This window comes from Pseudomonas sp. PS01299, from assembly GCF_029960145.1.
Classification (GTDB): domain Bacteria; phylum Pseudomonadota; class Gammaproteobacteria; order Pseudomonadales; family Pseudomonadaceae; genus Aquipseudomonas; species Aquipseudomonas putida_A.
Window position 1 is genome coordinate 1 of the sequence record NZ_JASCPO010000009.1, and the last position, 55,440, is coordinate 55,440.

General features: G+C 57.4%; 59 protein-coding genes, 2 tRNA genes and 3 pseudogenes (1 of these 64 only partly in view). 32 read left to right on the forward strand and 32 right to left on the reverse strand.

Annotation, left to right across the window (positions count from 1 at the left end; all coding sequences use genetic code 11):
- Nucleotides 1-183: 183 nt before the first annotated feature.
- From QMX91_RS03755 to ntrC, 4 genes are all read left to right on the forward strand, one after another.
- Entirely contained in the window at nt 184-696 is a 513-nt protein-coding gene (locus tag QMX91_RS03755) for a DUF4124 domain-containing protein (RefSeq protein ID WP_282412270.1), read from the forward strand.
- Entirely contained in the window at nt 693-1,310 is a 618-nt protein-coding gene (locus tag QMX91_RS03760; protein WP_134785221.1) for a DUF4124 domain-containing protein, read from the forward strand. The genes QMX91_RS03755 and QMX91_RS03760 overlap by 4 nt, the downstream gene beginning before the upstream one ends.
- A 231-nt stretch (nt 1,311-1,541) precedes the next feature.
- Complete coding sequence (gene glnL, locus QMX91_RS03765) at nt 1,542-2,627, forward strand: nitrogen regulation protein NR(II) (RefSeq protein WP_007961730.1); 1,086 nt, start codon at nt 1,542-1,544, stop codon at nt 2,625-2,627.
- Nucleotides 2,624-4,060, forward strand: a complete 1,437-nt coding sequence (ntrC, locus tag QMX91_RS03770; RefSeq protein ID WP_007961729.1) for a nitrogen regulation protein NR(I) — start codon at nt 2,624-2,626, stop codon at nt 4,058-4,060. The genes glnL and ntrC overlap by 4 nt, the downstream gene beginning before the upstream one ends.
- A 519-nt stretch (nt 4,061-4,579) precedes the next feature.
- On the opposite strand, the gene QMX91_RS03775 is transcribed toward ntrC, so the two are convergent.
- Nucleotides 4,580-5,020 carry a hypothetical protein gene (locus QMX91_RS03775; RefSeq protein ID WP_210556802.1) on the reverse strand — a complete coding sequence of 147 codons (441 nt, stop codon included), beginning with the start codon at nt 5,018-5,020 and terminating at the stop codon, nt 4,580-4,582.
- Here QMX91_RS03775 and QMX91_RS03780 point away from each other — a divergent pair.
- Nucleotides 5,019-5,474 carry a tRNA (cytidine(34)-2'-O)-methyltransferase gene (locus tag QMX91_RS03780; RefSeq protein WP_003220777.1) on the forward strand — a complete coding sequence of 152 codons (456 nt, stop codon included), beginning with the start codon at nt 5,019-5,021 and terminating at the stop codon, nt 5,472-5,474. The genes QMX91_RS03775 and QMX91_RS03780 overlap by 2 nt on opposite strands.
- Nucleotides 5,475-5,604: 130 nt before the next feature.
- Here the strand turns inward: QMX91_RS03780 and secB are convergent, their stop codons facing one another.
- Genes secB through QMX91_RS03795 form a run of 3 tightly spaced genes read right to left on the reverse strand, consistent with a single transcriptional unit; the run spans nt 5,605 to nt 6,817 of the window.
- Entirely contained in the window at nt 5,605-6,090 is a 486-nt protein-coding gene (secB, locus tag QMX91_RS03785; RefSeq protein ID WP_025110924.1) for a protein-export chaperone SecB, read from the reverse strand.
- A 57-nt stretch (nt 6,091-6,147) separates the two neighbouring features.
- Nucleotides 6,148-6,402 (reverse strand): glutaredoxin 3, encoded by a 255-nt coding sequence (gene grxC, locus QMX91_RS03790; RefSeq protein WP_098966759.1) that lies wholly within the window; start codon nt 6,400-6,402, stop codon nt 6,148-6,150.
- A gap of 1 nt (nt 6,403) precedes the next feature.
- Nucleotides 6,404-6,817, reverse strand: a complete 414-nt coding sequence (locus QMX91_RS03795; RefSeq protein WP_007961724.1) for a rhodanese-like domain-containing protein — start codon at nt 6,815-6,817, stop codon at nt 6,404-6,406.
- Nucleotides 6,818-6,971: 154 nt separating this feature from the next.
- Between QMX91_RS03795 and gpmI the strand changes: the two genes are divergently transcribed.
- From gpmI to QMX91_RS03825, 6 genes are all read left to right on the forward strand, one after another.
- Nucleotides 6,972-8,498, forward strand: a complete 1,527-nt coding sequence (gene gpmI, locus QMX91_RS03800) for a 2,3-bisphosphoglycerate-independent phosphoglycerate mutase (protein WP_282412271.1) — start codon at nt 6,972-6,974, stop codon at nt 8,496-8,498.
- Nucleotides 8,499-8,750: 252 nt separating this feature from the next.
- Nucleotides 8,751-10,037 carry a murein hydrolase activator EnvC gene (locus tag QMX91_RS03805; protein ID WP_123585600.1) on the forward strand — a complete coding sequence of 429 codons (1,287 nt, stop codon included), beginning with the start codon at nt 8,751-8,753 and terminating at the stop codon, nt 10,035-10,037.
- A gap of 31 nt (nt 10,038-10,068) precedes the next feature.
- Nucleotides 10,069-11,388, forward strand: coding sequence for a S41 family peptidase (locus QMX91_RS03810; protein ID WP_047600888.1), 1,320 nt, complete (start codon nt 10,069-10,071; stop codon nt 11,386-11,388).
- Between the two features lie 2 nt (nt 11,389-11,390).
- On the forward strand, nt 11,391-12,167 hold the full coding sequence (locus tag QMX91_RS03815) for a divergent polysaccharide deacetylase family protein (protein WP_098966753.1): 777 nt from the start codon (nt 11,391-11,393) through the stop codon (nt 12,165-12,167).
- 130 nt (nt 12,168-12,297) lie between these two features.
- Nucleotides 12,298-13,776 carry a serine protease gene (locus QMX91_RS03820; protein WP_282412272.1) on the forward strand — a complete coding sequence of 493 codons (1,479 nt, stop codon included), beginning with the start codon at nt 12,298-12,300 and terminating at the stop codon, nt 13,774-13,776.
- 207 nt (nt 13,777-13,983) lie between these two features.
- The gene (locus QMX91_RS03825; RefSeq protein ID WP_282412273.1) at nt 13,984-15,288 is read left to right on the forward strand and encodes a Vps62-related protein; all 1,305 of its coding nucleotides are present in this window, start codon (nt 13,984-13,986) and stop codon (nt 15,286-15,288) included.
- On the opposite strand, the gene QMX91_RS03830 is transcribed toward QMX91_RS03825, so the two are convergent.
- From QMX91_RS03830 to QMX91_RS03860, 7 genes are all read right to left on the reverse strand, one after another.
- Nucleotides 15,269-16,024, reverse strand: coding sequence for an ABC transporter substrate-binding protein (locus QMX91_RS03830; protein ID WP_282412274.1), 756 nt, complete (start codon nt 16,022-16,024; stop codon nt 15,269-15,271). The two genes, QMX91_RS03825 and QMX91_RS03830, sit on opposite strands and share 20 nt — an antisense overlap.
- 73 nt (nt 16,025-16,097) lie before the next feature.
- Nucleotides 16,098-16,868: an imidazole glycerol phosphate synthase subunit HisF gene (gene hisF / locus QMX91_RS03835; protein ID WP_007909211.1), complete on the reverse strand. Its 771-nt coding sequence runs from the start codon at nt 16,866-16,868 to the stop codon at nt 16,098-16,100.
- 9 nt (nt 16,869-16,877) lie between these two features.
- Nucleotides 16,878-17,615, reverse strand: coding sequence for a 1-(5-phosphoribosyl)-5-[(5-phosphoribosylamino)methylideneamino]imidazole-4-carboxamide isomerase (gene hisA, locus QMX91_RS03840; RefSeq protein WP_096796693.1), 738 nt, complete (start codon nt 17,613-17,615; stop codon nt 16,878-16,880).
- Nucleotides 17,616-17,657: 42 nt separating this feature from the next.
- Complete coding sequence (locus QMX91_RS03845; protein WP_003220751.1) at nt 17,658-17,918, reverse strand: DUF2164 domain-containing protein; 261 nt, start codon at nt 17,916-17,918, stop codon at nt 17,658-17,660.
- On the reverse strand, nt 17,919-18,557 hold the full coding sequence (gene hisH / locus QMX91_RS03850) for an imidazole glycerol phosphate synthase subunit HisH (RefSeq protein WP_282412275.1): 639 nt from the start codon (nt 18,555-18,557) through the stop codon (nt 17,919-17,921). It abuts the gene before it with no gap.
- Nucleotides 18,557-19,150: an imidazoleglycerol-phosphate dehydratase HisB gene (gene hisB, locus QMX91_RS03855; RefSeq protein ID WP_007909204.1), complete on the reverse strand. Its 594-nt coding sequence runs from the start codon at nt 19,148-19,150 to the stop codon at nt 18,557-18,559. Before hisB ends, hisH begins: the two co-directional genes overlap by 1 nt.
- Before the next feature lie 265 nt (nt 19,151-19,415).
- A complete protein-coding gene (locus QMX91_RS03860) occupies nt 19,416-21,080 on the reverse strand; it encodes an OFA family MFS transporter (RefSeq protein WP_096796694.1) in 1,665 nt (554 codons plus the stop codon).
- A 223-nt stretch (nt 21,081-21,303) separates the two neighbouring features.
- Between QMX91_RS03860 and QMX91_RS03865 the strand changes: the two genes are divergently transcribed.
- The 7 genes from QMX91_RS03865 to QMX91_RS03895 all read left to right on the forward strand — a co-directional run bounded on the left by QMX91_RS03865 (nt 21,304) and on the right by QMX91_RS03895 (nt 27,724).
- A complete protein-coding gene (locus tag QMX91_RS03865; RefSeq protein ID WP_223008808.1) occupies nt 21,304-21,708 on the forward strand; it encodes an acetyl-CoA sensor PanZ family protein in 405 nt (134 codons plus the stop codon).
- Nucleotides 21,709-21,786: 78 nt separating this feature from the next.
- Nucleotides 21,787-24,012, forward strand: coding sequence for an AsmA family protein (locus tag QMX91_RS03870; protein ID WP_223008810.1), 2,226 nt, complete (start codon nt 21,787-21,789; stop codon nt 24,010-24,012).
- The gene (mutY, locus tag QMX91_RS03875) at nt 24,009-25,076 is read left to right on the forward strand and encodes an A/G-specific adenine glycosylase (protein WP_210556809.1); all 1,068 of its coding nucleotides are present in this window, start codon (nt 24,009-24,011) and stop codon (nt 25,074-25,076) included. The genes QMX91_RS03870 and mutY overlap by 4 nt, the downstream gene beginning before the upstream one ends.
- A complete protein-coding gene (locus QMX91_RS03880) occupies nt 25,073-25,345 on the forward strand; it encodes an oxidative damage protection protein (RefSeq protein ID WP_003220737.1) in 273 nt (90 codons plus the stop codon). Before mutY ends, QMX91_RS03880 begins: the two co-directional genes overlap by 4 nt.
- Nucleotides 25,346-25,448: 103 nt before the next feature.
- A tRNA-Phe gene (locus tag QMX91_RS03885) sits at nt 25,449-25,524 on the forward strand.
- 264 nt (nt 25,525-25,788) lie between these two features.
- Complete coding sequence (locus QMX91_RS03890) at nt 25,789-26,862, forward strand: hypothetical protein (protein WP_210556811.1); 1,074 nt, start codon at nt 25,789-25,791, stop codon at nt 26,860-26,862.
- 70 nt (nt 26,863-26,932) lie between these two features.
- On the forward strand, nt 26,933-27,724 hold the full coding sequence (locus QMX91_RS03895) for a TSUP family transporter (RefSeq protein ID WP_210556815.1): 792 nt from the start codon (nt 26,933-26,935) through the stop codon (nt 27,722-27,724).
- An 80-nt stretch (nt 27,725-27,804) separates the two neighbouring features.
- On the opposite strand, the pseudogene QMX91_RS03900 reads toward QMX91_RS03895, so the two are convergent.
- A pseudogene (locus tag QMX91_RS03900) lies at nt 27,805-28,011 on the reverse strand (hypothetical protein); the annotation flags it as partial.
- 140 nt (nt 28,012-28,151) lie between these two features.
- On the opposite strand from QMX91_RS03900, the gene QMX91_RS03905 reads away from it, so the two are divergent.
- A complete protein-coding gene (locus QMX91_RS03905) occupies nt 28,152-28,502 on the forward strand; it encodes a hypothetical protein (RefSeq protein WP_282412276.1) in 351 nt (116 codons plus the stop codon).
- A 47-nt stretch (nt 28,503-28,549) separates the two neighbouring features.
- On the opposite strand, the gene QMX91_RS03910 is transcribed toward QMX91_RS03905, so the two are convergent.
- Nucleotides 28,550-28,999: a carboxypeptidase regulatory-like domain-containing protein gene (locus tag QMX91_RS03910; RefSeq protein WP_210556819.1), complete on the reverse strand. Its 450-nt coding sequence runs from the start codon at nt 28,997-28,999 to the stop codon at nt 28,550-28,552.
- A gap of 265 nt (nt 29,000-29,264) precedes the next feature.
- Here QMX91_RS03910 and QMX91_RS03915 point away from each other — a divergent pair, with 265 nt between their 5' ends.
- The 3 genes from QMX91_RS03915 to QMX91_RS03925 are packed head-to-tail and all read left to right on the forward strand — an operon-like array spanning nt 29,265 to nt 31,116.
- A complete protein-coding gene (locus QMX91_RS03915) occupies nt 29,265-30,215 on the forward strand; it encodes an alpha/beta fold hydrolase (RefSeq protein ID WP_282412277.1) in 951 nt (316 codons plus the stop codon).
- A 28-nt stretch (nt 30,216-30,243) separates the two neighbouring features.
- Nucleotides 30,244-30,657 carry a hypothetical protein gene (locus QMX91_RS03920; RefSeq protein WP_123585613.1) on the forward strand — a complete coding sequence of 138 codons (414 nt, stop codon included), beginning with the start codon at nt 30,244-30,246 and terminating at the stop codon, nt 30,655-30,657.
- A gap of 6 nt (nt 30,658-30,663) precedes the next feature.
- On the forward strand, nt 30,664-31,116 hold the full coding sequence (locus tag QMX91_RS03925) for a hypothetical protein (protein WP_027611244.1): 453 nt from the start codon (nt 30,664-30,666) through the stop codon (nt 31,114-31,116).
- A gap of 70 nt (nt 31,117-31,186) precedes the next feature.
- Here QMX91_RS03925 and gabP read toward each other — a convergent pair whose 3' ends face one another.
- Entirely contained in the window at nt 31,187-32,578 is a 1,392-nt protein-coding gene (gabP, locus tag QMX91_RS03930) for a GABA permease (RefSeq protein ID WP_096796704.1), read from the reverse strand.
- Between the two features lie 552 nt (nt 32,579-33,130).
- Between gabP and QMX91_RS03935 the strand changes: the two genes are divergently transcribed.
- The 6 genes from QMX91_RS03935 (at nt 33,131) to QMX91_RS03960 (ending at nt 37,838) form a co-directional block, all read left to right on the forward strand.
- The gene (locus QMX91_RS03935; RefSeq protein ID WP_007961695.1) at nt 33,131-33,904 is read left to right on the forward strand and encodes an ABC transporter ATP-binding protein; all 774 of its coding nucleotides are present in this window, start codon (nt 33,131-33,133) and stop codon (nt 33,902-33,904) included.
- 13 nt (nt 33,905-33,917) lie between these two features.
- The gene (locus QMX91_RS03940) at nt 33,918-34,667 is read left to right on the forward strand and encodes an ABC transporter substrate-binding protein (protein WP_027611242.1); all 750 of its coding nucleotides are present in this window, start codon (nt 33,918-33,920) and stop codon (nt 34,665-34,667) included.
- Between the two features lie 77 nt (nt 34,668-34,744).
- Complete coding sequence (locus tag QMX91_RS03945; RefSeq protein ID WP_007961693.1) at nt 34,745-35,440, forward strand: ABC transporter permease; 696 nt, start codon at nt 34,745-34,747, stop codon at nt 35,438-35,440.
- Nucleotides 35,437-36,126 carry an ABC transporter permease gene (locus QMX91_RS03950; protein WP_007961692.1) on the forward strand — a complete coding sequence of 230 codons (690 nt, stop codon included), beginning with the start codon at nt 35,437-35,439 and terminating at the stop codon, nt 36,124-36,126. Before QMX91_RS03945 ends, QMX91_RS03950 begins: the two co-directional genes overlap by 4 nt.
- Nucleotides 36,107-37,342: a methyltransferase gene (locus QMX91_RS03955; protein WP_282412278.1), complete on the forward strand. Its 1,236-nt coding sequence runs from the start codon at nt 36,107-36,109 to the stop codon at nt 37,340-37,342. The genes QMX91_RS03950 and QMX91_RS03955 overlap by 20 nt, the downstream gene beginning before the upstream one ends.
- 420 nt (nt 37,343-37,762) lie before the next feature.
- Nucleotides 37,763-37,838 (forward strand) — tRNA-Thr (locus tag QMX91_RS03960).
- A gap of 119 nt (nt 37,839-37,957) precedes the next feature.
- Here the strand turns inward: QMX91_RS03960 and QMX91_RS03965 are convergent.
- Complete coding sequence (locus tag QMX91_RS03965) at nt 37,958-38,518, reverse strand: hypothetical protein (protein WP_282412279.1); 561 nt, start codon at nt 38,516-38,518, stop codon at nt 37,958-37,960.
- Nucleotides 38,505-38,894, reverse strand: a pseudogene (locus QMX91_RS03970) (tyrosine-type recombinase/integrase); the annotation flags it as partial. The pseudogene QMX91_RS03970 and the gene QMX91_RS03965, both read right to left, overlap by 14 nt.
- Before the next feature lie 1,020 nt (nt 38,895-39,914).
- Between QMX91_RS03970 and QMX91_RS03975 the strand changes: the two are divergent.
- A complete protein-coding gene (locus QMX91_RS03975) occupies nt 39,915-40,781 on the forward strand; it encodes a hypothetical protein (RefSeq protein ID WP_282412281.1) in 867 nt (288 codons plus the stop codon).
- A gap of 1,049 nt (nt 40,782-41,830) precedes the next feature.
- On the opposite strand, the gene QMX91_RS03980 is transcribed toward QMX91_RS03975, so the two are convergent.
- From QMX91_RS03980 to QMX91_RS04010, 7 genes are all read right to left on the reverse strand, one after another.
- Nucleotides 41,831-42,127, reverse strand: coding sequence for a hypothetical protein (locus tag QMX91_RS03980; RefSeq protein ID WP_282412282.1), 297 nt, complete (start codon nt 42,125-42,127; stop codon nt 41,831-41,833).
- Between the two features lie 10 nt (nt 42,128-42,137).
- Nucleotides 42,138-42,389: a hypothetical protein gene (locus tag QMX91_RS03985; RefSeq protein ID WP_282412283.1), complete on the reverse strand. Its 252-nt coding sequence runs from the start codon at nt 42,387-42,389 to the stop codon at nt 42,138-42,140.
- Between the two features lie 180 nt (nt 42,390-42,569).
- The gene (locus tag QMX91_RS03990; RefSeq protein WP_282412284.1) at nt 42,570-43,331 is read right to left on the reverse strand and encodes a hypothetical protein; all 762 of its coding nucleotides are present in this window, start codon (nt 43,329-43,331) and stop codon (nt 42,570-42,572) included.
- A gap of 302 nt (nt 43,332-43,633) precedes the next feature.
- Entirely contained in the window at nt 43,634-43,840 is a 207-nt protein-coding gene (locus QMX91_RS03995; protein WP_282412285.1) for a hypothetical protein, read from the reverse strand.
- 211 nt (nt 43,841-44,051) lie between these two features.
- A complete protein-coding gene (locus tag QMX91_RS04000) occupies nt 44,052-44,225 on the reverse strand; it encodes a hypothetical protein (protein WP_282412286.1) in 174 nt (57 codons plus the stop codon).
- A 257-nt stretch (nt 44,226-44,482) separates the two neighbouring features.
- Nucleotides 44,483-45,016, reverse strand: a complete 534-nt coding sequence (locus QMX91_RS04005) for a hypothetical protein (protein ID WP_282412287.1) — start codon at nt 45,014-45,016, stop codon at nt 44,483-44,485.
- Nucleotides 45,017-45,756: 740 nt separating this feature from the next.
- On the reverse strand, nt 45,757-46,749 hold the full coding sequence (locus tag QMX91_RS04010) for a hypothetical protein (RefSeq protein WP_282412288.1): 993 nt from the start codon (nt 46,747-46,749) through the stop codon (nt 45,757-45,759).
- Between the two features lie 795 nt (nt 46,750-47,544).
- Here QMX91_RS04010 and QMX91_RS04015 point away from each other — a divergent pair.
- A pseudogene (locus QMX91_RS04015) lies at nt 47,545-48,438 on the forward strand (Abi family protein).
- Nucleotides 48,439-48,514: 76 nt separating this feature from the next.
- On the opposite strand, the gene QMX91_RS04020 reads toward QMX91_RS04015, so the two are convergent.
- Complete coding sequence (locus QMX91_RS04020) at nt 48,515-48,793, reverse strand: hypothetical protein (RefSeq protein WP_282412289.1); 279 nt, start codon at nt 48,791-48,793, stop codon at nt 48,515-48,517.
- A gap of 364 nt (nt 48,794-49,157) precedes the next feature.
- Between QMX91_RS04020 and QMX91_RS04025 the strand changes: the two genes are divergently transcribed.
- The gene (locus tag QMX91_RS04025) at nt 49,158-49,433 is read left to right on the forward strand and encodes a DUF3077 domain-containing protein (protein ID WP_282412290.1); all 276 of its coding nucleotides are present in this window, start codon (nt 49,158-49,160) and stop codon (nt 49,431-49,433) included.
- 51 nt (nt 49,434-49,484) lie between these two features.
- Here the strand turns inward: QMX91_RS04025 and QMX91_RS04030 are convergent, their stop codons facing one another.
- The 3 genes from QMX91_RS04030 to QMX91_RS04040 form a co-directional block, all read right to left on the reverse strand.
- Nucleotides 49,485-50,165 (reverse strand): RES family NAD+ phosphorylase, encoded by a 681-nt coding sequence (locus QMX91_RS04030; protein WP_135294757.1) that lies wholly within the window; start codon nt 50,163-50,165, stop codon nt 49,485-49,487.
- A complete protein-coding gene (locus QMX91_RS04035) occupies nt 50,162-50,572 on the reverse strand; it encodes an MbcA/ParS/Xre antitoxin family protein (RefSeq protein WP_007961687.1) in 411 nt (136 codons plus the stop codon). Before QMX91_RS04035 ends, QMX91_RS04030 begins: the two co-directional genes overlap by 4 nt.
- Before the next feature lie 308 nt (nt 50,573-50,880).
- Nucleotides 50,881-51,390, reverse strand: a complete 510-nt coding sequence (locus QMX91_RS04040; protein ID WP_167797058.1) for a PBECR2 nuclease fold domain-containing protein — start codon at nt 51,388-51,390, stop codon at nt 50,881-50,883.
- 442 nt (nt 51,391-51,832) lie between these two features.
- On the opposite strand from QMX91_RS04040, the gene QMX91_RS04045 reads away from it, so the two are divergent.
- Nucleotides 51,833-52,768, forward strand: coding sequence for a LysR family transcriptional regulator (locus QMX91_RS04045; protein ID WP_282412291.1), 936 nt, complete (start codon nt 51,833-51,835; stop codon nt 52,766-52,768).
- Here the strand turns inward: QMX91_RS04045 and QMX91_RS04050 are convergent.
- The 5 genes from QMX91_RS04050 to QMX91_RS04070 all read right to left on the reverse strand — a co-directional run.
- A complete protein-coding gene (locus QMX91_RS04050; protein ID WP_003220702.1) occupies nt 52,685-53,002 on the reverse strand; it encodes an AzlD domain-containing protein in 318 nt (105 codons plus the stop codon). The genes QMX91_RS04045 and QMX91_RS04050 overlap by 84 nt on opposite strands.
- Nucleotides 52,981-53,697, reverse strand: a complete 717-nt coding sequence (locus QMX91_RS04055; RefSeq protein WP_003220701.1) for an AzlC family ABC transporter permease — start codon at nt 53,695-53,697, stop codon at nt 52,981-52,983. The genes QMX91_RS04050 and QMX91_RS04055 overlap by 22 nt, the downstream gene beginning before the upstream one ends.
- Nucleotides 53,694-54,071 carry a GNAT family N-acetyltransferase gene (locus QMX91_RS04060; RefSeq protein ID WP_003220700.1) on the reverse strand — a complete coding sequence of 126 codons (378 nt, stop codon included), beginning with the start codon at nt 54,069-54,071 and terminating at the stop codon, nt 53,694-53,696. Before QMX91_RS04060 ends, QMX91_RS04055 begins: the two co-directional genes overlap by 4 nt.
- 79 nt (nt 54,072-54,150) lie before the next feature.
- A complete protein-coding gene (locus QMX91_RS04065; RefSeq protein ID WP_003220699.1) occupies nt 54,151-54,897 on the reverse strand; it encodes a 2OG-Fe dioxygenase family protein in 747 nt (248 codons plus the stop codon).
- Nucleotides 54,898-55,128: 231 nt separating this feature from the next.
- Nucleotides 55,129-55,440: the 3' end of an OprD family porin gene (locus QMX91_RS04070; protein WP_225137109.1), read on the reverse strand. The gene runs 975 nt beyond the window's last position; only the last 312 of its 1,287 coding nucleotides appear in the window; its start codon lies off the right edge, out of view; it ends in the stop codon at nt 55,129-55,131.

Genomic DNA, 55,440 nt, shown 5'->3' on the forward strand with positions numbered 1-55,440 from the left:
GGGCTTGCTCGCGAAGGCGTCGTGTCAGCCACCATCACCTTCAATGACCGACCGCATTCGCGAGCAAGCCCACTCCCACAGGGATTTTTGGCGTCTGAATGATCTCCGGATATGTCCCGGGTTGGGCCAACCGCCGCACCTGGCCTATGCTGCACCCCATCGCTTTCTTTCCCGGTCGATTTCATGGGTCGCACCTTTCTCTACCTCCTGCTGCTGATCGCCCTGCCCGCCGCCGCGCAGATCTACAAGTACACCGATGCCAATGGCAACACGGTTTACAGCGATCACTCGCCGGACGGTGTTCAGGCGCAGCCGGTCGAGTTGCCGCCACTCAACCGCGTCGAGCCACAGGCACCGAGCGCGCCAGCGCCTTCAAGCACCGACACACGCCCCGCGGCACGCAGTGCCTACGAGGTGCTGGAGCTGACCGGCCTGCCCAGCGAAGAAGCGCTGCGCGCCAACAACGGCACCTTCACTGTCAATGTGCTGATCAAGCCGCGCCTGCAGGCACCGCACCAATTAAGGCTGATCCTGGACGACGCGCCTTACGGCCAGCCGAGCAACGTACCGATCCTGCAACTGGTGAATGTCGATCGTGGCGAGCATCGTCTCGCGGTGCAGGTGATCGACGGCGAAGCGATCATCCAGCAGAGCCCGGCGGTGGTGTTCACCGTACAGCGGGTGCACAAGCCGTGAGAATTTTCTGGCTGATCCTGTGCCTGTTCGCCCTGCCCGTTTCGGCAGAGGTCTTCACCTATGTCGACGCGCAGGGCAATCGCGTCTACACCGACCAGCCGCGCGGCAACGCCAAGCGCGTACCTATCGCCACCAGCAATCGCATGTCAGCCAACCCTACGGCTGCTGTACCAATCAGCACTGCGAAAAAGGTCGCGGAACAACCACCGTTTCACTACGACATGCTGCGCATCCTGATCCCCGAGCCGGATGCGACCCTTCGCAGCAGCGCGGGCGAGGTGATCGTCAGTGTCACCAGCGAACCTGGCTTACAGCAGGGCCATCGCTATCGCCTGCTGCTGGACGGCCAGGCCACTGGCGAGCCGGGACTGAGTCCGGTATTCCCGCTGAGCAACATCGACCGCGGCAGTCACAACCTGTCGGTGGAAATCCTTGATGAGCAGGGTCGCACTGTCGAGCGCACCGCCAACCAGCCGTTCCACATGCTGCGCATCTCGCTGGCGCAGAAACGCCAGGTCAAACCCTGCGTCAGCGAGGACTACGGCGTGCGCCCGGAATGTCCGCTGAAAGACAAACCCGCCGAAGAAAAAAATCCCTTCCTGCGCTTCTTCTAACGCCATTCAGCTTTACGCACTATATTGGTGCAATAGGCTGCACCGTACCCAGATTCCAACCCATTTTGGTTCGAAACTTCCCGTTCGAGCTGGCATCCTGCCACGCAAACGAGCGTCAAACGCCTGTTTCACGGGTTGAACGCTTCTTTTCGGAGCCTTGGTTTGGTTTTTGCATTTTCCGTTTAACGACGCCTGCTTCTTGCGCACGCTCCGCCCCCAAAAGAGGCTCCGATGACTATTAGCGACGCAATCCACCGTTTGCTGCTCGACAACCTGACCACCGCCACCATCCTGCTCGACGCCGAACTGCGCCTCGAATACATGAACCCGGCGGCCGAGATGCTGCTGGCCATCAGCGGTCAGCGCAGCCATGGGCAGTTCATCAGCGAGTTGTTCACCGAGTCCACCGAGGCGCTCAACTCGCTGCGTCAGGCGGTCGAACAGGCACACCCTTTCACCAAGCGCGAAGCGATGCTCACTGCCCTCACCGGCCAGACCCTGACCGTGGACTACGCAGTGACGCCGATCCTCAGCAACGGCGCGACCATGCTTTTGCTTGAGGTGCACCCACGTGATCGCCTGCTGCGGATCACCAAGGAAGAGGCGCAACTGTCCAAGCAGGAAACCAGCAAAATGCTGGTGCGTGGTCTCGCCCACGAGATCAAGAACCCGCTCGGGGGCATCCGTGGCGCCGCGCAGTTGCTGGCCCGCGAATTGCCGGAAGACAGCCTGCGCGACTACACCAACGTGATCATTGAAGAGGCCGACCGTCTGCGCAATCTGGTCGACCGCATGCTCGGCTCGAACAAGCTGCCGTCGCTGGCGTTGTGCAACGTTCACGAAGTGCTCGAACGCGTCTGCCAACTGGTCGAAGCGGAAAGCCAGGGCTGCATCACCTTGGTGCGCGACTACGACCCGAGCATTCCCGACGTATTGATCGACCGCGAACAAATGATTCAGGCCGTACTGAACATCGTGCGCAACGCCATGCAGGCGATCAGCAGCCAGAACGAGCTGCGTCTGGGCCGCATCAGCCTGCGCACCCGGACCATGCGCCAGTTCACCATCGGCCACGTCCGCCATCGCCTGGTGACCAAAATCGAGATCATCGACAACGGCCCGGGGATCCCTGCAGAACTTCAGGAAACCATCTTCTTTCCCATGGTCAGCGGCCGCCCGGACGGTACCGGGCTGGGCCTGGCCATCACCCAGAACATCATCAGCCAGCACCAGGGCCTGATCGAGTGTGACAGCCACCCCGGCCACACCACGTTCTCGATCTTTCTGCCACTGGAACAAGGAGCCACATCGACATGAGCCGTAGTGAAACCGTGTGGATCGTCGATGACGACCGTTCTATCCGTTGGGTTCTGGAAAAGGCCTTGCAGCAGGAAGGCATGACCACGCAGAGCTTCGACAGCGCCGATGGCGTGATGAGTCGTCTGGCCCGTCAGCAGCCTGATGTGATCATTTCCGACATCCGCATGCCGGGCGCCAGTGGCCTCGACCTGCTGGCACGTATCCGCGAACAGCACCCACGGCTGCCAGTGATCATCATGACCGCGCACTCCGACCTCGACAGCGCCGTTGCGTCTTATCAGGGCGGCGCTTTCGAATACCTGCCGAAGCCGTTCGACGTCGACGAGGCGGTATCGCTGGTCAAGCGCGCCAATCAGCATGCGCAAGAGCAGCAAGGCCTGGAAGTGGTGCCGGCGCTGACCCGCACTCCGGAAATCATCGGCGAAGCGCCGGCGATGCAGGAGGTGTTTCGCGCCATCGGCCGCTTGAGCCACTCCAACATCACCGTGCTGATCAACGGCGAATCCGGCACCGGTAAAGAACTGGTGGCCCACGCCCTGCACCGCCACAGCCCGCGCGCGGCCTCGCCGTTCATCGCGCTGAACATGGCGGCGATCCCCAAGGACCTGATGGAATCCGAGCTGTTCGGCCACGAGAAAGGCGCATTCACTGGCGCGGCCAACCTGCGTCGCGGACGCTTCGAACAGGCTGACGGCGGCACGCTGTTCCTCGACGAAATCGGCGACATGCCGGCCGATACCCAGACCCGTTTGCTGCGGGTGCTGGCCGACGGCGAGTTCTATCGCGTTGGCGGGCATGTGCCGGTCAAGGTCGACGTGCGGATCATTGCTGCAACTCACCAGAATCTGGAAACCCTGGTGCATGCCGGGAAATTCCGTGAGGACTTGTTCCACCGCCTCAACGTGATCCGCATCCACATCCCGCGTCTGTCTGATCGTCGCGAAGACATCCCGACCCTGGCCAAGCACTTCCTCAGCCGCGCTGCGCAAGAACTGGCGGTGGAGCCGAAGCTGCTGAAAAGCGAGACCGAGGAATACCTGAAGAACCTGCCATGGCCGGGCAACGTGCGGCAGCTGGAGAACACCTGCCGCTGGATCACCGTGATGGCCTCCGGGCGCGAAGTGCACATCAGTGACCTGCCACCGGAATTGCTGAGCCTGCCGCAGGACTCGGCGCCAGTGACCAACTGGGAGCAGGCGCTGCGCCAGTGGGCCGATCAAGCGTTGGCCCGTGGCCAGTCGAGCCTGCTCGACAGCGCGGTGCCGGCGTTCGAGCGGATCATGATCGAGACCGCACTGAAGCACACGGCCGGTCGCCGGCGTGATGCGGCGGTATTGCTCGGCTGGGGGCGTAATACCCTGACGCGCAAGATCAAAGAATTGGGGATGAAGGTGGACGGTGGGGATGATGATGAGGGGGATGAGGGCTGATCAACCACGCCCTCTGTGAGAGTGGGCTTGCTCACGAAAGCGCTATTCATGAAACGTATCAGTGACTGACGCGACGCCTTCGCGAGCAAGCCCGCTCCCACAGTGGCCCCGCCGTGCACCAACCTAATGCACTTTGACCCGTGATCGGGCATCGCAACCTGTGCAAAAACCATCCAGGCAAGACTGAAAAACCCAGCCAGTAAAAACACCAAAGCCCCGATTTACGGGGCTTTGGTGCATTTGAGGGATTTTTCTGTTTCCAAATACTAAAACTGGCACGCCGCCTGCAATAACCCTCACAGGTGATTCGATTCACCACCCGTTTCGGGGACCTTGGTACAGGCAGGCCGGGGATTCCCCTCTTTACACCGGGTTCAAACCGCAACGCGGCGAACCCACCCTTTTGGGATCCTTGGTACAGGCAGGCCGGGGGTTCCCTCTTTACACCGGACCGACGCTCTCAGCGAAGTCCACCCCGTTTTGGGAACCCTGGTACAGGCAGGCCGGGGATTCCCGCTTTTATTGCTCCCGGAGATGGATCTCCAGCCGCCAGCGGTCATCGACCTTGCTCCCGGCCCACTCCCCTTGCAGCGGCCGCGCCGCCAGCACCGTCAGCAACAACCCACCGTCACTCACGCGCGTTCGCCAGTTCACGTCCTTGCCGTTGAGCTTGAGCTGACCCTTTTGCGCCTTGCCCTCTGCCTGAAACAACAGGGCCACGGTGCCATCGATGATTTCACCGTGCAGCTTCGGTTCGTTGTTGAACCACACCACCAGGCCGTCACCGGTCACGTCGACCTGCTGCAGCACGCTGGGGTCCTGCGTGGTCAGGCGACCGATCATCAAACCGACCATCACGCCGACAATCGCCAGCGAACCGATCACCCGCGGGAATAGTTTCGAACGCGGGTCGGCTTGCGGCGTAGAATGCGCGTCATCTTTACCTTCGGAGCCGTGCATGTTTCACGTCATCCTTTTTCAACCAGAAATTCCGCCGAACACCGGCAACGTTATCAGGCTGTGCGCCAACAGCGGCTGCCACCTGCATTTGATCGAACCGCTGGGTTTCGAGATGGACGACAAGCGCTTGCGCCGGGCCGGTCTCGACTACCACGAATATGCCACGTTGCAGCGCCACGCCGACCTCGCCAGTTGCCTGGAAAGCCTCGGCAACCCACGGTTGTTCGCGTTCACCACCAAGGGCTCGCGGCCGTTTCACGACGCCGCGTTCGTCCCGGGCGATGCGTTCATCTTCGGCCCGGAAAGCCGTGGCCTGCCGCCGGAAGTGCTCGACGCACTGCCCGCCGAACAGCGCCTGCGCCTGCCGATGCGTGAAGGCTGCCGCAGCCTGAACCTGTCCAACACCGTGGCAGTGGCCGTGTACGAAGCGTGGCGGCAGAACGACTTCAAATAAAACCGAATAACAAATGTGGGAGCGGGCTTGCTCGCGAAGGCGTCGGATCAGATGACATTGATGTCGCCTGACACTGCGCTTTCGCGAGCAAGCCCGCTCCCACATTGGACTTGCGTCGTTGCTCAGATACTTACTGAACGGTCGGCGTCTCGCCCGCAGCCTGCATGCGCTGCAGCTCTTGCGCGTACAGGGCGTCGAAGTTCACCGGCGCCAGCATCAGGGCAGGGAAAGAACCACGGGTCACCAGGCTGTCCAGGGTCTCGCGAGCATACGGGAACAGGATGTTCGGGCAGAACGCACCCAGAGTGTGGCTCATCGAAGCCGCGTCGAGGTTCTTGATCAGGAAGATACCGGCCTGTTGCACTTCAGCGATGAAGGCCACTTCGTCGCCGTTTTTCACGGTCACGGACAGGGTCAGCACGACTTCGTAGAAATCGCCTTCCAGCTCTTTCTGACGAGTGTTCAGGTCCAGACCGACGGTCGGGTCCCACTGCTGGCGGAAGATCGCCGGGCTTTTCGGGGCTTCGAAGGACAGATCGCGTACGTAGATGCGCTGCAAGGAGAATTGCGGTGCGGTTTCTTCTTCGCTGGCTGCAGTGTTCTGTTGGTCAGTCATCTCAGATCCTTTCTGATCTTGGGTCTTTTAGGGATTGCTGTACGTGGGTGCAGCCGTTCAGGCCTTGAGCAGCGCGTCGAGCTTGCCGGCGCGCTCCAGGGCATACAAATCATCACAACCGCCGATGTGCTTTTCGCCGATCCAGATCTGCGGCACGGACGTGCGTCCGGCCTTCTGGCTCATGGCAGCACGAATCTGCGGCTTGCCATCGACCTTGATCTCTTCGAAGGCCACACCTTTGTTCACGAGCAATTGCTTGGCTCGCACGCAATAAGGGCAGTAATCGCTGGAGTAGACGATGACTTCGCTCATATCACTTCACCAGCGGCAGGTTGTCGCCTTTCCAGCTGGAGATCCCGCCGGACAGCTTGGCGGCGGTGAAGCCGGATTTCATCAGCTCGCGAGCGTGGGTGCCAGCGGTCTGGCCCAGGGCGTCGACCAGAATGATGGTCTTGGCCTTGTGCTTTTCCAGCTCGCCGGTACGCGCAGCCAGCTTGTCTTGAGGAATGTTGATCGCGCCAACGATATGGCCGGCGGCGTAATCTTTCGCCGGACGGATGTCCACCACCACGCCTGCGTCCTTGTTGACCAGTGCGGTCAGTTCGCCGGTGCTCAGGCTTTTACCGCCGCCCTGCATCGTGTGCGCCAGCAGCAGAGCCAGCAGTACGACGAAGATACCGACAAGAATGTAGTGGTTAGTGGCAAATTCAATCAGGTGAGCAACCATCGAAGGAGGTTCCAGGGCGTTAAAATGTCGGCCAGTATACACAGCCACTATGGTGGGCCAAACCCCGTCCGGCGGTGACGTGGTCGGAACTAAGCATTAAACTCGCCACTCCCTTTTTCAACGCCCTCTTCTTTATTAGCCACGAGTGGATTCCATGACTACCACGCCTAAACCTTTGGTCCTGATGATTCTCGACGGCTTCGGTCACAGTGACAGCCACGAATCCAATGCCGTGTATGCGGCGAAGAAGCCTGTGCTCGATCGTCTGTGGGCCACGGTGCCGAACGGCCTGATCTCGGGCAGCGGCATGGACGTCGGCCTGCCGGACGGCCAAATGGGCAACTCCGAAGTCGGCCACATGAACCTCGGCGCCGGACGCGTGGTGTATCAGGACTTCACTCGCGTGACAAAAGCGATCCGCGACGGTGAGTTCTTCGACAACCCGACCATCTGCGCTGCCGTGGATAAAGCCGTGGCAGCCGGCAAGGCCGTGCATTTCATGGGCCTGCTGTCCGATGGCGGCGTGCACAGCCACCAGGATCACTTGATCGCCATGGCCGAACTGGCCTTCAAGCGCGGCGCCGAAAAAATCTACCTGCACGCCTTCCTCGACGGTCGCGACACGCCACCGAAAAGCGCCGCGTCGTCAATCGAACTGCTCGACGCGACCTTCCAGGCGCTCGGCAAGGGCCGCATCGCCAGCCTCATCGGTCGCTACTTCGCGATGGACCGTGACAACCGTTGGGACCGCGTATCTCAGGCCTACAACCTGATCGTTGACGGCAACGCCGAATTCAACGCCGCCACCGCTCAGGAAGGCCTCGACGCCGCCTACGCCCGTGGCGAGAGCGACGAATTCGTCAAAGCCACCACCATCGGCGAGCCGGTCAAGGTCGAAGACGGCGACGCCGTGGTGTTCATGAACTTCCGCGCCGATCGTGCCCGCGAGCTGAGCCGAGTATTTGTCGAAGACGATTTCAAGGAATTCGAGCGCGCGCACCAGCCAAAAGTGCAGTACGTGGGCTTGACCCAATACGCCGCCAGCATTCCAGCCCCTGCAGCCTTTGCTCCGGGCAGTCTGGAAAACGTGCTTGGCGACTACCTGGCAAAAAACGGCAAGACCCAGCTACGCATCGCCGAAACCGAAAAATACGCGCACGTGACCTTCTTCTTCTCCGGCGGCCGTGAAGAACCGTTCCCGGGTGAAGAGCGCATCCTGATCCCGTCGCCGAAAGTCGCCACCTACGACCTGCAACCGGAAATGAGTGCGCCCGAGGTCACCGACCGCATCGTCGACGCCATCGAGCATCAGCGTTACGACGTGATCGTGGTCAACTACGCCAACGGCGACATGGTCGGCCACAGCGGCGTGTTCGACGCTGCGGTAAAAGCCGTGGAATGCCTGGACACCTGCGTCGGGCGCATCGTCGAGGCGCTGGAAAAGGTTGGCGGCGAAGCGTTGATCACCGCCGACCACGGCAACGTCGAAAAAATGGCCGATGAAGAAACCCATCAGGCGCACACCGCGCACACCACCGAGCCGGTGCCGTTCATTTATGTCGGCAAGCGTGACCTCAAGGTTCGTGAAGGCGGCGTACTGGCGGACGTGGCGCCGACCATGCTGATGCTGCTGGGCCTGGAAAAACCGGCGGAAATGACTGGTACCTCGATTCTGGTCTGAACGAATCCATAAAACGCCGCAAAACCCTGTAGGAGTGAGCCTGCTCGCGATAGCAATCTGACAGTCAACTACTCTGTTGAATGTGAGAACACCATCGCGAGCAGGCTCACTCCTACATTTGTTTATGGTGGCTTCAAAGATTATTTTCAGCTGTATCTCCAGCCAGTTATCACACAAGCCCAATTGGGCGTTTTTTTTGCAGCCTCGGGCGGGCATACTAGGCCGTCCATTACCCTGGTGCCGCCCGCCTCTATGCTCCGCGTCCTGATCGCCCTCGCTCTGACCTGCCTGCTCCAACCGGCCTTCGCTGACGAGCGCGCGCAAACCCAACAGCAGTTGGATGCCACGCGTCAGGACATTGCCGAGCTGAAAAAGCTGCTGGGCAAGCTACAGGAAGAAAAATCCGGTGTGCAGAAAGAGCTCAAGGGCACTGAAACCGAGATGGGCAAGCTCGAGAAGCAGGTCGATGCCCTGCAGAAAGAGTTGAAGAAAAGCGAATCCGAGCTGCAGCGGCTCGATGCGGAGAAAAAAAAACTCCAGAGCGCGCGCACTGAACAGCAGCGACTGATCGCCATCCAGGCCCGCGCGGCCTACCAGAACGGCCGTCAGGAATACCTCAAGCTGCTGCTCAATCAGCAGAATCCCGAGAAATTCGCCCGCACCCTCACCTATTACGATTACCTGAGCCAGGCCCGCCTGGAGCAGTTGAAGAACTTCAACGAAACCCTGCGCCAACTGGCCAATGTCGAAAAAGACATCGCCATGCAGCAGGCGCAATTGCTGGTGCAGAAAAGCAGCCTCGACACCCAGCGCGACGAGCTGGAAAAGGTCCGCAAGGAACGCCAGCAGGTCCTCGCCAAGCTCAACGATGACGTGAAAGCCCGCGACCAGAAACTGGCCGCCCGCGAGCAGGATCAGGCAGACCTGTCTAAAGTCCTTAAAACCATTGAAGAAACCCTGGCCCGTCAGGCCCGTGAGGCAGAAGAAGCGCGGCAGAAAGCGCTGATCGCCCAGCAGGAAGCGGAAAAAAAGCGTTTGCGTGAGGCGCAGGCTGAAAACAGCGACGCCCCACGAAAACCAGCCAGATCAACCCCCGGCGCGCTGGTGTCCAGCAGCGGTGAGACCTTCGGTGGCCCTTTTGCTGCAACCCGGGGAAAACTTCCGTGGCCGGTTGATGGTCGATTGCTGGCACGCTTCGGCGAAAGCCGTGGCGACGATGCCCGCACCAAGTGGGATGGCGTGATGATCAGCGCCGCTGCCGGCAGCCAAGTGCATGCCGTGCATGGCGGGCGTGTGGTGTTCGCCGACTGGTTGCGTGGCGCCGGGCTGCTGGTGATCCTTGATCACGGCAATGGTTATCTGAGTCTTTACGGTCACAACCAGACACTGCTCAAGTCGGCCGGTGACGTGGTAAAAGCCGGTGAGTCGATCTCCACTGTGGGTAACAGTGGCGGTCAGGACACACCAGCGCTGTATTTCGCAATTCGTCAGCAGGGTCACCCGAGTGATCCGGCGCAATGGTGCCACGCGCAAGGATAAGCGCGTCGCCTAATTCAGGAGTTCGTTCGACATGCTGCATTTGTCCCGCCTTACCTCGCTGGCCCTGACGATCGCCCTGGTGATCGGCGCGCCTCTGGCGTTCGCCGCTCAACCGGCCCCGGCCGTCGCTCCGGCAGGCACTGCCGCGACCGCCAAGGCCCCGTTGCCGCTGGAAGAGTTGCGCACCTTTGCCGAGGTCATGGACCGGATCAAGGCGGCGTATGTCGAGCCGGTGGATGACAAGACCCTGCTGGAAAACGCGATCAAGGGCATGCTCAGCAACCTCGATCCGCACTCCGCGTATCTCGGCCCTGAAGACTTCACCGAACTGCAGGAAAGCACCAGCGGCGAATTCGGCGGCCTGGGCATCGAAGTCGGCTCCGAAGACGGTTTCATCAAGGTCGTCTCGCCGATCGACGACACCCCGGCGTCGAAGGCTGGCATCCAGGCCGGTGACTTCATCGTCAAGATCAACGGTGCGCCAACTCGCGGCCAGACCATGACCGAAGCCGTGGACAAGATGCGCGGCAAGATCGGTCAGAAAATCACCCTGACCCTGGTGCGCGACGGTGGCACGCCGTTCGACGTGACCCTGGCCCGCGCCGTGATTCAGGTGAAGAGCGTCAAGGCGCAGCTGCTGGAATCGGGCTACGGCTACATCCGCATCACCCAGTTCCAGGTCAAGACCGGCGAAGAGGTCTCCAAGGCCCTGGCCAAGCTGCGCAAGGACAACGGCAAAAAGCTCAACGGCATCATCCTCGACCTGCGCAACAACCCGGGCGGCGTGTTGCAGGCGGCAGTGGAAGTGGTCGACCACTTCATCAAGAAAGGCCTGATCGTCTACACCAAAGGCCGGATCGCCAACTCCGAACTGCGCTTCTCCGCCACCGGCAAAGACGAAAGCGAAGCGGTGCCGATGGTCGTGCTGATCAACGGTGGCAGCGCCTCGGCTTCGGAAATCGTCGCCGGCGCCCTGCAGGATCAGAAACGCGCGGTAGTCATGGGCACCACCAGTTTCGGCAAAGGCTCGGTGCAAACCGTGCTGCCGCTGAACAACGACCGCGCGCTGAAGATCACCACGGCACTGTACTTCACGCCGAACGGCCGCTCGATCCAGGCCCAGGGCATCGTCCCGGACATCGAAGTGCGCAAGGCCAAGATCACCAACGAAGCGGACGGCGATTACTTCAAGGAAGCCGACCTGCAAGGTCACTTGGGCAACGGCAACGGCGGCGCAGACAAGCCGACCGGTTCCGGCGCCAAGGCCAAGGCCATGCCGCAGGATGACGATTACCAGTTGGCCCAGGCCCTGAGCCTGCTTAAGGGCTTGAGCATCACGTCCGGCCGTTGAGGATGTCTTTGCGTTTGCTCTTCGTCCTGCTGTGCTGTCTGGCGGGTGCTGCTCACGCAGAACCCGCCAGGACGCCACCGCCAAAAGCCTACCTGACGCTGATCATCGACGACCTGGGGCAGAACCTGCCCCGGGATCGCCGTGTGCTGGCCCTGCCCGGCCCGGTGACCACGGCGATCATGCCCGACACCCCGCACGCCACCGAATTCGCCCGCGAAGCCCATCGCGCCGGCAAGATCGTGATCCTGCACATGCCGATGGATCCGGCCACCGGTCCGTACGCCTGGCACCCCGAACTGCCGCTCGAAGAGCTGCAAAAGCGCCTCGACGCCGCGTTCAAAATGGTCCCTTACACCGCGGGCATCAACAACCACATGGGCAGTCGCATGACCGCCCAGCCGGTGGCGATGGCGTGGCTGATGGGTGAGTTGCAGCGTCGGCACAAGTTCTTCGTCGACAGCCGCACCAGCGCGCAGACCGTGGCGGCGCAGCAAGCACAGAAGATCGATCTGGCGAGTGTTTCGCGCGATGTGTTTCTCGATGACGAACGCACCGAAGCCGCCATTTTCAACCAGCTGCAGACGGCGATCAGCCTGGCCCGCAAGCAGGGCTCGGCAGTGATGATCGGCCACCCTTACCCGCAGACGCTGGCGGTGCTGGAACGTGAATTGCCGAAGCTCAAGGCGCAAGGCATCGAGTGGATCGATATCAAGCAGATGATCAGCGTGCGGAGTAACAAAGCGACAGCTGCACACGGGAAAAATGGAATTTATCGTTAAGCTATCAACTGATTAAATTCTCATAAGCCTCTACGTCCAAAATAAGCAGCAATAACTTATAGAACCGACTCAAACCTAACTGTCTTATTCTGCGCCAGTCTTGCACCCATATATTAGCCAAGGACTGGCCATGAACTTTAAATATATCCACCCAAGCTTTTTATTACTGACTGCCTTCTCACTTCCTGCCTGTTCCAGCCCTGTCGATTACGGCAAGGGCGCTGAAAACTTCTCACCGTCGCAACACCTGACTAACAAAGATGGCGAAAATAACCACTGGATGGGAATCGGTGAGTACAAAAGCCGCGAGCACGGCTCCTGCACCGCCTTCCTGATTGATACAAACAGCTCTCGACCGTCCGATTCCGCCTATGCACTGACCAGTGCGCACTGCGTGGGCAAGGAAAACGGGGTCATGCGAACAGATGCCCCTATCGAAGCCAGCATTACCTTCAACAACTTCATCGATACGACTGCTGCCTCAAGGGCTGTGCCTGTGAAGAAAGTAGCCTGGAGCAGTATTCAGGGTGTCGACCTGGCTCTGTTGGAGCTTGGGGTATCACAGGGCGAACTTCTGGCTCAGGGCATCACGCCCATGAAACTGGCCCGGCAGGCGCCGGCAGAAGATAGCGACATTCTGATTGTGCACAAACCCGTTGGCTCTCCATTACAAATGTCCGCCTGCACCCACATGCCCTCCCCGGCGATTTTCGAAAAGCCTTGGGTTTGGCGGCATACCGTCAGCAACCAATGCAAAGATATTGCTTCCGGAAGCTCGGGGAGTCCGGTCATCGCTCGAGCGACCAACGAGGTCTATGGCGTCCTTGGGACCTTGGCTCACCATCTGACGCCGCTGCCTGGATACGGTCAGATGCCGAGCGGCAGTTACGGCAGTCCCACCTCGGTTTTCAACAACTGCTTTATCGATGGCAAACTCAATACGGATCCGCAGGTGTGCGAATTATTTCCGGCAGCCTCTATCAGACTGCCTGCCCAACTGCCAACGCATGCAAAGATCAGCGTAAACGCTCAGGGCAACTACGTTTATCCAGAATGGAACTTTGAAATAACCGCCAGCACCCGGTTTATCCGGACCAAACGCACGTCGGACCCGGTCGAATGCGAAGTTCCGCAAGACTACAGCCAGCCAATCACCACCGGCACTGCGCCGACTCGATTAAATGTTCCGATGGGACCTGAAACCGGGTCTAGCAACCTTTGCATCATCGCCACAAACAGTACTGAGGACATATTACCCGCAGGCATTTATCGCAATGCCGTCACTGTTCCCACTTATCTGGTTGATGCGGGCCCGACGCCTGTTCCGACCATAGAGACTTCGTTTAACAAAGAGATAAACAGGGCGCTGATTCTGTGGCCGGAACGCAAGAACGAGGGTCTTGATCGATACGAGGTAAAAGGCGGCCTTGCTGAAAAAGTCAGTTGCGAAGACCCACAGGGTTATAGGCATGTGACCTCCAATTGGCTACGTCCGCAAAGCAACTTCCCCCTCAAACTCTGCGTTTACGCTGTCGACCCCAACAATCAGCGCTCAGAATTGAAGGAATACATCCTGGAATGGGAAGCGCTCAAAAACAGCGCCCCCTGAGCTGATCAGTGACGTCGGCCTTGTGCTTCTGCATCAATAGGCAAAACAGGAGCGCAAGGCTGCCCATGGCAAGGAACGGTTTTTTTGGAAATAACTGGTCACGACGTCATACATAGTTACCGCCAGAGACCGGTTGCGATTACCGATAGTGAGACCTGCAACGGGTCGCGACTCCCTTGAGTCGCCGTTCAACTATCAGGAGTGACCATGACCATTCATGACCAGGCCGCAGCACCATCCAGGCAAATCGAGCCGATCCGACACGACAATCTGCTGATCCATTTCACCACGGAATTTCACCGGATCTGGGACAGCACCGGCTCGCGGGCTAAACCCGCAGCCTTCTGGCGCCCGACTCCGGCTCCGGATGTATTGCCGGGCTATTTCCCGCTCGGCGACGTGTTCGTCGCCGGGCACGACAACATTAACGGCAGCACCGTGGTAGCTGTGGTTTGTGAAGCCGATGCACCCAGTGCAGATCCGGCCAGAGGCCCGGCATTAAGGCGCCCGGAGGATTTCGAACTGATCTGGAAAGATTCCGGCTCAGGCTCGAAGAAAGACGGGGCCGTATGGCGACCGATCGCCCCGCAAGGCTATGTGGCCATGGGCGCGGTCTGCTCCAATGATCACGAAAAACCTTCACTCAATGCGGTTCGCTGTGTACGCGCCGATCTGGTGATCGCCTCGGACGTTGGCGAACTGATCTGGAATGACAGGGGCAGCGGTGCCAGACAGAGTTTCAGCGCCTGGAGCGTCACACCGACGAATGCGCCGCCGGGAGAGATTCATTTCGCACCAGGCACCTTTGTTGGGGCAAGCAGTTTCAACCGGCCAGAGAGCAATGTCGGTGCCTATTCACTACGGATGCAGATCGCGCCACTGATCCAGTCATCTCCACAGCTGCCGATGCTCTTGGCAGCGGATGCCCCTGAAACCAAGGGAGCGGCCACCCTCGCCCAAGTCATCGAGCTGCCATGGTTCGTGGTCAAGGATGACTTGTCGCCAATTGATCAATTACGCACCACGCCGTTTTATCGCCTGGAAAGAACCGACCAGTACTATTTGGTTGGGAGCGGACACAACACAGGCGAGGAGGCACGGGCTTTCAAGTGGACTGCGCAGCGGCTGCAGAATCCGAAGACGCTGCGTCTGTTCACTCAACTTACCGCGATCAGTTTTGTGAGCCCGTGGGCAACGAAGGCAGACGCTCCTGTGTCACTCCCATTCTCGGCAAGACTGGACAGCCAGTTCACTCACAGCGAGACGTCAACCAGTGGTTGGCAGACTCCATTTGTTACCCATGTGATCGCGATGGCCGGCAAAGGCAAATTCGTCGCGGTTTATCAACTGGAGAGTTTCTACGAGCTGCGTCGTGCTGACGGCTCGCAAGCGGGGATCAATCTGGCTTACACCCAGAACGATAACCTGAGTCTGCTGCAGTATCCGCCGCAAGAATGCACCCACCAGGCAACAGACAAGTCGTTGCCGACGGCTACAGATAGCGCCCCATGATCTCGTCGACAACCCCGTCCTTGCGCATCTGATCCAGCGCCGCTTGCAGCCTGGCGACCGTTGCGTCCGACACATCCTTGTTCAGCGCCAGATATAACTCGGCGCTGTTGAAGCGCAACACGGTCTTGAGTCCAGTGACCCCGTCCTGCCGCGCCAGATAACGCCCGGCAGGATCACCCGTGGCCCACAGGTCGATCTGGCCATTGACCAGTTTTTTCGCGTTGTCCTGATCGCGCAGAACGACCGTAGGCTGCAAGCCCTGCTTGGCCAGCGTCTCGGCAATCGCATCGCCTTTGTAGGCACCGATCCTGTATTTGCGCGCATCGTTGAGGGTGTCGAGGGTGATTTTGCTGTCGGCCCTGGCCAACATGATCCAGTCGTCCGGACCGATCGGGCCGACCCATTTGAACAGGTTTTCGCGGTCCGGCAGGCGGGCCATCACGAAGGCGCCGTAACCGGGGTTTTCCAGCGCCAGTTTGTAGACGCGCTCCCATGGGAAGCGCAGCGTCAGGCTATAGGTGAGCCCGGCGCGCTTGAACATTTCGCGCACGATGTCGGCGGCAATGCCGTTGATGTTCTCGCCCTTGGCGAAATTCTTGCCGTCTTTCGCCATGTTGTAGGGCGGAAAGTTTTCGGTGAGGAGCACCAGATCGGTGTCGGGACTGTTTTCGGCCCGCGCCGTGTTGAGCAACAACACAGAGGCACTGGCGAGAACAAGAAGCAGGCGTTTGATCATGTCGGGCTACCGGAATCCATGGCGTGCCCAAGAGTGCCTTGGGTACGCCATGCTGTCCACTGGCCTGTACGGTTTAGCGCATCACGATGCCGCGTTTGGCCATATACGCTTTCGCTTCCTGCACAGTGTATTCGCCGAAGTGGAAAATACTCGCCGCCAGTACCGCGCTGGCGTGGCCTTCAAGGATGCCGTCGGCCAGATGCTGCAGGTTGCCGACGCCGCCGGAAGCGATCACCGGAATGCCCAGCGCATCGCTGATCGCGCGGGTCACGCCGAGGTCGAAGCCGTTTTTCATGCCGTCCTGATCCATGCTGGTCAGCAGGATTTCGCCGGCACCGAGGCCTTCCATTTTCTTCGCCCACTCGACTGCATCGAGACCGGTTGGCTTGCGCCCGCCGTGGGTGAAGATTTCCCAGCGCGGGGTTTCGCCCGGGCCGGAGACTTTCTTCGCGTCGATGGCGACGACGATGCATTGCGAGCCGAAATGCTGCGCCGCTTCGCCAACGAATTCCGGATTGAACACCGCTGCGGTGTTGATCGAGACCTTGTCCGCACCGGCATTGAGCAGGTTGCGGATGTCCTGCACGGTGCGCACGCCACCGCCGACGGTCAGCGGAATGAACACCTGGCTGGCCATGCGCTCGACGGTATGCAGCGTGGTGTCGCGGCCATCGACGCTGGCGGTGATGTCGAGAAAGGTAATCTCGTCGGCACCCTGCTCGTCATAACGACGGGCGATTTCCACCGGGTCGCCGGCATCGCGGATGTTCTCGAACTTCACGCCTTTGACGACCCGGCCGTTGTCCACGTCCAGGCAAGGGATGATGCGTTTGGCCAGCGCCATGGTCAGTCCTCAGCCTTGGTACGCATCGCAGAAAGCTTGCGCTTCGGCGACGTCGAGGGTGCCTTCGTAGATCGCCCGGCCAGTGATTGCACCGATGATGCCCGGCGCCTTGGCGTCGAGCAGCGACTTGATGTCACCCAGATTGTGGATACCGCCGGACGCGATCACCGGGATCTTCGTCGCTGCAGCCAGCGCAGCGGTGAACGGTACGTTGCAGCCCTGCATCATGCCGTCTTTGGCGATGTCGGTATAAACGATCGAGGACACACCGTCGGCTTCAAACTGCTTGGCCAGATCGATGACTTGCACGGTGCTGATTTCAGCCCAGCCGTCGGTGGCAACGAACCCGTCCTTGGCATCCAGGCCGACAATGATCTTGCCCGGGAACGCGCGGCAGGCTTCAGCGACGAACGCCGGATCTTTAACGGCTTTGGTGCCGATGATCACGTAGCTGACGCCCGCCTTGACGTAATGCTCGATGGTTTCCAGCGAGCGGATACCGCCACCGATCTGGATCGGCAGGTTCGGGTAGCGCTTGGCGATTGCGGTGACCACTTCGCCATTGACCGGCTGACCTTCGAATGCGCCGTTCAGATCGACCAGATGCAGACGACGGCAACCGCCCTCCACCCACTTGGCAGCCATGCTCACCGGGTCCTCGGAGAACACTGTGGAATCTTCCATGCGGCCCTGGCGCAGACGTACGCAGGCACCGTCTTTAAGATCGATAGCGGGAATAATCAGCATCTGGCAAACCTTCAAATTTGAATGTTCAGCTTGGCTCGGAAATCAGTTTTTCTCGAGCGCCCACAGGTCGCTTTCGATGCTTTCAAACCGCTCTTTGAGGTGGGTCTGCACATCGAAAATCGCCCTGTTGTAATAGTGCGGAGCAATTTCGCGGGTAAACAACTCAAGAATTTCCGCCGCCTCGAACGAACCCAGGTCAAGTTCGAACCGATCCTCCATGAACCGCTGGATCTTGCGGTTGGCCTCGTTCTCCTGTTCGGGAGTGAGGGTCAGGATCGGCGGTTTGGACTTCTTGGCAGCCATTTACCAGCGACCGTCCCACGCGGCGAAGTTCTGCAGCAATTGCAGGCCATGGGTATGGCTCTTCTCCGGGTGGAATTGCACGGCGAAACGCGAGCCTTCGGCCAGCGCTGCAGCGAAATCGACCCCGTAATGACCGCTCCCGACTACCTGCCGCGCATTGGCGGCAGCGATGTAGTAGCTGTGCACGAAGTAGAAACGCGCCATGTCCGGAATGTCGTGCCACAGCGGGTGGCCGACCTTCTGCTGCACTTCGTTCCAGCCCATGTGCGGGACTTTCAGGTGCTCGCCGTCTTCATGCAGGTCTTTGCCGAAGAACTTCACGGCGCCCGGGAACAGGCCGATGCAGTCGACGCCGTCGTTCTCTTCGCTGCTGTCGAGCAGGGCTTGCATGCCGACGCAGATGCCGAGGAACGGACGATCCTGACTGACTTCACGCACCAGCGAGTCGAACCCGAGGCGACGGATCTCCGCCATGCAATCGCGGATCGCACCAACGCCCGGGAATACCACACGGTCGGCTTCGCGGATCACGTCGGCATCGCTGGTGATCAGCACCTTGCCGGCACCGACGTGCTCGAGGGCCTTGGCCACCGAGTGCAGGTTGCCCATGCCGTAGTCGATAACTGCAACCGTCTGCATTACAGAACGCCTTTGGTCGATGGCATTTGCCCGGCCATGCGCTCATCCAGCTCGACGGCCATGCGCAGCGCGCGGCCGAAAGCCTTGAACACGGTTTCGATCTGGTGGTGGGTGTTGGTGCCACGCAGGTTGTCGATGTGCAGGCTGACCAGCGCGTGATTGACGAAGCCCTGGAAGAATTCCTGGAACAGGTCGACGTCGAAGCCGCCCACGGTGGCGCGGGTGTAGGGCACGTGCATCTGCAGGCCTGGACGGCCGGAGAAGTCGATCACCACACGCGACAGCGCTTCATCGAGCGGCACGTAAGCATGACCGTAGCGACGGATGCCTTTCTTGTCGCCGATGGCTTTGGCGAAGGCCTGGCCGAGGGTGATACCGACGTCTTCCACGGTATGGTGGTCGTCGATATGCAGATCGCCCTTGCATTCAATATCCAGGTCGATCAACCCGTGACGGGCGATCTGATCCAGCATGTGCTCAAGAAAAGGAACACCGATATCGAATCGGGCCTTTCCGGTGCCATCAAGGTTGATCGAGGCTTTGATCTGGGTTTCCAGAGTGTCGCGCTCGACAGACGCCTTACGTTCGGCCATCACCAGCTCCGCAAAATCATTGGGCGAAAAAGGCAGCCATTATAGGCACGCGGGGCCGAAACAGAAACACGCGACGTGAGATGGCTGACGGATAGAACGCCCGGCTGTCGCGGGTAGACATGTCCATACAAGCCATTACAGGCACCCCAAAACAACTGTAGGAGTGAGCCTGCTCGCGATGAGGGCCTCACAGTCAACATTTCTGTCGACTGTCAGACCGCTATCGCGAGCAGGGCTCACTCCTACAGGGGTATTACGTTTTTACTTAGTGAAACAGTACCGCCGTCTTCTGCAGGGTCACCCACACGCCCCACGCCAACGGAATACCCACCACCAGCCACGCAGCGATTGCCAGCGGCTTGCTGCCCGGTGCGGCTTTCCACTCCAGCACGGTGCTCGCATCAGCCCCTTTGTCGTGGCCCAGCGCCTGTTCGGCGGCCAGTTCGGCGTCGGTCATGAAGTACTTGTCGGCCACCGGACGCACCATCAGGTTGCACAGGAAACCCAGCACCAGCAGGCCGGCGAGGATGTACAGAGTGATGTCGTAAGCGGCAGCGCGTTCAACGCCGATGCTCAACTGATACTCGCGCAGGTAGTTCACCAGCACCGGGCCGAGCACGCCGGCGGCGGCCCAGGCAGTCAGCAGACGACCGTGGATCGCACCGACCATTTGCGTGCCGAACAGGTCGGCCAGATACGCTGGAACGGTCGCAAAACCACCGCCGTACATCGACAGGATGATGCAGAACGCCGCCACGAACAGCGCAACGTTGCCCAGATGGCCCATGTTCGGGATCAGCGCGTACAGGGCAAAACCGAGGGCGAAGAACACGAAGTAAGTGTTTTTGCGACCCAGGTAGTCCGAGAACGAAGCCCAGAAGAAGCGGCCACCGATGTTGAACAGGCTCAGAAGACCAGTGAAGCCGGCAGCAATCGCGGCGATCGAAGCCAGTTGCCCGGCGTCCAGCTGACCGAACGGCACGTCAACGCCCAGCAGCTTGCCGCCGAACACTTCCTGCAGCAGTGGCGAGGCCATGCCAAGGATGCCGATACCGGCCGATACGTTCAGGCATAGCACCAGCCACACCAGACGGAACTGCGGGGTTTTCCACGCCACATTCACGTGCACGTGACGGTGGGTGATCATCGCGTTCGAAGCTTTCTTCGCTGGAGCGGTCCAGCCTTCAGGCTTCCAGCCGGTTGGCGGCACGCGGTAAGCCAGGGCGCCACCGATCATGAACACGAAGTAGATCGCAGCCATGGCCACGAAGCTTTGCCAGACGCCGACACCCGCAGGCGAAGCGAAGTGGCTCATCAGCGCAGTCGCCAACGGTGCACCGACCATCGCGCCGCCACCGAAACCCATGATCGCCATGCCGGTCGCCATGCCGCGCTTGTCCGGGAACCACTTGATCAGGGTCGAGACCGGCGAAATGTAGCCCAGGCCCAGACCGATACCGCCGATCACCCCGGAGCCGATCCACATCAGCCAGATCTGGTGGGTGTAGATACCCAGTGCAGAGATCAGCAGACCGCCGCACCAGCACAGTGCCGATACCACACCGGCCTTGCGTGGCCCGGCGTGTTCCAGCCAGCCACCCCAGATCGCTGCCGAGCAGCCGAGGAAGATGAAGAACAGGGTGTAGATCCAGCCGAGCATGGAGATCGGCCAGTCGCATTGCGAAGAGAAGACCTGAGCGATGAAGCTCATGTCCGGTGCGCAAGCCACCGGAGCCGTGACGCCCAGCGCCTTGGACAACGGCAACCAGAACACCGAGAAACCGTAGGCCATGCCGATGCACAGGTGGATGGCCAGAGCGGCCGGTGGAACCAGCCAGCGGTTGAAACCGGGCTTGGCGATGATGCGTTCCTTGGACAGGAACGCAGGCTGGTCGGCGCGAAGGCCGTCCGCCGTGATGCTCGTGCTCATTGTGTATCCCCCAATTATTAGTATGGTTCGCCAGCCACTGCTCACCCTCGGCCTTTATGCACGCAGGCATGACCGTTTTTTCGGGTGAAGCTCCTTGAAGGCGCGACGTTAAGTCGCAGAAGGACGGACGAACCGGCGAAGGTTACCATTTGCACGTGACAGAAAAACCAAACTGATATCACCTTTTTCGTGTCATCTGATCTCGCCCCCTCAGGAAAAAGCCATGCCGATCGTTGTCCAAGCGCTGAACGATGCCAGTTATCAGGATCAACAGGATTTGCAGAAGATCTATCGTGACGCTCCGCAGTGGCTGTTCGCGCCGTATTCCGGGGACGCCCAGTTGATCGAAAGCAGCCTGGCGGACGGGTCTTTGATTACAGGACGTTTCAACGACCGACTGCTCGGTGCGGCGCGCCTGACAAGGCACGACAGGATTTGGTACTTGTCACATTTGTGTGTACGAAAAGTCACCCGGCGCCGTGGGGTAGCCGAGCGATTGGTGAACCAAGCGCAGAAAATGGCGTCGCAAGCGGGTGCCCAACTGCGCCTGCTGGCACCGGCCGGACACCTTGAAATCCAGGCGCTGGCCGCCAAATTGCAATTGCCGCTGGACGTGATCGCGACATGACAGCGCCCCGAACCGGGCGGATGCAGCGCTATACTCCCCGGCTAATTTACGAATTCGACTAACTACAAGGACTCGCCCATGAAAGCGTTCGGCAAAATCCTGGGTCTGGTACTTCTCGGGCTGTTGCTGATCATTGTGGCGGCGGGCTTCGCCCTGACCCACCTGTTTGATCCCAACGACTACAAAGACGAGATCCGCCAGATAGCCCGCGACAAGGCCCACATCGAGCTGACGCTCAATGGCGATATCGGCTGGAGCCTGTTCCCGTGGCTCGGCCTGGAACTGCATGAGGCCAGCATCGCCACCCTGATCAACCCGACCGAACCGTATGCCGACCTGCAGATGCTCGGCCTGTCCGTGCGCGTGCTGCCGCTGTTGCGCCGCGAAGTGCAGATGAGCGATGTGCGCGTCGAAGGCCTGAACCTGCGCCTGAAACGCGACAAGAACGGCCACGGCAACTGGGAAGACATCGGTAAGCTGCCACCTCCTGCCACGCCTGCCGGCAGCCCGACGCCTGCCAGCCCGCCTGTTGCAGAGGCCCCCGTCCAGCCGGAAAAACCGCCGCAGCCGATCCGCCTCGACATCGACAGCCTGACCGTCAACAACGCCCGTGTTGAATACACCGACGAGCAGACCGGCAAGCAGTACAGCGCCGAAAGCATCCAGCTGAGCACCGGTGCAGTACACGACTCGACCAACATTCCGCTGAAAGCCACGGCGTTCCTCAGCACCAATCAGCCTGTGCTGCGGGTGCGCACCGAGCTCAACGGCGAGCTGCGCATCGAACGCGCCCTGCAACGTTACAAGTTCGAAGACATGAAACTGTCCGGCGAACTGACCGGCGACCCACTACAGGGCAAGGCCATGACCTTCTCCGCCCAAGGCCAGATTTCCCTGGACAAGGCGGCGAACGTCGCCGAATGGACCGGTATCAAGATCTCCGCCAACCAGTTGCGTGCCCTCGGTGAGCTGAAAGCCAACGACCTCGACAAGACCCCGCAGATCACTGGCGGAATCTCGATCGCCCAGTTCGATCTGGCGAAATTTGTCGACAGTATCGGCCAGACGTTGCCAGCCATGGCGCCCGGCAGCCTGAGCAAGGTCGAACTGGTCAGCCGCGTGGCCGCCACGCCAACCAGCGTCGCCTTCGACAACATCAACCTGAAACTCGACGACAGCAGCTTCAGCGGGCGCATTGCCGTGGAAGATTTCGCCAAGCAGTCGCTGCGCGCGATCCTCAAGGCTGACACGTTCGACGTCGACCGCTACCTGCCGCCGAAATCGGAAAAAGCCAAAAACGCCACGCAAGTGCGTCAGGCCGAAGTCGCCAGCACCGAAGCCGATGCCATGGCCGGCGCCGGCAGCACACCGTTGCCGGACAAACCAAGCAAAAGCGCCTGGAGCACCGAGCGTCTGCTGCCGGTCGAGCGTCTGGCCAAACTCGACGTCGATGCCGACCTGACCTTCGGCCAGCTGACCCTCGACAAACTGCCGATCCAGAACGCCGCGCTCAAAGCCACTGGCCAGGGCGGCCTGCTGACTCTGGAAAACCTGCGCGGCGGCCTGTACAACGGCGATTTCGAAGCCAAGGGCACCCTCGACGTACGCCCGAGTGCGCCGGTGCTGAACCTGCAAACCAGGATCAACCGCGTACCGGCCGAGAAAATCCTCGAAAGCCAAGGCAAGAATCCGCCGGTCAAAGGCCTGGTCACACTGACCAGCAGCCTCACCGGCAGCGGCAACAGCCAGCAGGCGCTGATCGAAACCCTCAACGGCAACGCCAGTTTCGTGATCAACAACGGTGTGCTGCTCAACGCCAACCTTGAACAGCAACTGTGCAAAGGCATCGCCACCCTCAACCGCAAAACCCTCAGCGGCGAGCCACGGGGCAAGGACACGCCGTTCCAGGAACTCAAGGGCAACCTGACCTTCCGCAACGGTATCGCCAGCAACCCGGACCTGAAAGTGCGCATCCCCGGCATGACCGTCAACGGCGATGGCGACATCGACCTGCGGGTGCTGGGCATGGATTACCGCGTCGGCATCATCGTCGAAGGCGACACCAGCGCCATGCCGGATCCGGCCTGTCAGGTCGGCGAGAAATTCGTCGGCATCGAGTGGCCGCTGCGCTGCCGCGGCCCATTGGAACTGGGCGCCAAGGCCTGCCGTGTGGACAACGAACGCCTCGGCCAGGTCGCGACCAAAATGGCCGGTGACAAACTCAGCGAGAAGATCGATGAAAAACTTGGCGACAAGGTCAGCCCGGAATTGAAAAACGCATTGAAGGGGCTGTTCAAGCGATGACAGCGGAGCAGTTTTCCACGGCGGTGCTGGAATGGTTCGACCGCCACGGCCGCCACGATTTACCTTGGCAGCAAGACATCAATCCGTATCGGGTGTGGGTGTCGGAGATCATGTTGCAGCAGACCCAGGTCAGCACCGTGCTCAATTACTTCGACCGCTTCATGGCCGCGCTGCCAACGGTGCAAGCGCTGGCCGAAGCGCCGGAGGACGAAGTGCTGCACCTGTGGACCGGGCTCGGTTACTACACCCGCGCGCGCAATCTGCAAAAAACCGCGAAGATCGTCGTCAGCCAGTACGGCGGCGAATTTCCGCGGGACGTCGAAAAGCTGACGGATCTGCCGGGGATCGGCCTGTCCACCGCCGGGGCTATCGCCAGCATCAGCATGGGCCTGCGCGCGCCGATCCTCGATGGCAACGTCAAACGCGTTCTGGCGCGTTTTACCGCGCAGGAGGGTTACCCGGGGGAACCGAAGGTCGCCAAACAGCTGTGGGCCAATGCAGAGCGTTTTACGCCGCACGATCGGGTCAACGCCTACACCCAGGCGATGATGGATCTCGGCGCCACGTTGTGTACGCGCAGCAAACCGAGCTGCCTGCTGTGTCCGCTGGAAAAGGGCTGCGAGGCGCACATGCTCGGGCTGGAGACACGCTACCCGATCCCCAAACCGCGCAAGGCCATCCCGCAGAAACGCACGCTGATGCCGATGCTCGCCAACGAAGAAGGCGCGATTCTGCTTTATCGCCGCCCGTCCTCGGGATTGTGGGGCGGCTTATGGAGCCTGCCGGAACTCGACGACCTCGACGACCTGCAACATCTGGCCGATCAGCACTCGCTGACCATGGGCGAGCAGCAGGCGCTGCCAAGCCTCGTTCACACCTTCAGCCATTTCCAGCTGTCCATCGAACCCTGGCTGGTTCAGGTACAGGAAGCCAGCCATCACGTGGCCGAGGCCGACTGGCTCTGGTATAACCTCGCCACCCCGCCGCGCCTGGGCCTTGCCGCCCCGGTCAAAACCTTGCTCGAACGCGCGGCCGCCGTATTGAACGCAGGAGAGTCGTCATGACCCGCACCATCATGTGCCGCAAGTACAAAGAAGAACTGCCCGCGCTGGAACGCGCTCCTTTCCCGGGCGCCAAAGGTCAGGATATTTTTGACCACGTCTCGGCCAAAGCCTGGGCTGACTGGCAGAAACACCAGACCCTGCTGATCAACGAAAAGCGCCTGAACATGATGAACGCCGAAGACCGCAAATATCTGCAGGGCGAAATGGACAAGTACTTCTCCGGCGAGGATTACGCCAAGGCGGAAGGCTACGTTCCGCCTGCGGAGTAAACCCGCCAAATCGGGGGGCGGATCGTAAGCGACGGAATTAATTTAAGAAATTTTAAAAAAGTCGTTGACGTAAATCCGAAAAACCCTTTTAATGCGCCCCGTTGCCCAGATAGCTCAGTCGGTAGAGCAGGGGATTGAAAATCCCCGTGTCGGCGGTTCGATTCCGTCTCTGGGCACCAAATACCGAAAACCCTGAATCGCAAGATTCAGGGTTTTTTTTATGCCTGCGATTTGATCAAGCACGCCGCCCGCCTCTGCGAAGCACCGAACCGTCCCTGCGCTCCATATCAAAAATCTCCCCTTTCCTGAATTCTTTCAAAACTGCCAGAACGCTCCGTAGGCCCTAGCGGAAATGGACGACATACGCTCGCCCACGGTTTGGGCAGAATTGGACTCAGAGCTGCCGCGTAGCCCGAAGCAGATGCATAACAGGGATGTAACAGATGATTAGCAAGATCAAAGCCCAATCCACTGATTCATGCATTGGGCAAGAATCCAGAACCTTCACCTTCAATTGCCGGCAATCGGCATTGCTTCATCAACTCTCTATGGAAATCGCAGCCATCGGTGGACCGCAGGCTCCTGGTGCCAATTTCCTGACCTCTGCCGCGGCCAAAGAATTGAAGCCTTCCTTTTCGCAACACCAATGTGCATTGCTCGAGGCGTATTCCGACAGCCTGTTCTCGGTGTTGATATTCGAAGGCCTCAAGACTATCAACACTTCCAACCCTCCAGATGAACTCCCTGATCTAGCCACTCTGGAAACTCGTCCAGATGTTCTTTGTCTGGCTTCACGCAATCAGATTTTGTTGAAGCTGGTGGACAATAACGCGTTCGCTTACGACCTAGACAACGATGGGAAATTGGTACGGCTGGTGGCCAACTTCAAGGGAGGCGGCCTCACAAAGATCAAGGCGGAGCCAGAATCCAGAGAATTGAGTTCACACTCAGGCCTGGCGCTTGGCCCGCACACTGAAGCACCTTACTGGTGTGCCGTAGATGCAAAGGACGGGCATTCACCCTCCCCGTCTTCGCTAATACTTTCTGCGCTGTGGAACCCCACCCTTGAACCTACACGGGTCATCCCGCTCCCACCTGTCCTCGAAAGAATTGGCGTCATCAACTGTCTGGCGCTGACCACTGAAAACTTCCAGTTCACTCGCAGCGACTCCTTTGTCAGTGGCAAAGGTGCAAACGGTCGTGACGTGTCGATTCTGGCTTTCGACGACAAAGTCGGGTTCTCGGCCCGATTCAACTCTTACCGCTTCTCGGTGAACAGTAATGTGTCGAAGTTTGTGAAAACGGCTTACTCCGCTCTTTGCCAACGCGTAGAGGAATCGACTCCGGCGGAGTACGCGCTGACTCAGGAATCAGCCATGGTCATCAATAACACCCGGGCACTGCACTGTCGCGATGTGATTAAAGACAACAGAAGAGTGCTGGTGCGTATTTTCGGACTCTCAAAATTCTCCACCCCGATTGTCATTTCAGAAGATCCATTACTAGTGCGGGGCTGATCTCCGCACTTCGGGTACGGAGCTTCTCGCAAGCAGAAAATTGATTGGTAACCATTAAAGAGGTAATGCAATGTCTTGGGACATCATCGGCATGCTGGCGCTCGTCGCATTTTGTGCCGGTTTTTTTGATGCGATTGCCGGTGGTGGAGGACTGATCACCTTGCCTGCATTGTTTCTGGCCGGTGTAGATCCGATCAGCGCGATTGCAACCAACAAGTTTCAGGCAGCATCAGCAACCATTTCGGCGACAGTGACTTTTGCTCGCAAAGGGTTGATCGAATGGCGTGAAGGACGCTTCCTGGTTGTCTGCGGATTTATTGGTGGAGCCAGCGGCGCCTTGCTGGTCAGTTCAATCGATAAACGATATCTGGAAGCTTGCGTGCCTGTAATGCTGATTCTGGTGGCGATCTATTTTGCGCTATCGCCGAAACTGGCCAATGAAGATCGGCGCAAGAGAATCGGAATTCTGCTTTTCTCTTTTACTGTCGCGCCGATCCTCGGTTTTTACGACGGAATATTCGGTCCCGGGGTGGGATCGTTTTTTATCGTTGGGTTTGTACTGCTCTGCGGCCTGGGCATGATGCGGGCCATGAGTTTTACCAAACTTGCCAACGCCTCGTGCAATCTCGGCTCGCTTTCTGTCTTCATCACCAAGGGCGTGATTATCTGGCCAGTAGCTTTAGCGATGGCGCTGGCTGCCTTCATCGGCGCACAGTTGGGCGCTCGCGCCGCTGTTCGGGTCGGGCCGAAGTTGATCAAACCGATGTTGATCGTGGTTTGCTGCGCCTTGGCCATCAAACTTCTGAGCGTAGAGAACAATCCATTGCGCATTGCCATAGCTCAGACATTCACTTCACTCTAAACGCTACGTATCGATGCATTTATTCCTGATGAAACACCCGCGCTCCTCCATGGGATCGCGGGTTTTATCGTTTCAGTCGATCAATAAGCTATCGACCAACTCAACGTGTACGTCCGCCCACCCCCGGTAATCGTAGAGATGTGCCGGGCCATGAGCGGCAAGCAGGACAGTGTCGCGCTCTGCCCCCCCCACACCGTGCTGCATTCCTTGTCGAGCAAGTTCTGAATCTCTGCGCTGAAGGTGCCGATGTCGGTGTCGCGGCTGCCGAGCAGGTCGCTGGTGATAGTAAGGGAACGGATAAAAGTTGGTGTCCTCGTTGCGGTAAGGCGCTTGCAGGTAGAAGTACTCCCCTCAACGTCGACGGTTTTCAGCCAACGTCGATCCGCGCTACTTTGGCCGAACCTTATGGAAGAGGGGCATCCGCCCGATGAACCAGAAAAGAACCCGCATCCCCCTGCCCCATCCGCCACCCTATCGCCAGAGCCGGATTACATTCTGGCTGACGGTGCTGGTCGGCGTATTGATCGCCTTCCTCATCGGCGCGTCGATTTATCTGATCATCCACAGCTTGATCAGCGGATCCATCACTACCTGGAACCGAACCGGCCCGCGCCATACCTACACCCTCGCGCAGCAACCCCGAATGTTCTGGTTCGAGATCGTGTCGCAGTGCGTTGGCACCCTGTTCCTGATAGCCGTCGGCTGGATCGGATTATGGATTCACCGAATGGCGCGCGAGCCCGGCGACAAGCAGAAGGCCAAGCGTACGCGGGGATAAAGGAAGGCGCGGGATACCCGCGCCTCGATTCTTCAATACACCCGACGTTATCCAGCGTCATTCCAGTGGAACACCAGATTGCGCGCAGTGCCGCTGCCAACGTCTGTCACGTCACGCCGTGTTTCGCCATTGCGCGTGGCGACCACGGTGTACTTACCGGGTGGCAGTTGCACGTACACCAGCGGCCCCGTTTGGGTGAGAGTCAGCACGGTTTGCCCGGGCGACTTTTGAATCACCAAATCGACATCAGCGGTGTACTGGTCTTGCGCGCCCACCGCGAACGTCATGTGCAGGTTGTAGCCGGGGGTTTGCTGAATGGCTTTTGACTCGTCCAGGCCAATCCCGCCGGACAGGTAGTTGATGCCGTTTTGCTGTTGTTGCTGGACTTGCACGCCGGCACTGTCGACCGGGTCCAGATTGGCCGCCTGCAACATCGCCGGAAAGGCCAATGCCGCCACCGCCGCGATGGGCAGCAGGAATGAAAGAACGCGTTTCATGATGACAACTCCCGGGCTCTTGTAGAGCCCAACCGTTACTCCTTATTTGATCCGGCCAGGGAAGCACGTGTTTTAGAATGATTGGAACTTGGCCTGTGTCCGAAATGGACTACGCCTGCAGGACTGCATTGATTTTGTGACGCAGTGCGTCACAAATTCTCGAAAGCGCACTGCCTGCGGATCTGGAACGCAGCGCGTTCCGAATCGTTGCATTTACGCCTTGATGAAGCTCATGCTCAGGAGATCCCGCAAAGACCGAGTCCTTATGAACTCATGCAGCACTGCGCTCACCCACAGCGCCGCTATCGTCAATGAGCCCTTCCATGAGGCCGCGGCCGATGACTTTGCCCTTGGCGGCTTCACCTGGCGCCATGCCCTGCCCGACATCCAGCGCCCGGTAGTCATCATCAACGCCGCCACCTCGGTACGCTGCCGACACTATTCACGCTTCGCCGATCACCTGTTCGCCAATGGCTTCGACGTGATCACCTACGACTACCGAGGCATCGGCGAATCGCGTCCGGCAACCCTGAAAGGCCTTGAGGCTTCATGGACCGACTGGGGCGCGCTGGATTTCGAGGCGATGCTCAAACGCGCGCAACGGGAGTTTCCCGGCCAGCCAATCGATGTGGTCGGCCATAGCTTCGGCGGTTGCGCGGCTGGGCTCGGCGAGTCCGGGCAGGTCATTCGTCGACTGGTGACGGTCGGCGCGCAGTTCGCTTACTGGCGCGACTATGCGCCGGCACAGCGCTGGCGCATGTTTGGTAAATGGCATTTGCTGATGCCGCTGCTGACGCGGCTCTGTGGCTATTTCCCGGGCAAACGCCTCGACTGGCTGGAGGACACGCCAACAGGCGTCGTACGCGACTGGAGCACGCCTGCCGCGCGCTACGAGCAGCGTCCGAGCGGCCGCCGACTGCTGAAAGCAAGCGGTCGCCTGCCCTTCGCCAATGTCCGCGCAAAGACCTTGGCGATCAGCATCAGCGACGACCCTTACGGCACGATCCCGGCCATCGAACGCCTGCTCGGCTACTTCAGTCATGCGCACAAAACCCACTTGCGCATCGAGCCGCAGGACATCGGCGAACAACAAGTCGGACATTTCGCCTTTTTTCGTAGCGCATACCAAGCCACACTATGGCCCATTGCTCTGACCTGGCTGCAAACCGGCGAGTTGGCCCCCGACGCACCCGGGCGGCCAGTGCCACGCAGCTGAGCCCTTTCAACGCACGACGGAACACACCATGGCCTCCGCCAACAAGCAGCAAAAACGCGCCGCCCGGGCCAAGACCAAGGCCAAGCAAAACCGCAGCAAACGCGCCGAGGCGCCGGTCGAACTGGACCCGAACGATGACCGTATCGACTTCGAGTCGGTGGACCTGACCGAGCTGTTCAAGAAAATGATCGACGCCGAGAAGATCAGCCAGCAAGCCATGTGCACCGCGTTCCTCGAAGACCCGCTGCTGGAACTGGTCTACGAGCAGGAAGGCGAAGAAGGCGCGATGGATTTCATCCTCGCCGCGCTGATCGAGTATCGCCAGTGGTCCCAGGAAACCGACGAAGCCGGCGCCCTGGCGTGGATCGAATCCCCGGCCTTCCAGGCCGACTATGTGGCGGCGTCCGACGCGATCGCCGCACAAACCCAACAGAAGAACTGAGTTCCCATGGCATCCCTGAACAAGCAACAGAAACGCGCCAAACGCGCCAAGGCCAAAGCCAAGCACATCCGCATGGTCGGCCGTAAGCCGCTGGACCAGGACGACAACCTCGGGCATCTGGACGAGCCGATCCCGGAATACACCCTGGCGATGTTCAGCAAAATGCGCGATGCCGAAGCCGTCAGCCGCAACGAAATGCTGCTGACCCTGCTGCGCGAACTGGCGTTCATCATCGTTGACCATCCAGAGCTGCTGGACATGGAAAACGCCGAGAACGAAGGCATGGCCGCCACTCACCTGGCCGCCGACATGCTGATCGACTACCGCATGTGGGCCGACGGCATGGACATCGAAACCGCCCAGGCCTGGCTGACCGAGCCACAGTTCATCACCGATTTCGGGATTGCGCTGGATACTTACGGCAAGTCGCTGGACACCCAGGAAGACAAGGGCGAATAAACCCCGCGCACAAACAAAAACGGCCGCTCGTCATCACTGACAGCGGCCGTTTTGCATTACGCGTTACGGATCAGTTCAACACCACCGCGCCACGGTTTTCCAGCTTGCGGCGGCGCGCGACCAGCAGGCCGGCGGCGACTACCATGAGGCTCAGCAGGCCGGTTGCGAGGATTTCCACGCGGTGGGCTTCCTGGAACAGCATGATGGTCAGGGCCGCGACGATGAAGATGATCACCGCGTAGGTCAGGCCCGGGAACAGCCACATGCTGAAGACGATGTTCTCGCCGCGGGCCATGCGTTGTTTACGCATGCGCAGTTGCGAGAACGCGATCACCAGGTACACCAGCAGCGCGATGGCGCCAGAGCTGGCCAGCAGGAATTCGAACACGGCAGCCGGGGCCACATAGTTGGCGAAGGTGCAGAGGAACGCCGCGCCGGTCGACAGCATGACAGCCCAGTAAGGCGTACCGCTTTTGTTGACCCGAGTCGACATCGCCGGTGCGTCACCGCGCTTGCCGAGGGAGAACAGCATGCGCGACGAGGTGTACAGCGCCGAGTTCAGGCAACTGGTGACCGCGACCAGCACTACGATGTCGACGATCATTTTCGCGTTCGGAATGCCCATGCGCTCAAGCACGGTCTGGTAGGAACCGAGGTTGGCCAGCGTAGGATCGTTCCATGGCACCAGGGCCACAACGATGAAGATCGATACGAGGTAGAACAGGCCGATCCGCCAGATCACCGAGTTGGTGGCCTTGGAAATCTGCTTGCCCGGGTTCTTCGATTCCGCAGCCGCGATGGTCACGATTTCGGTACCCATGAACGAGAACATGGTGGTCAGGATTGCACCCAGCACCGCGCCCATGCCGTTTGGCAGGAAGCCGCCGGAATCAAACAGGTGCGAAACACCGCTGACCTGGCTGTTCGGCAGGAAGCCGAAAACGGCCGCAAGACCCAGCGCGATGAAGCCGATGATCGCCAGGACTTTGATCAAGGCAAACCAGAATTCGAATTCACCGTAGTTTTTCACGCTGAACAGGTTGGTGACCGTCAGCAGCATGGTGATGATCAGTGCAAACGCCCAGATCTCGATCCCCGGGAACCAGGCATGGAGAATGGTCGCGGCGGCGTTGGCTTCCAGTGGAATCACCAACACCCAGAACCACCAGTACAACCAGCCGATGGTGAAACCGGCCCAGTGCCCGATGGCACGGTCGGCGTATGTCGAGAACGAGCCGGTGTCGGGCGAGGCGACAGCCATCTCACCGAGCATGCGCATCACCAGCACCACCAGGGTACCGGCGGCGGCGTAGGCCAGCAGCACGGCGGGGCCGGCGGCAGCGATCGCGTGGCCGGAGCCAACGAACAGACCTGCGCCGATAACACCGGCGATCGACAACATGGTCACATGACGCGGTTTGAGCCCCTGTTCGAGGCCATTGGAGCTTGGGGTACTGCTCATCGGAACTACCTTTGCGAGGAAAGCGATTGCGTCCGTCCTGTCTGGTTTTCCTTCTCGTAAAAAGAAACCAACAGGGCGTTCCAGATTCTGCACGCAATAAATGCGCCAAAATGTTTCAAACTCTTCTGGGCCGCGGTTTTCAGCGAGACCGGACAGTCATCGCAAGTCATTGGAATGAATGGCAATTCGCCAGAGCGTTACCCTGCGACTCACTTTTCAGACGATTCAGCGCACCAGAAACACACTGAAAAAGTGTGGGATGCACAATAAAAGGGCGATTCAGGAACGTTCGGCCGGATAGCGCTTCCAACACCCCGCCAAAGCTGGCAACATCGCGCCTTTTTTTACGCGACGCCCACGGGTTTGCACGATCAAACACCCGTTCGGTTGTTGATGGGGCGACAGTCTGCTGTGCCGATGCGACAACCTGCCACACGCCATCCGCTTACCGCCCGTAGCGCTGTTGGCTGCCATTGAAACGCTATGCTAGCTTGGCCGCCTCGCCAGGAAGGCCCGCCAACAGCAGGAGCGCAACATATATGAGGAACGCACATGGCTGAGGCCACGCCCGCGCTTGAAATCCGCAACTTGCACAAACGCTACGGACAGCTTGAGGTGCTCAAAGGCATCTCGCTGACCGCCCGCGACGGCGATGTGATCTCGATCCTCGGTTCCTCCGGTTCCGGCAAGTCCACGTTCCTGCGTTGCATCAACCTGTTGGAAAACCCGCACCAGGGTCAGATTCTGGTGGCCGGGGAAGAACTCAAGCTCAAGCCCGCCAAGAATGGCGAACTGGTTGCCGCTGATGGCAAACAGATCAATCGCCTGCGTTCCGAGATAGGTTTTGTATTTCAAAACTTTAATCTGTGGCCGCACATGAGTGTGCTCGACAACATCATCGAGGCCCCGCGCCGCGTGCTCGGCCAGAGCAAGGCCGAGGCGATCGAAGTCGCCGAAGCGCTGCTGGCCAAGGTCGGTATCGCCGACAAGCGTCACGCCTACCCGGCGCAACTGTCCGGCGGTCAGCAACAACGCGCGGCGATCGCCCGCACGCTGGCGATGCAGCCGAAGGTGATTCTGTTCGACGAGCCCACCTCCGCCCTTGACCCGGAAATGGTTCAGGAAGTACTTAGTGTCATCCGCGCACTGGCCGAAGAAGGCCGCACCATGTTGTTGGTGACCCACGAAATGGGCTTTGCCCGTCAGGTCTCCAGCGAAGTGGTGTTCCTCCACCAGGGGCTGGTGGAAGAGCAAGGATCGCCTCAGCAGGTGTTCGAAAACCCGCTTTCGGCGCGCTGCAAACAATTCATGTCCAGCAACCGCTAACGGAGCAACATGCATGCAGAATTTTAAAAAGGTCTTCCTGGCCGCCGCCGTCACCCTCGCGTTCAGCGCCGGTGCCATGGCCGAGACCCTGAAGATGGGCATCGAAGCGGCGTACCCGCCGTTCAACAACAAAGACGCCAGCGGCAACGTGGTCGGCTTCGACAAAGACATCGGCGACGCCCTGTGCGCCAAGATGAAAGTCGAGTGCAGCGTGGTCACCTCCGATTGGGACGGCATCATTCCTGCGCTGAACGCCAAGAAGTTCGACTTCCTGGTCTCCTCGCTGTCGATCACCGAAGAGCGCAAGGGCGCGGTGGATTTCACCGACCCGTACTACTCGAACAAACTGCAGTTCATCGCACCGAAAGATAAAGACTTCAAAACCGACAAGGATTCGCTCAAAGGCAAGATCATCGGCACCCAGCGCGCAACGCTCGCCGGTACCTGGTTGGAGGACACCTACGGTAGCGATATCGAAGTCAAACTCTACGACACTCAGGAAAACGCCTACCTGGACCTGACCTCCGGTCGTGTCGACGCCATCCTGGCCGACAAGTACGCCAACTACGACTGGCTGAAAAGCGACGCCGGCAAGAACTATGAGTTCAAGGGCGACGCGGTCGTGGAAAGCGACAAGATCGGCATCGCCGTGCGTAAGGGTGATCCGCTGCGTGAGAAGCTGAACGCCGCGCTGAAGGAAATCGTCGCTGACGGTACCTACAAGAAGATCAACGACAAGTACTTCCCGTTCAGCATCTATTGATCTGACCTGCGGGACCGGCACCGTGATCCGACGGCGCCGGCTCCCGGCCTTGCCTGCCGCGATTTGAAAAGAAATCCATGATTATCGACCTCTACGGATTCGGCCCGGCCCTCGCCGCCGGTGCGCTGATGACCGTCAAACTGGCGCTGACGGCCCTGTGCCTGGGACTGGTGCTCGGTCTGCTCGGCGCCTTGGCCAAGACTTCCCCGTACAAGCCGCTGCAATGGCTTGGCGGCACTTATTCGACCCTGGTGCGTGGCGTCCCGGAATTGCTCTGGGTGCTGTTGATCTACTTCGGTACGGTCAACCTGATGCGTAGCCTCGGTGAGTTTTTCGGCAATCCCGACCTGCAACTCAGCGCCTTCGCCGCCGGCGTGATTGCGCTGGGCCTGTGCTTCGGCGCCTACGCCACGGAAGTGTTCCGCGGCGCGATCCTCGCCATTCCCAAGGGCCACCGTGAGGCCGGCGTGGCGCTGGGCCTGTCGAAATGGCGGATCTTCACCAAGCTGATCATGCCACAGATGTGGCGCATCGCCCTGCCCGGCCTGGGCAACCTGTTCATGATCCTGATGAAAGACACCGCGCTGGTGTCGGTGATCGGCCTGGAAGAAATCATGCGTCACGCGCAGATCGGCGTGACCGTGTCGAAACAACCGTTCACCTTCTATCTGGTGGCGGCGGTCATGTACCTCGGCCTGACGGTGCTGGCGATGACCGGCATGCACTTCCTGGAAAAACGCGCCGCTCGCGGCTTTGCGAGGAGCGCCTCATGAACTGGGAAGTGATCATCAAATGGCTGCCGAAACTGGCGCAGGGCGCGACCCTGACCCTGGAGCTGGTGGCGATTGCCGTGATTGCCGGCCTGTTGCTGGCCATTCCGCTGGGCATCGCCCGCTCCTCGAAGCTGTGGTACGTGCGCGCTTTGCCCTACGCCTACATCTTCTTTTTCCGTGGCACGCCGCTGCTGGTGCAACTGTTCCTCGTCTATTACGGCCTGGCGCAGTTCGATGCGGTGCGCAACAGCGCGCTGTGGCCTTACCTGCGCGATCCGTTCTGGTGCACTACCGCGACCATGACCCTACACACAGCGGCGTACATCGCCGAGATCCTGCGCGGCGCGATCCAGGCGATTCCGCCGGGCGAAATCGAGGCGGCGCGGGCGTTGGGCATGTCCAAGCCCAAGGCGATGTTCTACATCATGCTGCCGCGAGCGGCGCGCATCGGCCTGCCGGCCTACAGCAATGAAGTGATCCTGATGCTCAAGGCCAGCGCGCTGGCGAGCACCGTGACCCTGCTGGAACTGACCGGCATGGCCCGCACGATCATCGCCCGGACCTACCTGCCGGTGGAAATCTTTTTCGCCGCCGGCGTGTTCTATCTGCTGATGTCCTACGTGCTGGTGCGCGGCTTCAAGCTGCTGGAGCGCTGGTTGCGCGTCGATGCCTGCCAAGGGCGTTGAAACTTCCCACGTGCTGACGGGCGAGGCCCTACTCGCCCGCTTCACCGCGCTGGATGCTTTTCTGATTGAGCATCAGGCGCTGTGGAAACCTCGTCCGTTCACTCATCTTTCGCTCCCATGGGAAACCGCCTACCCCGAATTGGCTTCGTGGCTACGCGGACGATCGCTGGAAGATGCAGAGCGTGCACATAATCATCCCGCCGATCTCGCCGATGCCCCGGAGCCGTTCGCCTCATTGGCGGCATTGTCGATTGAGCTGAGCGCGGTTGGTGAGCTACCGGAGCATGCGCTGGAAACCCCAGGCCACCGATTGAATGTCGATGTGCCGGGGCGCAAGTGGCAGCAGATCGAGGCGTTCGCCAGTCGCTTGTCTTTTGCCTCGCAGCCGACGCACTGGCTGGACTGGTGTTCCGGCAAAGGACATCTGGGCCGACGCCTGTTGGGTACGGGGCAACAACTGACTTGTATCGAATACGATCCGGCGTTGGTCGCCAGTGGTCAGGCATTAAGTCAGCGCCATCATTTGCACGCCCTGCATGTCGAGCAGGATGTACTGGCGGCAGACGCAGCGAGCGTTATAAGTGCTCAGCACACCCCGGTCGCCCTGCATGCCTGCGGCGATCTGCATGTGCGCTTGATGCAACTGGCAAGCGCTGACGGATGTCAGCAGATGGCCATCGCCCCGTGCTGTTACAACCGGATTGATCGCAGCGAGTATCAGGCATTGTCCTGCGCCGGCATGCGATCCGCCCTACAGCTCTCGCTCGAAGATCTGGCACTGCCAATGAGCGAAACCGTCACCGCCGGTGCACGGGTCCGACGTCAGCGCGACACCTCCATGGCCCGACGTTTGGCCTTTGATCTGCTGCAACGACAAGTGCGCGGAGTAGACGAATACCTGCCCACCCCGTCCCTGCCCAGCGCCTGGCTGGAAAAAACCTTCGCCGATTACTGCCGCGATCTGGCTGCATTGAAGGAGTTATCCACAATCGGCACGCCGAACTGGCAGGCACTGGAAGCTGCCGGTTGGCAGCGATTGGCCGAAGTTCGCAACCTGGAATTACTGCGCGGACTGTTCCGACGACCGCTGGAGCTTTGGCTGAATCTTGATCGAGCCATTTTCCTCGCCGAACAGGGATACGTCGTACGCCTCGGCACCTTCTGCGACGCACCGCTGACTCCGCGTAATTTCCTGCTGTTGGCCGAGCGCGCTTGAAATCTTTACAGCCTGTGGATAACTCTGTTGATGGTTTTCCCGTGGATCCAATATTCACGGCCGTTAGACCGCTTAAACAGCATTGGTCATTTTTTGTTCATATTGATAAAAAACCTGTAAAACAGGGATTTGCGCACAAAATGAGAACGTGTCCACAAAATCCCCCGCAATACTGCAGTTGCGTCGATCCGTTGTGCATAAGCTTCCAATCAAAACGACATAAACGGGTGAAATGGGTGCTTGAACGGTGCAGAAATCCTGCCCTCACGCTCATTCTGGCTTGATCGCGTAGCACCTCGGTTTTGCGGCTAAAAACTCGGCGACACCACTCACGCCAAGCCTGATCCAGCGCCTGCGTAAAAATAGTCTGAATTCAGGGGTTTACAGAACCAGCCCAATCGCTATAATCGTCGCCCACACGCCGGTATAGCTCAGTTGGTAGAGCAACTGACTTGTAATCAGTAGGTCCCGGGTTCGACTCCTGGTGCCGGCACCATATTCAAAGCCCCGCAATGCGGGGCTTTGTCGTTTCTGGACCAAAAGAATTCTTCACGTCGAATAGTGAAAACGTCCACAAAGTGTCCACACTTGTTTTTCTATTTCCACAAACAGCGGCTATTTTCGCGAGGCGCCAGCATTCGCAGCCGTTAACGAGTAACCTATTTCCATTGCCGTCTGTAGCAGATCGGCTGCTTCCTGAAACAAATCAGGATTGTTGGTTCCGACAGCCAATCCTCCCCCCGGTATAACGTCCAACCTGACGCTGTCAGCAAACTGATGGAAACGCACAAGCTGCCCCGCTTCCTCGACAGTAAGTACTCCGAATCTCGTAAGATTAGCTTGATACACCCTGTTGAATTGGTTATCGATAAGGACTTCGTAAAATTCAGGCGCAACGTCGGAAGTCCGCTGTGCGGAAGCCTGCCGGCTAGCTAACGTAGCCTGCCTCTCACGGAGAGCATCAATAAAACCTCGTCGCTCAACAATTTCAACAAGAGCCGACACCTCTGCAAACAATGCAGCTTTAACGCTGGCACTCTCTCGCTCCGATTGCCTCTTCCAAAGTAACAACGGCGCTTTAATCGCCACTACGCCCGATACAAGAGCAACCACAATCGCAGTCCAGTTGGCCTTAGCCAAAGACTCCACTACCGGCGACCAATCAATCTCTCCCATCACCCACCTCCCGGCTGCCCGCCTCACCCACCGAAAGCGGATTCAAATTCACCACCTCCGCCAAATGCCCCGGACTAAAATGCGCATACCGCATCGTCATAGCCAACGAAGCATGCCCAAGCACCCGCTGTAACGTCAGAATATCCCCGCCATTCATCATGTAATGACTAGCAAACGTATGCCGCAAAACATGCGTCATCTGCCCGGCCGGCAGCTCCAACCCGATCCCCTCAACCGCCTCGCCGAACTTCTTGTAACAGTCACCGAATGGGATCGCCGCCCTGATCTTCTTCTGCAACTCCTTGCAGATTGGAATCGACCGGTTCTTTGATGACTTGGTGCGAGCGTAATGAATACGCCCGTCACGAACTTGGCGGCTCACCGTGGCTGCAGGTATGTCGTAGCGTTTGTGGACTTCGAAGGACAGGACGTAGGGCATTAGAAAATCCTTTTCTGTTGCCTAGGGCAACGGGCCGTAGGACGGGTATTTTTTAACAAATATCCCATGGGTGATCTGTAGGACTGCTTCGCATCTTTTCAGCCACCAAGCTGACCCGAGAGGAAGGAAGAAACCCGAGAACCCTGCATTGGCGGGTTTTTTCTGTAGGCAAAAAAAACCGCCTCAGCCGAAGCAGAGGCGGTTTCCCTCATCGGATCTTACAGATCGTCAAAGTAGTCTCGGAGCAGTTCGTAAACGTGATGAACACGTACACAAACCACCACGAAGTCCCACGTACGTCTGAACTTAGACATACTTGGCCCTCCCTAGGTTGGGCCAAACCTCCAGTACGCTTACCGGAACATGCGTACCTTTGGGGCGCTTACAGCAAGCATTCCCTGTGAGGCGGCTGGGCTTGGGTCCTCCCGAATCGAGCGGTCCGGCACGGGTTCCTAATCCGTGTCGGGAGGGCGTACATTCTCGCGCTTACCCGGCCAGCTTTAAAAAAGGTGACGAACGCGGAATGAGCCTATGTTAACCGAAAATCCGGGAGGAAATAGGCCAGCGCGGCACATCCAAGGAACACAACCGACAGACCGCCGTGCTTTTACCAGCCAACCGCCTAAAATCAAGGCCTGTGGTTGGAAAACGTCTACCGAACTGCCACTAATCGTAATTTATTGCATGGTGGTGCCACTGACAGTAAGCTTCACGAACAGCAAGCGTTCCCTGTGAACGAGCAAGCCCGGCTCCTAACCGGTATTGCGATGAAAAACCGCCCTCCTAAGGCGGTTTTTTTTTGGGCGTAGTTTTTGTTCACTATGCAGGCTCCTACACCATTCACTACTTTCATCAATTTGCTGTGGTCTACCATGAATAGCCACTTGCCATTACTATTTAGACCCTAGAGAGGGCTGGCTCCCTCTAATTCCAACGCTGGTAGCTCAAGGATAGAAAATGCTTCTTCAAGCCGATTTCGTCAAAGATTGGACAGCAGAATTACGGAGAATTATGACGGATGACTGGGCGATGGATGTTAGCCAGGTGTCTGAAACTGAGCTTCCTATACTGTTTTTTCACGCGGGTAAACGTCGAATTGAGCCTCGCCCACGCGTCATCAAGCTATCGGCATCTTTTGTCTGTCCGTCCGAGCTTGAGTCCGGATGGAATGCACTCAAGGCTAAGATTGAGAGCGGGGCAAACCTTGCGCCTCACCTAAGCCTAGGAATTGAGCGAGTCATGGGCAAGGATCCCTTACTTCTCGATTGGGGTGTTTACCATCTACATCTGGGTGAGTCGGTGCATCCAACGAACGGAAGCTTCGTTGACCGCACAGGGCCAGTAGTATTCGGATATCCTACAAAAGATGTCTTTCATGCAATTGGCATCTACCAACACGGCCAGTGGAACGACAGCTCTGTCATTGAAACTTTGAATTCCAACTGGCCAGAGCTTACCGGTACAGCAAAGCTCAGCGGGGTTCTGGGTGTAGCGCAGAATTACACCGACGACGACCGGAAGAAGCTCCGTGCCGCAGGCGTCAATGTCATCACGGCATTATCTGATGGAACATTCCTGGCATCTTTGGGGGGAGGGTACTCTACCAATGGTGTATCTATATCTGGCGTGAGGTCATCGGACCAACAGCAAGATAAGATGCTCAGAATTCAAGAGCAGGTTCACAACGCAGCTCACGAGATTGAAGCAGCTCTCATAGCCGAAGGTTACGATGGAACTCATGAGGTTCGTGCTCGTTTGAACTTTGCACCTGGCAAATGCTGGGTCTCCTTTGAAGGATTCAAACTCAAGCTGGAAGTTGAGTGATCCTTTCAATGCCTTGGTGCTTTTGACTTTGGATTGATCGACGAGGGCTCATTAGCCCTCTCGACATCACCAATAACGCACAAAGGCGCAACCCGCTATCAGCGTGATGAGGAGGATTGAGGCGAATTTGATGTCCCGCATAACTGGCATGAACTACTTCTCGAATGGCGCCGCAGCTTAATGCTAGATCCGCGACCCGTACAGATTTCCGGTCTTTCAAACCATTTCAAAGACATCATTCAGATGCTGATGAGCGCGGCGGTTTGCTGAACCAATCTAACGGCGTATCGTAATCCCAATAGCGTTTGTATGTGCAAATATCCTTTTTTCCGTGATTACGCCGATATCTTTCCGAATGCAAAAAAACAACTTCTTGATGTGTTATTCGCATGCGACTAGTTAGCCACGACCGTTCGTCGGATTTTTTTTGAATATAGGAAAAATAATAAAGTTTAGTGTACATATAGGTTGGCAAGACGCGACGACCAGCCAAGCCCAAGCAGAACGCGCGTTAGACCGAATGTACCTTATAGACGGGTGTAGGTTTAGCCGTTAAAAAAGACGAGGCCCGCGCGCGGCGGGCCTCAGGTAGACGCTTTCAGGTTGATATCCTTTCGGAAAACCTGTGGTAGCATCCTATTGCACCACTTAAAGCTGTACATCTTTGGATCTAGACAATTTGAAGGTTATGGCTCTGTGACTGGCTCGTCAAGCTAGATAACTTGTCAAAGTATCGTTAGTTACGATATTAGTTTAGCTAAACAATTCCGCTAGCTAAGATTGCTGATAGTAGAGACCTGCGATAATAGCGAGGCGAGCTACCAGGAAAGTGGGAAACTCCGCTACCTTTTCTACTAGGTGACGGTTTCTACTAACCTTTCTAGGTTACCAACATGAAGCTACTACTAAATCGGTATCTTCCTGAAGAGATGATTCGAGCGCTGCAGGCCGTCTATTGGTCAGTTCGCCTGGTTATTCTCGTTCGGGATATCTAATAGAGCAACGGCAGGGGCTTCGGCCCCTGCTTTCATTAGAAACCTATCTGCCCGTTATCCCTGCCGACACCACCAAGATTGCGCGTAAGCGCAACCATCGATGTACTTGATGCCGCTCAACACAAACCCAGTCACTGCCATACCTGCAAGCGTTGCATCTAGCAGCGGAGGTAGTGGATCGGGATCGAGTGGCATTCCCACCTCCACCCTGGCAACGTTCGCTGCACGGCCCAGTTCCTGACAGACCGATGAATTGACCATGACATTCCCCCTGATCGGTGGATACTGACGCCGCGCTTTGGGGTCGAGTGCGATACCGCGGTATCTCATTGGGGTGACCAGTACGCGCATGCCGGCCTCCCTACTCGTCACTGTCTATATCGAGCACCGCTTCAACGGCGAAAGCCAATGCCCCGTCTGCCAGCTCTAGCAATTCACTCAGCTCGTCGCTGTCGATGACCTTGTCTCGATGCATCGCATAAGCCCAGGCCAGCAATGTCTTGTGATGTGCACCTGGCTGTGTGAGCAGTGCGGGCTGATCCATCAGCATGGCTCGCCATTGTGAAAGTCCGGCTGGCTGGGGACGTGAAGCGTCCACAATCTGATGACCCATGGATCGATACCCTCAACAATTATACTGTATGCATAGACAGTATAATCATGCATTGTCTGGCCCATCTATTCCTGCCGACGAAACGACTAAGGGTAATCGGACATCAGAGATCCGATGCTTTCTCCCACAAAAAACCCGTTTCAGCCGAAGCAGAAACGGGTTTTTTGGTATTCGATCGCCTTACCCGGATTTGCTGGGCACATCCGTTGATTCGAAGACTCCTTCAAATGGATTGACGTGTATCCGTTTGCACATCTCAGAGTTCTTCCGGACGTAGACAACGTCCTGCTCCACTGGCCCGCACGTTGTGACCTTGGAGGTGTCAGCGAGCAGCGTGTAGGGAATGAAGGCGTCTGCCGGCTCGAATGTGAGAATACCCAGACCGAGTATTGATCCGACGAAAAAGATTTTCAGCCAAGGGAAATGCTCGATTTCATCCGGGTTGGTTTTCACAGGTTTGGAATAAAGAAACTGCAAGCCCATGCGCCCGTACATGACCAAGCCGATCAGAATCAAGGAGAAGGGTACGGAGTAAATAAATCCTCCTATTGTCGATGCGTAGCGGATGTTCTCAACCTCAATGCCGGTCCGCGCATTGATGACCTTTTCCGCGAGGATCTTGCAGCCGTACAAAACGACTGCTGTATAGAGAAGCGACGAAGGCCAGTTTTTTACGAAAACGTTGATTTTCTTACGATTGCTTACCGCGTAAACGGCACCGCCAAGAGGAACCACTGCGAGCACGATGAACGACACTTCTTCGTGGCTCAGGTACTTGCCCAAGAAGGGGATCAATAAATTTGCAAGGATCAATGCCGTGGTGAGTAACGTCAGTTTGATCAGTGCTTTACGTGACTCTGTCATACGCAGGATGTTTCCTTGTGCAAATTGCAGCTCGATACCCGTTTTACGCAAGCTCGTTATGGCACTGTCGATGAACATTTCGGTCTTACCAGACAATCGGAATTTGCCAATGATGCGTATGACTGGCTGCTTGCCGTATGCAGAAGACATTGATCGAAGACGTCACCGCGTTCATAGAAGGCAATGTAGGTGTTTAGCTCTCTTGAACCATCAGCGTGCGAACTGTATAGGGAGGTTACTGAAGACCGTAACACGATGATTTTCTGAAAACGATCCGGCAGTTGAAGCGTCTGATGCACATAAATAGAGGGAAATCACCAGCGCTGCACCAGGTAGGCGCCCTCAGGCTTGTTTACAATATTGAGGGCGCGGTGAACATTTTAATCGCCTTTCTCTTCACTCGCTTCGACACCACACCATTCACAGCTTTCGCCATAATTTGGGTCGTAAGCCTCAGTAGAAAGGATCTGTGAATCGCCTTTTTGCTTTTGGTCGGCTTCAACGCAATCATCACATAAGGTAACGGTTGGATACTGGTCCGCTGCGCTATCAGCGGCCATATCGCCATTCACGGTGCAAGTTTTCATAGATAGGTCTCCTTAAGGTGGTAAATCACTATAGCCTTCGTTTCTTTGTCCGCCAGAAGCAAAATCCTTGAATTTCAAGTGACTGAGCATCCTTAATAGGATGCCAAATGGAGGATTTGCAATATTTTGCTTTTCATTACGCACAATTTACTGATTTCGGTCACATTCGTGTTGAGATCGTTTCTAATCATTTTTTTTGCAGAAAATCGAATCAATCTTTACGGAGGAATTCATTGACGAATTCGTCAATTTTTGATAGATTTAACCCATCGAAGCGACTGACCAGATGAGATTGAGCGCTTCCCAGCGGTGAAAACCGTAATCGCGCAAGGCGGTTCGCAAGTGGTGTCTGGATCTGCTTTACCGAATCGAAAAAGGCGTCCATGGCGCCTTTTTTCGTTTTAAAGCGCTTTCTTTTGAAAATGTGCTCGATTGTCGGATTAATTCCTCTCTAGCAGAGAATTCATTGACGAATTCGTCAGTGTTCTCTACATTTAGCTCATCGAAGCGACTGACCAGATGAGATTGAGCGCTTCCCAGCGGCGAAAGCCGTAATCGCGCAAGGCGGTTCGTAAGTGGTGTCTGGATCTGCTTTACCAAATCGAAAAAGGCGCCCATGGCGCCTTTTTTCGTTTTTCGACACTAACGCTTGGTTGAGGTCGGTTGTCGCATGTAGACCTTACCGCACAGCAGCATGAATCCCATTTTGCCGAAAAGCTTCGGTGGCTTGTCGGTTTGGTGGTAAGCGCTTTCTACAACCAGATTCAAATCCTGCGGTCTGTCCTCTGCGGCCCTACGCACTTCAAAAAATACGTGGTAGGGGCCGCTGGGGTCTTGAATTGTCATGGAATAGGCCCAATTGCGCATCGCAGCTGTCTCGTGGACCTTTGCCTGAGGATGGTTCAATCCTTGAATAACCGCAGGTAAGACAAGCGAAAGTCGATAGCGGATCGCACAGAAAGTACGTTGCCGTTTAGCGCCATCCAGAATAATAGGCTCACCAGCAGGATGCATTGTTGCGTCGTAGCCCTGAGTGAAACAATGGCTCGAAAACGTGACATGCACTTGCAACTCACGTTTGGCCAGTTGGCTTTGGATCGCAAACGTGAACGGCTCAAGGTGAGAGAAATCGTAAGTCTGACCACCGATGGTCAGCGCTGGAAAATAGGCGGTCACATCGGTCTCCGTTCCGGCCAGTGCAGCAGTTTACTCCTACCTGCAGATGATCGTTAGCAGCAAGGGAGTCGCTTAAGCTGTTACCACATTATTACGAGATCTCATCCCAACTAGGTTCTACGCCATTGAAGCCAACACCGTGATGATCTCCTGGTGCTCGATCAGCCAGAAAAGAAACGACCCCCGCACCCCAAAGGTGGGGCCATACTGCCGTCCTTGAAAGCCCTACCCCGTCGATTTGAAGACACCCCCCTGTAGCTTCGGCGCTTTCAGATTGTGATAGCGACCATCCGCACGGGCTTTCACAAGGCATATTTCTGGATCGCATTGATAAAATCAGCCACAAACAAAAGAACGGAGAAAGGCACTTTTCTCCCTCCCGCCGACGGGGTCGTGTCGTTTTTTTTGAAAGCGCTGCGGGAGTGAAATTGAATCTTCAACCCAAGCTGGCTGAGTTATAGATGACGAAGGTCAACTTCATTTGATGCAAAGTATTGAAAATAAATGAAGAGACTTTGCACACTTACTCGAAAAACGTCGTTCCACTCCGTCCAGCGATATCACCTTATTTCGTTGGATAGAGATCAGAAAAAATTAGGACTTCGCCGTATTTTTTGAATCAGAACTCATCGGGAAACTGGCGAAAACTCTGAATCGTTTGGACTTCGAAGGGAGCCCGCAACCCTGGTGAATCAGGGGCTGCGGGAGTATGCGCAGTGTTCCAGCCGCTAAATTTGGCTTCAGAGAGATTTACTTCGTGTCAATCCGAGACTCAAACCTTTCGGAAGATTCTCAACGGATATCAGCGCTAGGTTGTCGGTAATAATTCGATCATCGTCCAGCAAGGCAAAAGAGGGAACCCACAAAAGAGCTTCTTTATCAAACTCATAGACAAGCTGCCGGCAAACCATTCCTCGAGCTTTTAGCCTAGAGGCTAAGCGCGCCGCTTGGCCGGCAGCACCTGCTGAAGCATCTAGAGCTGCATGAAGCTTTTTGACGTCAGTTCCCCTGTACAAGAATGAGATTTGACATCCCTCATAGAACGAGTGGAAGTCAATAATGGGGCTACGTCGCTCGGCCGCTCGACTAAGCAGGCGCTTTAACCAACCATGAATTCCTGCATATGAGGCTTTTCCCGCTTCAGAGGCGAATGCCTTCACGAAAGGGTTCCAGACAAGAATTACGTAAGGGATACCGATTCTGATCAACTCTTGCAGGGAATCGGCGGCATTATGAGAGAGCTCACCGCGCTCAATCTTGACAGGTGAGTCGTTGGCAACTTGGTTCAACCACTCTTCTTCAACCTCCCTTGGATCTGTTGCGATCTCGAGCCACATATCATCAGGTAGCGGAGGGAGCGTCTCAGGCGGTGGCACCAATGCTTGGTCATCAAGACCTAAATCACTAAAATTGAGGACATCCCCGCCCGCGTAATATCCGATCAGCGCGGCAACAAATTTTTGGCCCTCTTCGCTTTCGAACGACTCGCTTTCCAATACTTTTCCCTTGGGAAGTCCAGGATCGTGGTTATGAAGAAGGGTGAAAGGATTGCTATTGATCTGTGCGACCAGCCTATTCGGGTCGACGTCGACCTGAAGCTCTCCATGTTCATTGCGAGAGTCAGTCCAAATAACGGCGCGTACAATCTCGCCAAATTTCCCTAGAGCGTGGCGCCGCTCAGCTTCTTCCGCCCATCTAAGGGCAGCGGGCGTATCTTTCAAAAGGTCAGACATGGGTAACTCCGACGGTCGTTTATTGTCGATTGGTCAGGATAGGTCGTGATGACCATGATCCTAGATTTCTTTCAACTCACACCAGCAAAGAACGAGCATGCGCTTCCACAGGCACAAGCTATAGCGCGAGTTCGCAATTTTTTGTGCAAAACGACAGCCATTGCTAACGGCCCCCTAGCCCACTGACATAGCAGATGATCGTAGACGAAGATCTGTATCACACTGCGCGACTACGAGAACGGGAGCGAAAATCCTGTGCGTGAAACGTCCAAAAATTGTCCACACCTGAGAGGAATATATGAGATCTATTTCCCATAAGGTCCAGAAAATATTGGGTTCCGGCGTTTGCCCAGCGATAGCAAGATCTTTGTTTGGACTTGTAATCAGTAGGCCCCGGGGTCGACTCCTGGTGCCGGCACCATACAAAACGAAGCCCCTGCAGAAATGCAGGGGCTTTGTTGTTTCTGGCGTTTGGAACTCCCCAAAAGATTCCACATTGCAGCGACAAGGCCAGCGACGCCTTATCTCAATCAACAGACGAAGCCTTATCCCCGCGCTTCGAGCCGTTACAATTTCACATCAGCCCAACATTTACGGGTTCTCGCACCTACCTATAATGCACCCCAACACACCCGCCAAGCCTAGGTTGACCCAGTCAGCAAGCTCAAATCGTGCGGTTTTTTTTTGCCCGGAGAAAACTACATGAGGCCATTCGACAAGCCGGCCCTCAGCGTAGAACAGCAATTGGAACTGCTAAAGCAACGAGGCCTGCAAGTCGCCAACGACGACCGCGCCATGCGTTTCCTGGAAGTGGTCACGCTGTTTCGCCTGAGCCCCTACATGCGCCCTTTTCAGGAAACGAACCCTGAACACACCTTCAAGCCTGGTAGCACTCTGAAAGCAGTCGTCGACATCTACCGTTTCGATGGCTCATTGCGACGCATAACCATGGATGCTATCGAACGTGTCGAAGTCGCCATACGAGCGACTATCAGCAATCACATGTGCCCGAAGTACGGGCCTGACTGGATAGCTGATGCGTCAATCTTCTCCTCGTCATACTCACATTCGGATTTATTGCGGCCCCTGCGAGATCAACTGAGCAAGGAACGCAACAAACTTGGACGTGAAATTGATCGTATAAAAAAGAGCAGCCAAGCTGATCAGCTCCAGCAGCAGCGAATTGAAAATCGCACACGCGATAACTATTTTCGATTCTACGGATCGACCTATTCCCATCCCGAGTTGCCACCAGCCTAGGCTGTTCTGGAAGAACTGAGCCTTGGAACCGTGTCCACCCTGTTCAATGCCATAGGCAAAAGCGTCGACAAAAAAGCAATCGCGAGCAGATTCAATCTCCCCTTCGAGGTATTGGCCTCCTGGCTCCACACTCTGACTTTCATCCGAAACTGTTGCGCCCACCACTCTCGACTTTGGAACCGGGAGCTCTCCATTCGACCATCCTTACCTAAGGAATGGGTCATCCAAAATGCGCCTGGCGACCGGCCTCAGCCTAAGCAGCGGCTATATATAGTGCTGACGATGCTGGCGTATCTAACCGATTTGATCAGTCCAGACAGCCAGTGGAGGTTTCAGTTGGCTGAAATATTGGATCAGAGAGAGCCAGGTTATTTAAGACTTATGGGGTTTCCAGACGACTGGAAACATCAACCGCAATGGCGGTTGTAGAAAGAGACGCCAGCATTCTTGCTTTTGCCATTGCGCGCGGAGAAGTGGCAAGAGAGAGCGTTTTGCCTAACACCTTTCAAGCCTTCATCTGACGTACAGATTCCCGCAAGTCCTGCTGGAATTGCTCCAGTTCTTCGACCATCGCTGATTTCTCCTTCCAGTTGCTTAAGGCTACAGGCAAGTTGTCGAGCTTTGCCTTGGCGTAGGCAATGAGCAACCAAATCGAGCCGTCAAAAGGCGCACCATACGGCCCCGCCGTATAAACAAACCATAAACGCTTATGGGTAAAGATCGACGGTATGTATGGCGTTAAGCGTTGTGAAATCTGCTGTAACGAGAAGCCACCACTAGCCACCGTTGCTCATTCGACCCTCGCAAAGCTACCGTTCAGCTCGTCGCTGCCAATTCAGCGACCGGGCCTGATAACCCGGGTAAGATACAGGCGCACCAGCGCCCCAATTCACGTTTGCCGGCGCATTTTTTTGTCTGCATTACCGTGCAATGGCGGCTGTGCGTGGGAGATCTTCGGGTCTGCCGGGTTCCTGTATCTCCGGTTTATCAGCCCGCGCATAGCTGCCACCCATTCGCCTGATAACGAATTGGCAGCTCTCATTTGATACAGGGAGTTCACAAATGAATGCCATCGATCCATCCGTAATCCACCGCGCTACCACACCGGTCACCTCACTTCACGCCTTGGATACGGCAGGTGAAACGAAATGACCGACTACCTCGATTTGAAAACACCAGGCCTTACGCACTTTTCCTTCCAGGCCAATCAAGCGCTGTTCCGCACCAATCGTGGTGTGCCGGTAATAGCCGCCCTTTCTCACGCCTCCCACTTGCTTCACATCTCAAGATTGCTCACTGCGGACACTTCAGTCTCGCGCGATCCGGATCTTCACGCTTATGCCTCTCAGTACCTGCAGGAGTTAAGCAAGGCGCTGATCGACGATGTGGTGAAAGTACTGGATGCGCCAACAGTAAGCCATTGACGTAAACCGCCAATAAAAAGCCCTCGCGGTACTGCGAGGGCTTTTTGCGCTTCAAACCTGACTGATCTCAAACACAAACGAAATCCTGCGTTGACTCGCACTCCACACATAACGCAGATGTTTGCCCTGCTTCGGAATCGACACCGCTGGCGGCCGGAAAGCGGCGACACATTCGTGGCCCGGCAGGCGAACGCTGCTGTAGAGCATCCCCCACGATTCAGACTCACGCAGTTGTCGGGCAAACGCCTGGGATGGGCCATAGGCGTCTGGATCGGGTTGATGCAAATCGGGAAAGTCATCACGAACATCATGCAGCGGCTTAACCACACGATTGACGTAAGTGCGCATGGTCAACTCAAGATCCGCCTCGTTGGTGGCCGCGAGGAAACGTTCCTGGTGATAACAAGTCTCGGCGATAGCCGCAGCCTGGCTGCTGGCGGCGTAGTAGACGCCGAAGGTGCCATCGGTGAAGCGGCTGCTTTTGCCGATGTGGGTGAACGCCGCCATCACCGGGGTTGAACCGGGGCCGGAGAGTCGGTCTTCTGGACGCACGCGGGCGAGGACGCCGGCCTGCTCGATCAGGCGATCGTTGGTCAGTGCTTCCAGCGCGTAGGCGATTTCCAGGTCTTCGGGGTCGAGTACGTCTTCGAACAGCGCAATCGGCGGGAAGCTGCTGTTGACGATCCGGTAGGCCTTCGGCCATTGCGGCTCAGCCAGGGGCGGGGCCTTCAACCGCGCACCCCGTCGAGGTAGCGGCGCACGTCGGCGATATCGACCACCCTCCCCGCGAGCATGTAATCCAGCGCCGTTCGACCATTGAATGGCGCAGCCGTGTTTGGGCTGCTGACCCACGTATAAGCACGCTCGCGACTGTTGCTGAAGATGATGCTCAAGGCCTTGTGAATGCCCATCAGATACGAGATGCGCTCCAGCGTGTCGTGCGGCAGGCGAATATTCGGCGGCAGGTGTTTGTACTTGTAGAACGTGGTGTTGCCGACGCCACCAAGTAACGTGCGCTGCTGTTCGGCGTTGCAACCCCAGCGCTCCATGAGATTGAAGAAAAACTTCAGCGCGACGCGCCCGGCTTCGGGGACGTCGAGTTGTTCACGCGGGGTGAGGGCTGGGGATGAGGTAGGCATGATTGTCCTTCTTCGCAGATCCGCAAGCTGAGAGTAGTACAGATATGAATATTTTCAATAGAGTTATTCGTATACGAATAAAAATCCTCAAAACCCAGGTTGACATCTCAATGTTCGGTGGCAGAGAATCCGGCTCAAGAGCGCGAAACCGACTGCCTTCAGGTGGCAATAGTCGGCGTTAGGAACCCCGTTGATGACCTGAAAATCAGCGCTCGGGTGAGACCTCTTCTCCCCTGCTTGAGGGAGCACAATATCAAGCAACATTCATGTGAAGGGCAGCCTGAGAAGGCTGCCCTTTTTCGTTTGAGCTACCGGTAACGTCGATACAACAGCTCACCATGCCGATGCTTGTTTAAGCCTTTCTTGTCACAATTCATGAAATTCCAGAGTACGTTGCCGCGCTCAACATGAACCACCACCAGCATTTGGTATCTCGCGTTGTAAGCACCGATGAAAGAGAGTCGAAACGAGGCGTCATCGTAGGAAACCCGCCATATCTCTAACGGCCTCGTCAGGGTATCTCGCGCAAATTCGGTGAACCGCTCACGGGCATTCGGGCGCTTTTCCACCGTATGAAGCAAATGCTCGCGCTTCACCAAAATCGGCACATATGGCGTTTCGATCAGAACAGCATCAAGACCATGATCAAGTCCGAAGCCTCTGGCAACCTGCTCCCACGCTGCATTAAGACTCAGTTCACCTGGCAGCTCTCTAACCGCAGAAATCAGAAGGCCAGGGTCAATATCGCGAATATCCGGTAAGCCCAGATCTTTCCAGTTTTTTTGATCGGGTAACGCCCTGCTGCCCTGCAAACTCATGGCATCGACTCGCTAGCTTCGCGGATGCCGGCATTGCCTGGAAATCCATGGCCTCGGATCAAAAGTCCCGAAAATAACTACCTGATATTTCAGCCACTTGTGCATGGGCGGTAAATAAGCCCGTTCGCTCTTTTCTATAGGAGGCTTCCGACAACGGTGCAAAACAGTGGCGTTTCGGTGTGGGAAACATTCAAAAAAGCTGTAGTCCCGAGACGTAAAAAAATGCCCGACTCGTCCGAATCGGGCACTTTTCTTGACCCCAATCACCCCCACGTCATCAAAAATCCCGATCCTGTGTCAGCTTCCAGCCATCGGCGGGGACATCAATTCGCTACTAAACCCGCGACAACTATGCTCAGGTGCTGGAATATAGCCGGCATATGACGCCGGATCGGCAGTCTCGTAAACAACAATACCCAGCCCACTTCAGAGGGCATTACCCATGGATAGCAGAACCTTACGCAACCTCATGCGCATCGTGCAGACCGGCTCGTTGTCGGCCGCAGCCGAGCATTCGTGCCTGACTGTGCAGGCCTTGGCCGCGCAGTTGAACAAGGTCGAAGAGCAGTTCGGTTTCCGCTTGTTTCGACGTTCCAACAAAGGGCTGACGCTGACGCCGCAAGGCACGGAGCTGACGCCCTACATGGACAAAGTGCTGATTGCCACGCGACAGATGGAAGAAAAGGTCGAGGCGCTCAAGGTACCCGGCCAGCGCACATTGAAGGTTGCGTTGAACAACACGTTGTCGTCTGACTTCAACCGGCGAATGATCGGACGCCTGATTGAGGTGTTTCCCGATTACCAGATGGAATTCAGCTACGCCGAGTCGATGGAAAACCTCAGCAAGCTGAAGAATGAGGACTTTGACCTCGCGGTGCTGATCGGCCCGCAGCGGCCGGGTTTGCCGAGCATTGTTTTGCCGGATGTGCAGGTGCAGGTGGTCGGTGCCCATTGCGGGCAGGAAAACGATCCACTGACGTTGCTGGGCAACAAGTTTCAGGTGCGTCCTGCGGAAGATTGTCCGTATTCCCACAGTTTCCTGCGTTTTCTCGACGCCGGACTGGGCAATCACGAGAACGGTCAACGCATGGTCTATTCCTGCAGCGAAACCCTGACCCTGTCGCTGATCACGCAGATGGACGCGGTGGGCATGGTGGGCATGGTGTCTCGTGAGGCCGCGCAAAAGAACGGCCTGACGATTTTCCCCGGATTCGAGGATTTCCTCGAAGTGCGTCTGGCGGTGAACAACCCGAACCTGTCGGGGCAGGCCCTGAATGACGTGGTCGATCTGCCGCTACATGAACGAGCCGAGCGCAATGTACGCAGCCGTCCCAACCGCCACACTGAGAAAGAGGTTTTTGCTGAAATACGCACATAACAACGTCGGAATGGCTGCATAAAATTCCGGGCGATCGAGCTGTAGGTGCTGATCCTTGATCAACAAGGGTGTCAGGCTGATCGCAGCGACGATCGCCACCGGCAGGTATTCCAGCGCCCGCGCAACGAACGGCGGCCAGTGCTCGGTGTTGACTTGCAGCGGCAGCGCGCGTGGCAGGAAGGTCACGGCCATCATCAGCGCGACCACCAGAATCAGGAACGTTTGGTCAGGCATACACCCACTCCGCAGCCCACGAACGTGGCGATGAAAACGTTGAACGGCGAAGTACCGACCAGGCTCAGCGCGCCCATGCAGGCGACGGCAGCTGCTGCGGCGATGAGTTTGTTGCGGGTGTTGCACAGCGACACCAGCACGTAGAGCATCATCGCGGTCAGTGCGTAGTCGAGCTGATATTTGATCAGGTGCGATGCATATTGCGCGCAGACAGCGCCCAACAATCCGCCCAGCACCCAAGAGGTGTGGCAGAACAGGTTGAAGCCGATCAGGTAACGAATGTTGACCGGCGCGCCGGTGCCCAGTTTGACGCTGTGGAACGCGAAGGACTCGTCGGTCAGGCCACCGGCGTAAGCCCAGCGCTCCATGCGGCTGAGCCCCAATGCGCGCAAGGCCTTGGCCATGTACACCGACATCAGCATGTGCCGCGCATTGATCAGGAAGGTGGTCAGCACGATGGTGGTCAGCGAAGCGCCGCTGGAGATCAGCGCCAGTGCGGCGAATTGCGAAGCGCCGGCGTAGACGAACAAGCACATCGCCACCGGCAGCCACATCGGCAGCCCGGCGTTGACCGCCATCAGCCCGAACACGAACGACACCGTGAAGTAACCGGCCACCACCGGGCTGGCTTCGGCAAACGTGCGCGATGGCTGATGAGCAGCCATCAGCGGCGCACTGCCGGACGTTTCATTCATAGATCCCTCTCAAATGTCCGCTCGCCGTGGGGTTCGCAAAAACCCTGGGCAGTCCAGAATCGCTTGCCCGCGAGGTTAGCATCGTCGACGAACAGAAACATCCGTAATACACCGACCCGTTTCATGTCGGATGACGCCGCTTCCACCAACCGCTGGCCGACGCCCTGACTGCGATAGCGTGGGCTGACCGCCAAGTGGTTGATGGTGCCGCGACTACCGAGCATGCCGCCGAGCACCGCACCGACGATTTCGCCTTCGACGTCGAAGGCCAGATAGGCCGTGGTGGTCTTCTGGATCAATACACCGCGCAGGCATTTGGCGTCCTGCCATTCGCAGAACGACACTTCGTCGAACTGCCGGAAGAAGCGCTCCATGCGCTGCGCGTCCTTGGCGGTGGCGCGTCGCAGCACCACCGGCGTCGAGCACTCGACGCCATCGATTGGGGTGATCTGATTAGCGAACAATGTCGAAAGCGGTCCCGGGCCGCGAGAAGGAAATCGCCAGAATCTGCCGGTACGCCATGGCATGCGTGTGGGTGTTGCGCGCCGGAGTCACGTAATGGCGCATGTCGCGATCAAGGAAGTACGTGGTGTCGAGGATTTCCTTGTAGGTGGTCGACGCCAGTTGATGCTCGTGAACATCGTACAAACGGCTTTCCGCGCCCTCGACGTTGTTGCGCCCCCAGAAGTGCACACCACTGAACGGATAGCCGTCGCAGTGAATCCCTTCCGGGGTGATTTCCAGTTGCTTGCCGGGTTTGATCTCGATGCGGATCTGATGAATCTGGCACTGCCAAATCTCATCGTGCAATTCTTCCGGCAACACGCTTTTGTACACTTCAAAATCGGTGTCGATCAGGCTGCGCATTACCGGCGAAGTGATCACTTCATCAGAGAAGTCCTGAAAGTGCCGCACAACACCGCCCACGTAGGCGTTGTTCTCTTTCGACTGCACGTACGCGCGATGCTCGAGTTGCTTCAATTCACGTGTTTTCGGGTTGTACTCGAAGTCGCTGTAACGACGGTAACGCATGCCGGCTTCGGCCTGACCGTAATAACTGTCTGGCTCCATGTTTTCCCAACTTTTGGTCAGTCTGACGAAGTCGGCAAAATGACCGTAGAGATTGAAGTCACCACCCTGGACGTTGACATATTTGTCGCGCCGTAGCGATTCGCCCACTTCTCTGTTCAAAACGATCATTACCAAATTCTCCGCTGCGTTGAGCGGCCTAATCTATTAGGTGGAGAATTTGCGTCCATGAGAAAGAATTTCAGGCATTTAAAGCCCTGCTTGAAACGGTACTTGAAGACGCTTCAAAACAACTTTTACGTGACAAAAACACGGGTTTTTTACGGTTTTTGCGAAAAAGACGTCGAAAAAAAACCCCGAGCCAGTCGGGGTTTTCTCATGTTTCTTACACCGGATCGTTCATCAGAAGATGTTGATCGGGTAGTCCACGAACACACGCACTTCGTTGCCGCTGCTGTTGTAGTCGGCGGATTTCTGCGACACGCGCAGAATCGAGCTGCGCAGTTTCACGCTAAGGTCTTTCGCCGGACCGCTTTGCACGACGTATTTGACCTGGTTGAAGATCTCACGCTCGGTGCCGCCACTGCTGGTGTCGGTGGTGATGTTGTCGCCACGCACGTAAGCAAAGTTGTAGCTCAGGCCAGGTACGCCAAAGGCACCGAAGTCCAGGCCGTAGCCCAGTTGCCAGCTGCGCTCGTCTTCAGCGTTGAAGTC

Bases quoted from the DNA above. Each gene is read 5' to 3' on its own strand.
- QMX91_RS03755 (WP_282412270.1), top strand. From the start codon at position 184: ATGGGTCGCACCTTTCTCTACCTCCTGCTGCTGATCGCCCTGCCCGCC.
- glnL (WP_007961730.1), top strand. From the start codon at position 1,542: ATGACTATTAGCGACGCAATCCACCGTTTGCTGCTCGACAACCTGACC.
- ntrC (WP_007961729.1), top strand. From the start codon at position 2,624: ATGAGCCGTAGTGAAACCGTGTGGATCGTCGATGACGACCGTTCTATC.
- QMX91_RS03780 (WP_003220777.1), top strand. From the start codon at position 5,019: ATGTTTCACGTCATCCTTTTTCAACCAGAAATTCCGCCGAACACCGGC.
- QMX91_RS03775 (WP_210556802.1), bottom strand. From the start codon at position 5,020: ATGCACGGCTCCGAAGGTAAAGATGACGCGCATTCTACGCCGCAAGCC.
- secB (WP_025110924.1), bottom strand. From the start codon at position 6,090: ATGACTGACCAACAGAACACTGCAGCCAGCGAAGAAGAAACCGCACCG.
- grxC (WP_098966759.1), bottom strand. From the start codon at position 6,402: ATGAGCGAAGTCATCGTCTACTCCAGCGATTACTGCCCTTATTGCGTG.
- QMX91_RS03795 (WP_007961724.1), bottom strand. From the start codon at position 6,817: ATGGTTGCTCACCTGATTGAATTTGCCACTAACCACTACATTCTTGTC.
- gpmI (WP_282412271.1), top strand. From the start codon at position 6,972: ATGACTACCACGCCTAAACCTTTGGTCCTGATGATTCTCGACGGCTTC.
- QMX91_RS03805 (WP_123585600.1), top strand. From the start codon at position 8,751: ATGCTCCGCGTCCTGATCGCCCTCGCTCTGACCTGCCTGCTCCAACCG.
- QMX91_RS03810 (WP_047600888.1), top strand. From the start codon at position 10,069: ATGCTGCATTTGTCCCGCCTTACCTCGCTGGCCCTGACGATCGCCCTG.
- QMX91_RS03815 (WP_098966753.1), top strand. From the start codon at position 11,391: ATGTCTTTGCGTTTGCTCTTCGTCCTGCTGTGCTGTCTGGCGGGTGCT.
- QMX91_RS03820 (WP_282412272.1), top strand. From the start codon at position 12,298: ATGAACTTTAAATATATCCACCCAAGCTTTTTATTACTGACTGCCTTC.
- QMX91_RS03825 (WP_282412273.1), top strand. From the start codon at position 13,984: ATGACCATTCATGACCAGGCCGCAGCACCATCCAGGCAAATCGAGCCG.
- QMX91_RS03830 (WP_282412274.1), bottom strand. From the start codon at position 16,024: ATGATCAAACGCCTGCTTCTTGTTCTCGCCAGTGCCTCTGTGTTGTTG.
- hisF (WP_007909211.1), bottom strand. From the start codon at position 16,868: ATGGCGCTGGCCAAACGCATCATCCCTTGCCTGGACGTGGACAACGGC.
- hisA (WP_096796693.1), bottom strand. From the start codon at position 17,615: ATGCTGATTATTCCCGCTATCGATCTTAAAGACGGTGCCTGCGTACGT.
- QMX91_RS03845 (WP_003220751.1), bottom strand. From the start codon at position 17,918: ATGGCTGCCAAGAAGTCCAAACCGCCGATCCTGACCCTCACTCCCGAA.
- hisH (WP_282412275.1), bottom strand. From the start codon at position 18,557: ATGCAGACGGTTGCAGTTATCGACTACGGCATGGGCAACCTGCACTCG.
- hisB (WP_007909204.1), bottom strand. From the start codon at position 19,150: ATGGCCGAACGTAAGGCGTCTGTCGAGCGCGACACTCTGGAAACCCAG.
- QMX91_RS03860 (WP_096796694.1), bottom strand. From the start codon at position 21,080: ATGAGCACGAGCATCACGGCGGACGGCCTTCGCGCCGACCAGCCTGCG.
- QMX91_RS03865 (WP_223008808.1), top strand. From the start codon at position 21,304: ATGCCGATCGTTGTCCAAGCGCTGAACGATGCCAGTTATCAGGATCAA.
- QMX91_RS03870 (WP_223008810.1), top strand. From the start codon at position 21,787: ATGAAAGCGTTCGGCAAAATCCTGGGTCTGGTACTTCTCGGGCTGTTG.
- mutY (WP_210556809.1), top strand. From the start codon at position 24,009: ATGACAGCGGAGCAGTTTTCCACGGCGGTGCTGGAATGGTTCGACCGC.
- QMX91_RS03880 (WP_003220737.1), top strand. From the start codon at position 25,073: ATGACCCGCACCATCATGTGCCGCAAGTACAAAGAAGAACTGCCCGCG.
- QMX91_RS03890 (WP_210556811.1), top strand. From the start codon at position 25,789: ATGATTAGCAAGATCAAAGCCCAATCCACTGATTCATGCATTGGGCAA.
- QMX91_RS03895 (WP_210556815.1), top strand. From the start codon at position 26,933: ATGTCTTGGGACATCATCGGCATGCTGGCGCTCGTCGCATTTTGTGCC.
- QMX91_RS03905 (WP_282412276.1), top strand. From the start codon at position 28,152: ATGAACCAGAAAAGAACCCGCATCCCCCTGCCCCATCCGCCACCCTAT.
- QMX91_RS03910 (WP_210556819.1), bottom strand. From the start codon at position 28,999: ATGAAACGCGTTCTTTCATTCCTGCTGCCCATCGCGGCGGTGGCGGCA.
- QMX91_RS03915 (WP_282412277.1), top strand. From the start codon at position 29,265: ATGAACTCATGCAGCACTGCGCTCACCCACAGCGCCGCTATCGTCAAT.
- QMX91_RS03920 (WP_123585613.1), top strand. From the start codon at position 30,244: ATGGCCTCCGCCAACAAGCAGCAAAAACGCGCCGCCCGGGCCAAGACC.
- QMX91_RS03925 (WP_027611244.1), top strand. From the start codon at position 30,664: ATGGCATCCCTGAACAAGCAACAGAAACGCGCCAAACGCGCCAAGGCC.
- gabP (WP_096796704.1), bottom strand. From the start codon at position 32,578: ATGAGCAGTACCCCAAGCTCCAATGGCCTCGAACAGGGGCTCAAACCG.
- QMX91_RS03935 (WP_007961695.1), top strand. From the start codon at position 33,131: ATGGCTGAGGCCACGCCCGCGCTTGAAATCCGCAACTTGCACAAACGC.
- QMX91_RS03940 (WP_027611242.1), top strand. From the start codon at position 33,918: ATGCAGAATTTTAAAAAGGTCTTCCTGGCCGCCGCCGTCACCCTCGCG.
- QMX91_RS03945 (WP_007961693.1), top strand. From the start codon at position 34,745: ATGATTATCGACCTCTACGGATTCGGCCCGGCCCTCGCCGCCGGTGCG.
- QMX91_RS03950 (WP_007961692.1), top strand. From the start codon at position 35,437: ATGAACTGGGAAGTGATCATCAAATGGCTGCCGAAACTGGCGCAGGGC.
- QMX91_RS03955 (WP_282412278.1), top strand. From the start codon at position 36,107: ATGCCTGCCAAGGGCGTTGAAACTTCCCACGTGCTGACGGGCGAGGCC.
- QMX91_RS03965 (WP_282412279.1), bottom strand. From the start codon at position 38,518: ATGGGAGAGATTGATTGGTCGCCGGTAGTGGAGTCTTTGGCTAAGGCC.
- QMX91_RS03975 (WP_282412281.1), top strand. From the start codon at position 39,915: ATGCTTCTTCAAGCCGATTTCGTCAAAGATTGGACAGCAGAATTACGG.
- QMX91_RS03980 (WP_282412282.1), bottom strand. From the start codon at position 42,127: ATGCGCGTACTGGTCACCCCAATGAGATACCGCGGTATCGCACTCGAC.
- QMX91_RS03985 (WP_282412283.1), bottom strand. From the start codon at position 42,389: ATGGGTCATCAGATTGTGGACGCTTCACGTCCCCAGCCAGCCGGACTT.
- QMX91_RS03990 (WP_282412284.1), bottom strand. From the start codon at position 43,331: ATGTTCATCGACAGTGCCATAACGAGCTTGCGTAAAACGGGTATCGAG.
- QMX91_RS03995 (WP_282412285.1), bottom strand. From the start codon at position 43,840: ATGAAAACTTGCACCGTGAATGGCGATATGGCCGCTGATAGCGCAGCG.
- QMX91_RS04000 (WP_282412286.1), bottom strand. From the start codon at position 44,225: ATGGACGCCTTTTTCGATTCGGTAAAGCAGATCCAGACACCACTTGCG.
- QMX91_RS04010 (WP_282412288.1), bottom strand. From the start codon at position 46,749: ATGTCTGACCTTTTGAAAGATACGCCCGCTGCCCTTAGATGGGCGGAA.
- QMX91_RS04025 (WP_282412290.1), top strand. From the start codon at position 49,158: ATGACCGACTACCTCGATTTGAAAACACCAGGCCTTACGCACTTTTCC.
- QMX91_RS04035 (WP_007961687.1), bottom strand. From the start codon at position 50,572: ATGCCTACCTCATCCCCAGCCCTCACCCCGCGTGAACAACTCGACGTC.
- QMX91_RS04040 (WP_167797058.1), bottom strand. From the start codon at position 51,390: ATGAGTTTGCAGGGCAGCAGGGCGTTACCCGATCAAAAAAACTGGAAA.
- QMX91_RS04045 (WP_282412291.1), top strand. From the start codon at position 51,833: ATGGATAGCAGAACCTTACGCAACCTCATGCGCATCGTGCAGACCGGC.
- QMX91_RS04050 (WP_003220702.1), bottom strand. From the start codon at position 53,002: ATGCCTGACCAAACGTTCCTGATTCTGGTGGTCGCGCTGATGATGGCC.
- QMX91_RS04055 (WP_003220701.1), bottom strand. From the start codon at position 53,697: ATGAATGAAACGTCCGGCAGTGCGCCGCTGATGGCTGCTCATCAGCCA.
- QMX91_RS04060 (WP_003220700.1), bottom strand. From the start codon at position 54,071: ATGGAGCGCTTCTTCCGGCAGTTCGACGAAGTGTCGTTCTGCGAATGG.
- QMX91_RS04065 (WP_003220699.1), bottom strand. From the start codon at position 54,897: ATGATCGTTTTGAACAGAGAAGTGGGCGAATCGCTACGGCGCGACAAA.